The organism is Micromonospora aurantiaca ATCC 27029, assembly GCF_000145235.1.
Taxonomy (GTDB): Bacteria; Actinomycetota; Actinomycetes; order Mycobacteriales; family Micromonosporaceae; genus Micromonospora; species Micromonospora aurantiaca.
The window spans coordinates 2896029-2953699 of sequence record NC_014391.1; the positions used below are offsets into that span (position 1 = coordinate 2896029).

A 57671-nucleotide genomic window follows, 5' to 3' on the forward strand; every position below is an offset into this window, starting at 1 on the left:
CGCCCGCTGGACAGACAGGCAGGCCGTCGCTGCGTTGATCGCCGACGCCCTGCACCCCAGCCCGCTCGGTGCCTGGCTGGTACCGGACGCGGCGCAGCGCCGCCGGGTGATGACCGACGTCGTCGCGGTGTGGGTGGAGCACGCGATGTTCTTCGGCGACGTACACCTCACCGACGACCTCGCCGCCGCCATCGTCGGCTTTCACCGCTACCGACCGATCCCGCCACCGGCCAACTACCCGACCCGCCTCGTGGAGGCCGCCGGAGCACACGCTGAGCGCTTCAACACCCTTGATGGCCTGATCGCACAGCAGCAGCCCACCGAACCGCACTACCACCTGGCGCTCCTCGCCGTATCCCCAACGCGGCAGAAGGCCGGCTGCGGCAGCGCCCTGCTCAGCCATCACCGCGCCCGCCTCGACCGCATCGGCCTGCCCTCCTGGACCGCCGTTCCCGCAGAACCCGAGCACCTGCTCGCCCGCTATGGGTACACGCTCCGCCCGCCCCTCACCCTGCCGAACGGGCCGAGCCTGCGACCCATGCGCCGTAACCCCTACCGCGCCAGTAATCCAATGCCGATCAACTCCCCGCGTCCGGTCGGCAACCGCTGGCAAGACAACACCGCCCATACCGGCACCACCCTCCGGCCCTGACAGACCGAGCACCGGCCGCCGCCCTACCAAGGACCAAGGAGGCTCACCCATGCCCCTCCGTTCCGTCGGTCACCTACCACTCGCCCCCGACCCGCAGCGTTGTCCACCGCTGCCCAGCTCAGACCTGATCACCAGTACGTTCGGCGGCCGTCCGCAGGTTCTGCCAGAGGCTTGGGCAGTGCCCCTTCACGCGGCGTCCCGGCTCGCCTCGCACCACCGCGAACAATGGGCGGCGGAGACAATCTCCCGCGACCCATCCGCTGACGACCACGTGGTGGCTGCTGCCAAGAGATCGATCGACCGTCTCAACGCCACTCGCGTCGCTCTCATCGGGGAGATCGACTCTTGGGTTGAGCACGTGATCCGGCCTGCGGGCGGGGCACCGTTGCACACCGAGACGATCGGCTCCGTGATCGACCGCCTGGCCATCGCGTGGATTCGGTGGAGGCGATTCTCGGAGACCGCCCAGCTGGACCCGAGCGACGTCGATCCTTCGCTGGCGCTTCAGCAGTTCACCGAACTCACCGAAGCCTTCGACACCCTTGTGCTCGACATCCATGAAGGTCGCCGCCGCATTCCTCACTGGCGCACGCTCAAGAGCTATCGGGAGCCGCGATGAGGACCGCCGTCACCCTCAACGGCGCCGACAACGTCGGCAAGACCACGAACGCCCGCTGGCTGGCGTCGGCGATGCCGGATGTCGAGTTCACCGGGACAGTCGATCGGTGGGACCGGCGATGGGCCGAGGTGTCGCGACGAGACTTCAGTCAGTGGTGGTTCGTCGACAGCACCACCGACGAACACATCGACCTTGTCTTCAGCTCCCACGCCGCGCGGTGCGGCGGTGGCGGCCCCTTGGCTTTGGAGGACCGAGGTTGGCCGATGCTTGTGGCGACCTGCGCCGCGACAGCGGCGATCAAGGACGGCATCTCCACCACCGAGGCGCTCGCGCAAGTCGAGACCAAAGCACGTCGCTACGCCCCCGCGCCGCGCCGTGAGCTGCACCTGCTACTGCGCCACAGCGACCAGCCGGTAGTCGAGGCGCACCACGCCGTGGCACGTGAGCCTGTGCCGACCACCGAACGCTACATCGAGTACCAGCGGCGACTGGCCGAGGCGATCGGCCTACAAGTCGATGGCGGGGAGTACGAGGCCATCGTGGTGCGCGGGGACCGCCCACTCCTTGATGTGCAGCGTGAAATCCGTGAGGCGCTGACGCAGCTCGACGTGCCCGTCGTTCCGCTGCCGCCGGACCGGATCCAGCGCCTGTGGGTGCTCGCTGGTATGTCCGAGAGCGGCAAGAGCACGGTCGGCGAGTTGCTCCGCACGGAGCACACAGCCACCCGGCTGAAGATCGGCTACCTCATGCAGCTCGCCGCCGATCGGCTCGGGGTGGCCGATCCGTATCGCGAATGGGGCGAGCTGACCCAGGCGCAGATGCTCACGGAGGAGATCCTTCGATTCGCCGCGCTGAACCCGGGCTCGCACCGGATCAGCCTGGAGAGCGCGCACCGCTTCGACGCCACAGCACATCTCCGCAGGATCTGGGGGGAGCGCTGCGAGATTGTGTTCCTCCGCCTTCCGGACGGGCTTCGCGCGCAGCGCGCCACCGAGGCCATGGAGTCGCTCTCCGCCCGCGACGCGATCAAGCGAAGCCGGGGCGGAGACCGCATCGCGTCAATCGCCGACACGGTCATCGACAACGGCCGCAGCCTGGCCGCGCTGAAGAGGGCGGTTACAGAAGTTGCTCACCGCAGGTCCGGGGCCAGGGTTCCGCCGCGTGCGGACACGGCCATCCCGGAGGGGCTGCAAGCGGTACTCGCGGACTGCGTCGCCAGGCTGACCGATTCTGAGACCGCGCTCGTCGCCGCCACGGGGAGCCTCGCCCATCAGGGCTGGCAATCGGGATGGAGCGACATCGACCTACTTGTCGTACGCGACACGCTGCCGCTGCGCTGGCTTCAGACCAGGCGTGTACCCCAGAGCGGACCGGCGGGGGAGAAGATCGCGCTGTCGTCGTTCACCACCCGGGAGATGCTCGCCGGGTTGGTCCCACCCCGAGTACTGCACGCGGTGCGGCAGATAGCCCGCGATGGCTGCGGCCTGCTCTACCGCCGAAGCGACCTCGTCCTCAACGCCTTCGACGCACCAACCGACGACCGCGCCTCACGCAGCGAGCTGCCGCTCGTGGCGATGGTGTTGCGGCGACTCGCCGCGAACCCTGAGCCCGATGTCCGCGCTGTCTACAAGCACGTCGTGCTGATCATGAAAATCATCCTGCGCGCCGACGGGGTGGACCTCGACGCCAGCGAGGAGGTTCGTCTCGCCTTCACCACCAGCCATCCGGACGCCGACATCGACCTCCCGGCGGTGGCCGAGGTCAGTGGCGACCGGTGGCGACAGGACGAAATTCTCTCCCATCGGGTCCGCGGGGCCGCCGCCAAAATCCTCACCTACCACGACGTGCTCGGCTGCTCGGTCGCGTCCAACACGCTCCAGACGGAAGGATCAGATCTTCGATGACCACCGCCTTTGACGAGGTTCTGCACGCCGACCGGGTGACCCGGCTCGGGGTGGGAGACACCACTCGTCCGATCCGCGTCGTCCACGGCCTTGATGGCATCCGCACCGACGTGGGCGCGGAACAGGTCCTGGCGACGGGACGCAGCTTGTGGAAGCGGTGGTGCGAGCACCCGGCGTACCGGCCGCACGATGTTCTCCTGGGCCTGGATGCCGGCGGCATCGTGCCGACGATCGCGGTGGCCTGGGCCAGTGGTAGCCAGTATCGGCTCGCCTGGAAAGTCAACCTCGACCTACCCGGGAAGCTCGTGTTCCACGAACCGCATGCCCGGCGTCTTGAGGTCTTCGCCTACGGCGACTTCGAAGGACTGCGCGTCCTCATCGTGGACGACGAGATCACCACCGGACTCACTCTGGCCAATCTCGTCGAGGCGCTTCGCGCGGCCGGCGCCGACATCACCGGCGCGCTCTGCCTCGTCGAAGACACCGCTGGCGAGGGCCGGCAACTACTCGAACGCAACGGGGTCCCGCTGTGCGTACTGACAACGCTGTGACCCTCGTCGAGAAACCGGTGTGCCACCGCGGCGGGCGGTACCTCGTCCGACGTGAACAGGCGCCGCTCGGCCGGCTCCTGCCGTATCGACGAGCCAACGGAGAGATCCCGCCGCGACGGGCACGGCTCGACGCGGTACGTGAGACCGGGTGGCGCGTCGACTTCGGCTCTCGCGGACTCGGCGACCTGCTGCTCGGCCTCGCCATGGCTCGGGCACTTCACGACGCCACACACGATCAGTTCGAAACACTGGAGTACGCCGGCAGGCGGGCGGACCTAATCGCCCGGTGCACCCTTCCAGTCACGGTCACGTACGGGGACGGGCACCAACTGGGCACGCGGAGCAGCGATAACGCCTTGGAATTCGACGCGGTACCGGAATCGCCTCCGACGCTGCTCGACCTCGTCGACGTCGACGTTGTCGAGGTCCATGCGGCGCTGCCGATGCGCTACTACCTCGACATCGAGCAGACCCTCGGCGCCAGGCTCCCCGCATCCGGTGATCCGTGCCCCAGGTTCCGGTCGACCGTCGCAGCGCCAGACCCATTCCACGTGGTCTTCGTGGCCACGACGAGTCGCCCCGACCGCAAGGACTACGGCATCGACAACTTCGCCGCCCTCGCCAAACACCTGAGGGCCCGCCACTCGGGCGCCTGGCGCTTCAGCCTGGTGACACCACCGGGCCACCAACCTCCGGCATTCGTAGGTCAGATCGAAGTACTTCACGGACCAACGGCGGTCGACTGCATTGACCTCTTCGCCACCGCCGAGCTGGTCATCGGCAACGACACCGGCCTGACCCATCTCGCCGCGCTCACCATCCGACCGGACGGCACCCAGCCGCACGTGGTCGGCCTCTACGGACGGCACGGCTACGCCAAGTGGATCACCGGATCGCCACACCACCACGCGGTGGCCACCCCGTTCTCGCACCTGATGTCGGTCGCCGATGCGTGTCCCGTGCGGGACTGCTACGACGACACTCTCTGGTCAACCGCGAGCGACCTTCGCGCCATCCCCATCAAGGACATAGCCGATTTCGCGGGGCAGCGCGCCGGCTGGTGGCCTCGATGATCCGGGTCGCCCGCTACCGCCGCTTCACCATGAACCGCACGTTCCACCTCGACATCGGCCCGCACCGCCTCTTCGCCAAAGTGAACCCGAACCCCGTGGAGGCCGCCGCCGAAGCCGCCGGATACCAACGAATCCGCCACCATTACCAGGTACCAGGGCTGCATTCCCAACACCGCATCGGGCACTGGACCCTCACCCTCTATGACCGCCACCAACCCGATCTCCCGGACACGGGCCTCCTCCTCGACGCTCTCACATCGACCGACGGAGACAGCACGGCCAACCTCGATCGTGGGCTCGAAGCGATCCTCCAGCACTACCGCCGAACCATCGACGCGACCATCTGCCGCGTCCCCGCCTCGCGCACCAACAGCAAGCTCTACCGCGACCGGGTCCAGCCCCGCGGCAGGCTGGACCACTACTACGGTCACGACCCGATCGTGCTCAAACTGGCCGACGCCGACGGTCTCCGACCCTCCGAGCTGCGAGAGACCACCCTCATGGTCAACGGACAGCCCCGACGGCTCGACCTCCATGCCCTCGTCAGCGAGCTACGCGACGCCTTCCAGCCCGACGAGCAGGTCTGGGCCGCGATGACCCAGGGCGACCCCACCGACTTCAACATCGGCCTCGACACCGACAACCAGCCCGTCTGGTTCGACTACGACACCGCAGGCCTCAACGCCCTCCCCGGCGAGATCGCCTGCTTCCTGTGGTACCAGAGACTGCACGGCGCCTGGCTCGTCCCTCACTACAACCCCGGCGCCTACGCCGACCACAGGAGGTCACTCGCCGAAGCTGTCGAGCCCACCGTTCGGCTCAGAAGACTCTCCCACCGAGCCGTCGGCATCGACTATGAGCACCAACCATCGCCGGCCCGGCAGCAAGCCATCACCCGATATCTCACGACGCTTGCCCGGCCGCTCGCACTCTCCGCCGCCACCGACCTGCTCACCTGGATACGCCCGTACCTCGCCATGCGGATCCTCGCCGTCTACCCACTACAGCTACTGGAACCCCGCGACGCTGCTCTGTCGCTGGGCCTACTCGCCGACCTCTACGCACCCGACGCCGCCCTGGAGCAGATCCTCGGACTCACCACTCAGACGCCAGCGGAGCCGCCCTCATGAGCCGCCCCATCGCCGTCATCACCGGAGCAGGCACCGGCATCGGAGCGGCCATCGCCGCCCGGCTGTCAGCCACCTTCGACCTCGTCCTGACCCACCTGAACGACGACACCAACCTCGCTGCGGTCGTCGAGGCCGCCCGCCACCACGGCGCACAGACCCACACCGTCACCGGCGACCTGACCGCCGCTGACACCCAGACCGCACTCCGCACCAGTATCGAGCAACACGCCACCCAACTCGCAGTCCTGATCAGCAACGCCGGCGCGTACCCCCGCATCCCGTGGAGCCGGACGGACCTCAACGTCCTTCGCGACCAGCTCGAACTCAACCTCGTCACGCACGCCGCCGCGATCCGCGCCACCACACCAGCCTTCGTCAGCAACAAATACGGCCGCATCGTCGCCGTCTCGTCAGTCATGACCCAGATCGGACGCGTCGACCTCGCCGGCTACATCGCCGCGAAAAGCGGCCTGGAAGGACTCGTCCGCGCGCTCGCCCGCGAACTCGGTCCCCACAACATCACCGTCAACACTGTGCGGCCCGGCTCGATCGAGGTCCCCGCAGAACGTAGCGTCGTACCCGATCACGAGGCCATGGTCGGACGCCAGCTCGACCGACAATGCATCAAACGACGGGGTCAACCCTCGGATATCGCCGCCGCCATCGCCTTCCTGGCCACCCCGGAAGCGGGCTTCATCACCGGCCAAGCGATCAACGTCGACGGCGGCTGGCACCTGTCATGACGACCCTCTGGATCCGCCACGGAGCCAGCCTCGACGGGATCACCAGCCCCCACGCCCATGCCCGACCCGACACGCCCCTCACCGCGCGCGGCGCGGCACAGATTGCAGCCACCGCCCGCGCACTTCGTGACTGCGGTGTCCGGCCTGCAATCGTGTTGACCAGCCCGCATCCGCGCGCCGCCACAAGCGCGGAGATCCTGGCTGCGCTGCTCGGCGTGCCGCTCGCCGCTCCCAACCCGCTGTACGCCGAGTGGCGCGCCCCCGACTGCGTCCTCGGCAAAGGACCGGAAAACTACCCAGCCGAGTACCGGACCTGGCGCACGGACCGGCTCCGCGACTCGGACTCGGCCCTGGCCGGCGGCGAGAGCCTTACAGCGCTTTACGAACGGGCGACGGCCGCCTCGGCGATTCTCGGACACGTGCGTGAAGGAAACACAGCATTGATCGTCTCGCACCGAGTGTTCATCGGCGCGGTCGCAGCGATCACCGCCGGAGCGAGCCGCCCCCAGGACGTGTTCCAAGCCGCGCGCCGCTTCACGCTCGCACCGGCAGGGATCTGGCCCGCCTTAGCTGAACTCCGATAGCAAAGCATCGGCGTTCGCGAGGATGAACTCCTTCAGAGCCTCAGGCTTCAGATCCACCTCAGGAAGGCGGTCGACGGCCACCCGGTCCAGGGCATAGCCACCACGACCCGGATCAGTGAACTCTGCACCCGTACGAGCGCTCTCGTCGACCCGGGCGAGCCGGCAGGAGACGAAGTGCTGTACGGACACTCCCTCGCCTGACGGCGAGCTGAAGAGGAACACCTGGCTAAGCCGCTCTGCCTCCGCGCCCAACTCCTCGCGCAGCTCACGTCGCAGGGCTGCATCGAGGGATGCGTCAGTCGGTTCAAGGCCGCCACCGGGCGCAGTCCAGTAAGGCGCTTGGCCGGGCTTCGTCCTCTTGATCAATACGAGCTGATCACGTTCGTCCCACAGGATCGCCCGTACCGACCGACGCAGAATCTCACGCATGTTGACCCCTATCGACAGCTGGCAGGGCGCAGGCGAATCGAAGCTACACCGTGTGACCTACCAAGGACGAAACCCTAACCTGACGGCGTTCTTCGAACTCCGCACGACAACCTGATCGCCGCCAAGCACCGTCAGGGGACCAACCGACGCAGTCGCGGTCGCCGCCCAACTGCACCTGTCCCGCTTCGAGGCTCAGGAACGGTCCATGCCCCCCGTGGCCGCGGCTGGCCATGCTTCCGCAGGTGCCGCTAACCGTGCCTCATGCTCCGAGGCCGTTGCTGTCAGTGCTGCTGTCAATCCGCTCGGTCGTATCGCCAAGTAGGAGGGCCTTACCCGTCCTGCCGGCCAATAGCAACTGGCCGTCCCACGCGGAGACTGAGACTCTTTCTCCGTGACGAACCCCCACCGCCCACACGAGCTCGACACCTGGATCGAGCAAACCACTAGCGAGATGGCGAGCGAGTACGAACGCATCCGGCTACGCGCCACCGAGGATCCAGGGACTGCCGGCGACGAGGGAGAGGAGAACTGGGCTCGGTTACTGCGCGAATGGCTGCCGAGCAGCTACCAGGTACGCACGAAGGGCCGCATCCTCGCTCATGATGGAGCCGCGAGCAGGCAGGTGGACGTGGTCGTACTCCGTCCGGGCTATCCCAGCAAGCTGCTCGACAAGAAGCTGTACGTGACCTCCGGCGTAGCGGCAGCCTTCGAATGTAAGCTCACCTTGACGGCTGCACATATCAAGGAAGCGACCCAGACGGCAGCAGAGATCGCACGTATGGCGGCCCCGCGTCAAGGAACGCCCTACAAAGAGCTTGTCAGCCCGATCGTATACGGCGTACTGGCGCACGCTCACGGATGGTCCAGTGATCACGTCGCCGTCGAGAAGATCAATGAATATGTGGTGACGGGCACCGGGCAGCACGCCTTGCACGCGCGGGAGTTCCTCGACCTAGTTTGCGTCGCAAACACATGCGTAACATTGAAGTCGACGCGCCTTACACATATGGCAGCGGCCAGCTGGCATAAGCTGGGTGGCGATCCAAGTGAGGTGCCTGAACCATTGCATTGTTTCGTCGGCTCTTTCTTACCTGATACCAGCAGGCCGGCGGTTGGATCACTGCTCGCCTACCTCTTGATCAGGCTGGGATGGGAGGATCCTCAGGTTCGGCCGTTCGCTGATTACTTCCGTCTGGCGAAAATTTTCTCCCGCCAGTTCGGTGGTGAGGCCCCAGTGCGTCCAACCGGACTCACCCCAGAGACTGAGGCGGCAGTCCTCTCGGCGCCACTCAACGAAAATCCCGATGCGCCGTGGCCATGGTCGTGGGATGAATGGGGCTTCTCGCTGGAGTGATCGGAGCTTGCAGCGAATCTCCTTGTCGAGCATTCGCAGTCCGTCCAGCCTTCCCCGGCCGGGGACAAAGTGGAGCGGCCGACTGAACGAGTCGCAACGGCGGTGTCAGGCAGCGCCACATTCTGCTGTGCGGTGATCGAGCCAGTTACGGGGTGGCGAGCAGGTGCGGAACCGGGCCTGACTGGAGTTACCGCAGGCGCCGGCAGATGAGTCCAGAGGGCAGACGCTCCATCGTCCGCAGCGGACATTCCCCGATCCGCGCCCTCCCGTTCACGTGGGGAGTTGTGCGGCGGCGAGGCCTCGGCACCACTCGGCATCGTGCCGTTGTCCGTTCAGTGTTTGGCCCGGGCGTCGGTGGCGGCGGGCGCGGTGATCGCCTCGGCGGTGACCTGAGGATGCGTGTCCAGCTTGGTGATGAATTCGCGGCAGGTTTCGAGACAGTGGGCCAGGGAGGTCGCGGTGATGACGACCATGCCGTCGCGTACTGGCACGCCGATGACGCGCATCTTGCGGGGAGTCTCTCTCTCGAGCTGCTTTGCTGTGAAGCGTCCGAGACCATGAGCGACTGCATTGCGGACGAGAAAGCATGCCTCGAGGCTTTCCCACGCCGGGATGTCAGCCACGTCGATGTTGTGCCGCCGCCGCAGGAGACCGATGACGTCGCTCCAGCCGCCGGGCGCTCGGCCAGGAGCCTCACCGGCGAGATGTGTCAGGAGTGCCTCGGTGTAGATCTCGACGATGCTGACCAACCGGAGCCAGCAGGCAGCACGGTCGGCTGACGCAGCGTCACTGTCGAGGTTGACGCGGTGGCGGGGTCGGTCACGTAGACGGCCGGCTGCTGTGGCGGTGTGTCGTGCGTAGGTGGTGATCAGCTCTTCGAGAGCGTTTTCGGTGATCTCGAGTGTTACGGGCTCTGGTGTCACGTCCGGGCCAGGATCGTCGCGTGTAGGCCGCTTTCGTCGCGAACGGCATCGTTGGTTTCCTGCGATACAGCTCCGTGGTGGTGCAGGCGTCGTAGCGCAACCAGGTACCAGGTTGCCAATGAGGACGGCTCCTCGTCGAGGGCGCGGACGACCTCCTGCGGCTCGATCTTGTTCGCGTCTGCGAGGGCAAGTGCGGCCTCGGCGCGTACGACAGGCTCGTACCGTTGCGCACGGTTGGCCATGATCCAAGCGGTGAAAGGTTCCACATCCATCAGGCCGAGTTCGCGGATAGCCCTGTCTGCCAGGCTGAGATAAGACAGCCTTCCCGAGCGAGCTAGGCTCGACGGGAGACAGGAAGAGGATCATCGTGACACTACCCAACACGCCTGGTGAGCAGGGCGGACGGCCGAAGCGGCGGGCGTTCACCGCGGAGTACAAGCTGCAGATTGTGGCGGAGTACGACGCGGCGAAGGCTACGGGTGAGGGGGCGGCGATCCTGCGTCGGGAGGGCCTGTACCACTCCCACATCCTGGAGTGGCGTGCCGCGCGGGACGCCGGGGCGTTGACCGCGTTGGGCGCCCGTAAGAGCCCGGTGGGTGAAAACCGGCGCCGTAGCGCGGAAGCGGCCGAGTTGGAGCGGTTGCGGCGGCGTAACGAACGTCTGGAAGCGGATCTGGCGCGGACGAAGGCCGCCCTGGAGATCATGGGAAAAGCGCACGCGCTCTTGGAAACACTGTCCGAGAGCGCGGAGGACACCCCGACGCGGCCACGCCGGCGCTGAGTGAGGCGTTCGACAAGTTGGTGCCGCTGCTGGGTGTGGCCGGGGCGTGTCGGTTGACCGGCCGGTCCCGCGCCACGCACTACCGGCGTCAGCAGCCGCCCGTGGTGTCCCGACCACTGCGGCCGAAAACACCGCCGCCGTCGACGCTGACCCCAGCCGAACGCCAGCAGGTGCTGGATGTGTTGCACCGGGATGAGTACGCGGAGATGTCCGTGGCGCAGGTATGGGCCCGTGAACTCGACCAGGGTATGTACTGGTGCTCGCAGTCCACGATGTACCGGATCCTGCGCCAGGCGGGCGAGAGCCGGGAACGCCGCAGGCAGGCCACCCACCCGCCACGCACGATTCCGCAGCTGGCCGCGACCGGGCCGTCGCAGGTGTGGTCGTGGGACATCACCCGCCTGAAAACCACGGTGCGGGGCGTGTTCTACCACCTGTACGTGATCATCGACGTGTACTCCCGGTACGTCGTCGGCTGGCACGTCGCCACCGGCGAGGACTCGATGCTCGCCCGCGAGGTGATCGATGACGCCATCACCCGCAACCAGGCCCGACCCGAAATCTTGCACGCCGACCGCGGCTCGTCGATGACCTCCAAACCCGTCGCCGAACTCCTCGCCGACCTGGACGTCACCCGCTCGTACTCCCGGCCCCGGGTGTCAAACGACAATCCGTACTCCGAAGCACAGTTCAAGACGTTGAAGTACTGCCCCGCGTTCCCCGACCGGTTCGCCTCCCTGCACCATGCCCGCGAGTTCTGCACCGAGTTCTTCACCTACTACAACCACGAGCACCGCCACTCAGGTATCGGTCTGCACACCCCCGCCTCGGTGCACTACGGCACCGCCAGCGACGTGCACGACCAGCGGCAACGCATTCTCGACGCCGCTTGGCGGGCCCACCCCGACCGGTTCACCCGCCGCCCCCGACCCCCAGCCCTGCCCGACACCGTCTGGATCAACAAACCCACAGCTCAACCCACCGAACTACAGAACACCTGACCACGAAAACGTCTCACTTGACTTGACAGGTTCCGTAGCGCGGAGCAGGTAGAGCCGCTGCCAGTCGCTGAGGCTGACCTCCGTAGCGATCGCCGTAACGGTGCGGGTCACTGCAGGACGGTCGAGGTTGGCCATGGCTTTCAGATAGCGGAGTACATACGGTGTCGTGGACGCGGCGAAGGCGACGACATTCACCACTTTCGGCATCACGTCGACGGCCCGTCGTTCTGCGGGATCCGACAGCCTGATGAGGGCACTCCGGATGGCGCGGATCGCGGCACGGTCGGCCTCGTGCAGGTTGATCTGGTGGTCAGCAGCCGTGCTCGTTGGCAGGTCGCGGGGGGTCACGGTCGAGTTGAGCGTGTCGAGCGCCCACTGCGGGTCGCTGTCGTCGTCATCATCGGCGTACTCGGGTACCTCATTCTCCTCCCAGTAGGCGCGGAACGATGGTGTGCGGGTCTTGGATTCGTTGAGCGTCAGCCCGTTGTCGCGGGCGGCTGCTGCCAGATCGTCAAGCGCTCGTTTGGCGTCCTCGAACGTGTCGGTCGCGATTCGGAAGTCGTCGTTGAACCGCCACGCAGCCCACTGCTTGCGACGCAGCGCGCGCAGCACCCGGCTCGCGTACAGGTCGGAGAGCCGATCCGAGGGCTCGAGCAGCTGAGGAAGTCCGTAACGCCTGCGCTGGACTTCGAGCAGGAGTTCGAGCAGACACTCGATGGTGGCGTGGTCCCCGGTACGGAGGAGTAGTTCGCGGGCGAGGATGTCATGGTCGACGTAGTCGTAGAACGACGCGAGGTCGGCTTTCACGACGTATTGGACGACCGCGTTATCCGGCCAGGACAACTCGCTGTGGCTGTTGGCGTCTACCCGGTTGCCCCGAGTTTGGGCGTACGCCAGCGGCGCGTAGGCGAACGTCCGGTATCCCTCGTTGGAGCGGTCCACCTCGTGTTTGGCCTCGGCCATGAGGAGATCGGTTAACGCCCGGTAGGTCACTCGCTCGGCGAAACCCCAGAGCGCAACCGGCCTGCTGCCGGTCTCGGGTTTGGCGACCGCGACGACCAGACCGCGGCAAGGCGTCAGTCCGGCTTGGAGTTGGCCGGCGAGCCACGACGCGAACTCTGGAGCGCGTTCGTTCAGTTCGGTAGCGCCCGGCGACGACGGTATCAACGGTTCCTCGGCACTTGCCTCTCGGCGTGTGGCTCCTTCCAGATCGAGCCGGGAGAGGACGTCAGGTGGCACCGACTGCATGGCTTATGAAAGCACGCGGTGGGCCCAGATGGGGGCAGCGAACCTGGGCGCGATGGAGGAGGGCCCCACCTCCTGACCTCACACTCAGCTGTTGCGTGAGCTTCCGCAGGCTGGAGAGCAGGCCGCCGTCTGGGTTGCGGACTTCGTAGCCGAGTCGCTTGAGCGTCGCGACCGCGGTTGCCGGGTTGGATCGGACCACTGCGGCGATCTGACGGATGCGGTATTCACGCCGGGTGGCATCGAGGACGTCCTTCCATCCGGGCTTGGGGTCGGGGATCCGCTCGACAAAATATGAGGGGGTGGTCTGATCTGGCTCCAGGGCACTGGCCGTCGGTGCTTGGCCAGGCTGAGCACCTCCTACGGAGTGAGGAGGTGCCCAGCCCGTCCGCCTGCGTTCCGAGAGGGTCTTCAGAGCTCGAAGTCGAAGGTGAGCTGTACATCGCCTTCGGGTTCGGGTTGATCATCGATGTTGTCGCCGTCGTCTTCGAGCGTGTCGTCGGCGGGTAGGGCGTATTGGTTGGTGAGTCGTGCGACGTGCATGATCAGGGGCCTGCTGAGGGCTGCCCGGTAGTCGTCAAAGCAGTGGCGTTGCTGGTGTAGAAACCCGGCCCAGTTTGCAGGGTCTTCACCTTGGGGGTGAGCGGCGACGACGAACTCGAGTAGTTCCGCGTTCCAGGCGTTTTTAGAAGGGTCGAGATAGTTCCTCGCGACTTCTAGCTTTCCGTCGGGAGAACGGCCCTCTGAGGGATCGGGAGCATCGGCCTTTGCCGGGTTCTCCTTGTAATGAGGCGTAAGTTTGGCCAAGTCGATGACGATGGAGCTGTGGGTGGCCGGCTTGTCGACCGTGCTGTAATAGACGCGCGTCTGCTCGGTGTTTCCGGTTCCGTCGTCGTGTCGCCACAGCCCGTCGGAGATGCCGATGCTGTCGGCCTCGAAAGCCCATGACTCGGGGGTTTCGAGGCGATCGTTGCCGCAGATCCGTACCAGCCTCATTTTCTTGCCGAAGAGGCTGATTTTCTGAGGTCGCAATTCGCCGAGCTGGAGGTGGTCGGGCAGCATGTGAGCGTTCTGCACCGTGGTGAGTCGATACCGGATGTTATGGGCTTCAGTCACGATGAGGATCTGCGTGTTTCGGAACCGGGTTAGGGTACTTCGGATGAAGGCAGCGAGCCGCTCCTTCTGTTCCTCTTCCTTGGCAGGGCTGGCGTGGTAGTTCGTGCCGGCCAGGGTCTTGAGCAGGGTCGGGTAGGGCACCCAGTCGGCCATACCTTCGGCTTTGCCCATGATGTGCTTTTGGCCGGGCCGGATCAGGACGGCGATCGGGACGAAGATCTGGTGAGTGTTGGTGTCGTCGTTGCGCCTTTTGACGACCCAGAATGCCAGCTGCTCGAGGTCGTCGGGGATGGCGCTCTTGAGTTTGTGCTGCGGGACGAATCGGACGCCGAGCTGCCGTAGGCAGTCGTCCCAGGCGGCTTCGGCCCGGTGCTGGTTGCTGGCCTCTTCCTTGTCGAGATCTTTGCCGGGGAACTCGTCGGGGCGGATGAACTGGCTGACCATGCCGGCGTCGGCGCAGCCCATGCGGATAGCGAATTTCGGGTCGGTGGTGCGTGCGTTGAAGGCCTTCGCACCGTCGAGCTCGATGAGGGCGAGTTGCAGGGTGTCATCGACTTCTTCGGCCAGGTCCTTCATCGCGGAGGCGACGAGTTTCCGGTGCGTGTCGACGGCTTCGTCGTGCTTCCGGCCGCGCCTGGGAACGGAGCCCTCGCCGAGCGCTGCGCCGAGCCTGCCGAGGGGGCGGGCGTAGATCGTGAGGTTGAGGTCTCCGACCTTCCATGTCCAGGTGTCGTTGCTGGCGGGTTGCTGATGAGGCAGGTCGAGTAGTCGTTCGACGGCAGCGAGCAGGCGGTCGCGCATTCCCTTGCCGTCGCCCTGGTAGAGCAAAACGACAGAGAGCCGGCCGTCGACCGCGGCGGCCAGTTGCTGGCGCCGGACGAGCGCGTTCGCCTTCGAGATTTCAGCGTTTGCGGCGTTGGCGGCTTCCTGCCTCTCGACGAGCTGGGTGCGCTCAGCGTCGGTCTGGTCCTTCTTGTCTTTGGGGACGCTTTCGAGCTTGCTGAGGCTTCGGCTTGCCTTGCCGCCGATGAGGACGCGGGTCAGGGGCTGGTCGAGGTCGAAGTCGGGCTGCAGGCACTGGCCGATCCAGCGGATGAGGCGGCTGCGTTCGGCTGGCATGACGCCGGTGCCGACCTGGTGGTCAGGGCCGCGCATGGTGGTGTGGTAGGTGACGGCGGCAGTGACGCCATCTCGGCCGAGGATCCAGGCGTCTGACTTACCGGCGAGCTGCTCGGCAGCCGGGAGATTGTCCACGGCGCCGATCCGGTTGAGGATCTGTTCGGTGCCGCCGTTGCGCCAGCCCATTTCCCGGGTGTCTCGGTCCCAGATCAGGTGGGCGACCGCGAATTTCTGGGATGTCGGTGCGTCGACTACGAAGGGGCTGGTCGACTGTAGGAGGGTAGAAGCTCCCCAGCGGCCCTTGGTGTGTAGCTCGCCGCTGGTCCAGCGGCGGATGCCGGTGTCGACGTGTAGTCGCAGGGTGGGGTCGAACGCCTTTGTACGCAGCGCGATCTTGATCGTGGCGCTGTAGTACCAGGTCCGGATGTTGCTACCTCTGCCGGTGTGGTGTTCCAGCGGCGGCCAAGAAACGAGTTCGGCGTAGCCGTTGGCGGGATTCGCCGCGACCTGCCGGAACCTTATGGATCTGCTGCCATGCTGGTATGACTGGCCAGCGATTTTAGCTGCGGCGTAGTCAGGCAGCAGGCTGAACAGGTGAGGCTGAGGGACGGCGGTGTTGCCATCGGAGAGCTCGTGGGCGAGCAGGTCGACGGTCTTCTGCGTCCATCGCAGGGTGCCCGAGTCCAGTTTCCTGATTGTCGGCATCACGAGCGCTTTGCCGTCGTCGGTGGTGGGCAGGTCATACAGCCAGGCGTTGATGAAGGTCCGCATGATCGCCGGCGGGAACGGCTTTGCTGCGAACAGCCAGGGGTTGTCTTCATCAAGGGTTGCCCAGGTAGCGGTGGAGACCAGATCGGGGGCGACGGTGCGCATCAGTGCGTTGAGGCGCCCGATCGGCACCTGCTGGGCGCGTGCGCGTGATTCCTCGCGCCAACCGGCGGTGCGCAGGTCGAGGATAGGGCGGCGCCAAGAGATGGGGAAGGTAAGTGTGTGCAGCGGGATTTTGAGATCGCCTGCTGCCACGAAGGCTGCGGTCTGCGTGCGGTCGTAGCGCATCGGGGGCCTTTCTGAACCGGTCCGAGCGTGGGCGGTCAGTTCATGTCGCGCAGGGCGCGGTAGAGCGGGTCGTAGAGGGCTTGCACCAGCGATCGGTCGATCGTCGTCTGCGCCGACTCGGGGTCGAAATAGGGAGCGAGTTCGTGCAGCATGCTGGCGAGCAGGCTGGTCGCTGGGGTGTCGTCTCCGGTGAAGCCGGCCTCGCGGGGTGAGAAGGCTCCGTCGACGAAGTAGACGCGGGCGGCGACACCTCCGCGCACGAGTCGTCCAATGACCTGCCAGATGACCACGAGCTGATCCCAGGTAAAGGCCGACTTCTCATCGGGAGGCAGGCTGGTCCAGGACAGGCGACGGGTGAGGAAGCGGTGCCATTTGCGGGCGGCTTCGGCCCGAAAGCGCAGTCCGGCGTCGTCCGGGCTGCCGGCGGCCAGAGCGGTCTGGGTGAAGCGACGGCCTGGGCCGCGGACTTGGCGGACCGCCCAGTCGTTGATTGCCTGGGTGGCCAGGGAGATGTCGTCAGGGCGATGATGCGGGCGGGCGAGGAAGTAGACGCTGCCGATGGCGGCTTTACCGCCGGGAACCACGATGTTGTGCCCGCGCTCGACGGCCAGCAGCGGCGCGATCAGCAACTGCCCGCCGATGTCGGGGAACTTGGCCAGCTCGCCGCGGCGAAGGTGCAGCTGGCGGGTGTCGGCGGGCAGGTTGCTCCAGGAGTGGTCGAGGTCGGTGTCGTCGGATACCAGGACCGTGACGTTGCCGGTCCATTCCGGCAGGTTGTTGAGGTAGTGCCCGGCACGGTGTGCCTCGGCGTAGCTGCCGACCAGCAACAGGATCCTGCGGCGTTGTGGGTCGTCGATGTCGTCCAGTTCCTGCTGCAGCAGCGAGGTCGCGCCGGTCAGGCTGCGGTCAGGTACGGCCAGTTGGTGCAGCATCTGCTCGAGCTGAGCGGGACGCTGCCGAGGGTCGGTGCCGGACAGCCGCAGGGCGGTGGTGACGCCGGGTGGGTAGAGGAAGAGCTTGCGGAAATTGCTCTTCTTGATGGCGGCGACCTCGTGTTCGTGGGGCCGCAGCACGGCGTCAACCTGGGCGTGCAGGTGGTAGCGGCTGGAGGTGCCGGCCCAGCTGGTGGCCGACATCAACAGCACATGCGGGCCGGGCCGGTTGTCCACGGCAGGGATGTCGGCCAGCTCCAGCAGCAGCTCGCGGCCGACACCGTTGCAGCGAAAAAACCGCAGCTCACCGCTCTGATCGCCGTCCTCGTTGCGGTCGCCGGCCTGGAACTGAAAGCCCAGCACGTTACCCATGGGGGATTCGGGAACCACCGGCATGTAGTCCTTGGGCGGCCGGCGGGACAGCACGTTGGAGGTCGAGTCCAGGTTGAGGGCAGCTTCGACGCGAGGCCACAGAATGGTCATGCGGTCAAGACGATCGTGCAGGACCGCCAGCACGAGGGTGAATTCGAAGCGGTGCAGGTTGGCGTCAAGGTCACCGGCGACTGAGGCGTTGTTCGGGACCAGCTGGCGCAGCAACTTCTTCAGCCGCTCACGGCTGAACTCGCGAACGAATACCCCGCGGGGGGCGTGCAGCAACTCCGTCGCCATCGCCACGAGCGCGTTGACCAGGTCCGTGGTCGTATCCTCGGGACCACTCCCGCGCAACGGGGTCAGCGGCGAGTCGCGGAAACTGCCGAGAACGGTGTCGACACGCTGGAGCTCGGCCCGCTGGGAAGCAAGTTTGTCCTCGTCGGGGGCCACGACATTCTCGTCATCGTCGCGATTGCGCCTGCGCAGCTCGGGAAACCACTCATTGATCAGCCACTGGTGCAAGGTCATCGCGCTGAAGTAGTCCTGCGTGATCCATCGCCGCAGCGGCTCGTCGTTGATCAGCATCGAGTAGATCCGGTCGGTGGCCGTGATGACCGTGTTGAGCGCGTTGTTCCAATCGTCGATCTCGTCACTCGACAACTGCAGCCGGCCCTGCGCGGCCAGCTCGGTGAGCTTGTGCTTGCCGACCTCGTCGAGCCACGACTGCGCACCACGGGCCACCAGCGTCGCCGCCGGCGCGAACGCGGTGTCGAGCTGCATCTGTACCCGGTCGGCCTCGTCGACGATGATCAGGTCGCTGCGGCGGCAGGCCAGCTCCAGGTAGCGCATATTCTCGTCGTTGAGATGGTCGGGCACACGGCTGTGCACCAGCGATGCCGGCGTGGCGACCCAGATCTGCGCGTCGACCAGGTCGCGGGCGGCACTATGCCGCGGGCAAGCAGTCCACAACGGGCATCCGTGACGCTTCGGCCTGGCTGGCTTACGGCGACGCCGGAACCTCGTGCTGGCGGAGTCGGGATCGTCGTGCTCGATCTCGGCCTTCTCGACATCGTCAGCGTTGTACAAAGCGGTGCATGGCGCAGCGGTGATCGCCAGCGCCCGACGTGCCTCGAACCCCCGTAAGGCGTCGAGCGGGCAGGCGTTCGACAGGTGCGCGAAACCCGGGTTGTCATGATTCAGCATGCTTTGTCTGGCAGACTCGCTGCGCCGGTGCAACCGCTGAATGTTGCGTTCGAGGGTGGACTTTCCCAGGATCGGCGCGGCGTGCACGCCGAGGCGGCGAAATTGCTCGGTGATGGTCAGCACTTCGGCGACGTCACCCACGACGATCGTGGTCCGGCGTCGGTCGGCCGGGCGCTCGCGGGTGGCGAGCTGGAAGGCCAGAATGTCGCGAATCGTGGACTTGCCGGCGCCGACCATGCCCACCAGGTTCATCAGCCTGTCGATGCGCAGCCGGGGATGGGTCTGGAACGCCCCGGCGGCCTCGTCGCGCAGCAGCAACTCGACCCGCCGTAGACGCTTCTTCCAATCGTTGAGCTTGCGCGGCGTGCGGTTCTCTGCCAGATCCGCGGCGTTGGCGGCGACCTCCAGGGCGTCCATAGCATCAGCTGCGGCTTCCAGTTCGGTCATGGTGACGGTGATCGGCTCGCCTCTGCCTGCCGGCGCCGCCCCGATGTCATGCCCGATCCAGGGCTTGAGGCCGATCAGCTCGACGGGGATGTTCACGGAGTGGCGCTGGTCGCGGACGTAGAACAGCTGGTCTCCGGCGCCGGCGACGGGCAGCTCGCGCCGCTCCAGAGGAGGCGGCTGGGTCAGCAACCGTTCATAGATCTCCCTGCGGTCGTGCGCGCGCGTGGGCTCAAGCGCCTTGGGCAGATCGTCAATGGTCGCGAACGTGTAGCCGCGCAGCGTGATGTCGACATCGAGATACATGTGCAGCGAGTTGTGCCAGGTGTAGCGGCGGCTGCGGTCCCACAGGAAATGCCGGGCTCGCCGGATCATCAGCCGCGCTTCGCTGGTGCGTACGTCGCCGAACACTTCCTCATAGGGGTAGCCGCTGAGCAACGTCCAAATGTCGCGCACCGGCCGGGTCGGCATGACCCGCGTGCCGAGGTAGATTGCCAGCTCTACGTCGAGCAGGTCACCGATGCCGAACCCGGCAGGTGCCTTCCACGCGCCACGGAATTCGCCGGCGAGGTCGCCGTGCCAGCTACTGCGATCACGCATCGTCGCCTCCCGCAGAGCCGTTCTTACGCAGCCGGGTCAGGGTGGTTGTCAACATGCGGAGAAACGCCTTGTCGCTGAGCAGGGTCACCTGCTCCTTGACCTCCGGCGGGCAGAAATGCTCGAAGACGATCTTGTAGTCCTCGCGGTCGTCGAACCGGTACTGCGGCACCACCAGGAAGGCCCGGTTGTACGGCGGCTCCGGCCGGAACCGGGTGGCGCTGTGCCCGAGCAGGGCCGGGTTGGCGCGGTCTTTCACGTCGATGGCCCAAACCTGCCGGTTCGGTAGCGTGATCCTCAGGTCGTAGGCGTCGCAGCCCGGCCACATCTCCGGGACGAGGCCCTTGCCGATGAGCTTCTGTTCCAGCTCGACCTCGGCCAGCCCTGGGCCGGTGATGAACATACGCAGCGGCGCTCGCAGTAAATACAACCCGCCGGTCGAGCGATCGTCGATGAACTCTTTCGGGGTGGCGTGGGCTTCGCGGCGGCAGCGGTCCAGCTCGCACCGCCAGGACCGCCCATCGGGTTTGAGCAGGCAGTGGCAGCGTGCGCACGTAGCGAAGCGTCCGTCGGTGCCTCGGTAGGCGGCCGGGGCCGGCTCGTAGCACCGGTTCACCGTCTCCAAAACGGTGCCCAGCTCGGGATGCTCACCGATCAGCGTCGCCTTGTCGATACCGGTCAGGACCGGCTTGTCGATCAAAAGACGCCGGAACGCGGTGTAGGACTGTGGCGATCGTGCCGTCTCGCACTGTGCGAAGACCGTACGGATGATCTCGTTTTCGAAGAGCTCGGCCGCGGCATCGGGACCTGAGACCTCCCACTCGTAGCATCGCTGGGTGGGGACCCCGGTCTGCGCGTCGACCAGGTACTCGTCCAGGTTCTCGGCTTCCGCCGGCAGGTCAAACGGCCATTGCCCGATCGGCCTGGTCGCCGCCCAGCGCGCCATGCCTGCAACGCTGGCCGGCGGCTCCATCTCGCGCAGCAGGCATTGCAGGACCAGGTGGTTGTAGGCCTTCTGCACCTTGTCCGAGTAGATCGGGTCCGGGGACCTGTCGTGACGCGACAGGTCGACCAAAGCGGTCGCGACCATGCGCAGCAGCGTCACCCCGGTAAAGGTGGACAGATCAGGCGGGCTGTTCACGGTCAGAACCACGAGCGGTCTCCTGAGAGGACGGCGGCGGGTCCGTTCCCGCCGCGCTGGGACACCACCTACTTACCGGACAGGTACGACAGTTATCTCCTGGCACCGCGGCGAAGGTAATGTCTCCGCGCCACGGCTGCGCCATCTTCCGCAGGGCTGCGTACGCCTTATCGAGCTCCTGCGGATCTGACGGGTCGACCATGATGAGATCCGCTCCGGCCGGCCGGAGAATCTCCAGCTCCACTCGGGAACCGTCGACGGGTCCGCCGAGCAGGCCTCGCCCGAGGATGGCCGTCGCGAGTGCGACCTGCGGGAACTCTGTGAAGACATCCTCGCCACCACGCTGGCGGCGCCGGGTGGTCTTGGTCTCGCGCCACACCCAGGCGCCGTCGTCGCGGTAGACGAGGTCGGGCTTGGCGATCACCAGCGTCTGGGCAGCTGTGTCATGAAAGACGAAGGTCTCTTCGATCCTGAGGTCTGAGGTGCTCTCTTCAAGAGGGCACACGGACGGGTGATGCGTGAGCATCCGCATGCCGGCCTCGGCTGCATCAGCGTCGAGCTCCCAGCGCGGGTCGGGCCAGCTGATGTCACCTGGCATGTCCGCGTGCTGGCACGGTCCGCTTGCTTTCGCGTGCAGCGTCTCCAAATAGCTATGAACTGCCTGACCGATCCGGGCCGGAGTGGCGTACTCGTTGACCTTCGGCAGACGCAACGTCTGCAGGTAATGCTGGGCCGGGCAGTCGTTGTAATAGCGCAAGTCGGTGATCGACACCTGGCGCAGCTTCGCTCGCCGGTCCGACCGCAGTCCCAGCAGTCCCGGAGCTCGCATCACCTCGTCACAGGCCAGCACGAGACGGCATTTGAGACAATCGCCGCCTGGGCGGCGCGTCTGGCCATGAAGGACCTGAACCGCAGCGCGGCGTCCATGCTGCTCGTAAAGAGCGCCGGCATCCTCAATGGGTCCGTCGAACAGGACTCTTCTCAAACCTTCGGTGAGATCGATGTCGGCGACCACTACGCGAGACACCTCTTCGCGTGCCCGGACAAAGAACTTCTTCTCCCAATCATCCGGCCACGGCGCGGGACGGCCGTACGCGGCCGTGTAGGCCGCGACCGCCACCTCGGCCTCGCTGCGCTGTCGCTCTAGCATGTTCGCGAGGCGAATCAGCCGCAGTTCACGCACCGCACCGTCAGCCGAGCGGTAACGCCGGCCCCAAGCCCACAGCTCGCGAACACCCTGATCGACATGCTGGACCACCCACCAGCGGGCGACCGGCAGCATCGATGACTCTGCCTCACACATCGACAGGTAACTGCGTGCGGCATGCTTAATGAAGGTTGCTAGACCTTCGTGAAGCGGCTGCTTCGCAAATACCGAGTTCAGCGCCTCGTCAAGCGGTTGGCGGTTGAACTCCACAGCGTCCAATACGTCCATAACGAGCCGCACCGGGACCGGCGGCTTGTCCTGACGCGGCCAAGCGGAAGGCTTAAGTCCTGGTCTCGACTTAACCGCAAGGTGCATTGCGCACCTATGTTCTCCCCCAGTCAAGGCGCTCAAGGCCACACGCATGGGCGAGGTGCTACCGACGAGTTCAGGCGGCGCGGTCCAGGTCCTTGTAGACGGTGCGTCCTCGGGGGTTCGTTGACTGGGAACGAGGGGCGGGTTGCCGCGTTGTTCCAGGGGTAACGGCTTCCTGTCTGACATCGCGCTCCCATGACGAGGGTGTCCGCGCGGCTCGGCACCCGGAGGCGTGATCGCAAAGCATGAGCAATTGATAACGCGGGGCAGAAGCGCTAGCAGGCCAGATTATGCGAGTAGTCGACGTCGTGCGTCCGTATCGGCATGATCAGGCGCACCTCCAACTCGGCGGAAGCGGAGGCGGAGTGGTGCGTCATCCTGGACGGCACGCGTCATGCACATTCCCTGATCACCCCCGCGCCAGCAACGCGTACAGCCCTGTCTAAGAGCTCCTAACGAAATGATGTTGGGCGTGTCCTCGGGACGTGAGGATCGTTCTGTCTGAACGTGAGGAGGGGTGAGCAGCCGCCGTGGATCGTCTCGGACGAACTCTGGGCCGAGGTCGCACCGCTGCTGCCGCCCCGTCCGCCCCGACGGCGACGGTTCCCGGGCCGCAAGCCTCTCGATGATCGCAAGGTGCTGTGCGGGATCTTGTTCGTGCTCTACACCGCGATCCCGTGGGAGTACCTGCCCCAAGAGCTTGGGTTCGGGTCGGGCATGACCTGCTGGCGCAGGTTGCGGGACTGGAATGACGCCGGCGTGTGGCAACGCCTGCATGAGGTGCTGCTCGGCAGACTCCGGGCCGCCGGGCAGTTGGACATGTCCCGGGCGGTGATCGACGGCTCCCACGTCCGGGCGCTCAAGGGTGGCCCAAAACCGGTCCGAGCCCGGTCGACCGCCGCAAGCCAGGCTCGAAACACCACGTCATCACCGACGCGGGCGGCATCCCCCTCGCCACGGCACTGACCGGCGGCAACCGCCACGACGTCACCCAGCTCATGCCCCTGGTCGACAAGGTCCCCCGCATCAAGGGCGTCCGCGGCCGGCCCCGGCAGCGACCCGACCGCATCTACGCCGATCGCGGCTACGACTACGACTGCTACCGACGCGACCTCAGGGCCAAAGGCATCACCCCGGTCATCGCCCGACGCGGCACCGGCCACGGCTCCGGGCTCGGCACCCGACGGTGGGTCGTCGAGCAGACCATCGCCCTACTGCACTGGTTCCGCCGCCTGCGCATCCGCTGGGAGATCCGCGACGACATCCACGAAGCGTTCCTCACCCTCGCCTGCGCCATCATCTGCTGGCGCCGACTCCAACACTCAAAGAGTTAGGAGCTCTAACTCGTGAGCCCGATGTCAGCCATGCGATTGTCAAAAACCCGACCTGTTGGCTTCTATAGACGCTTGACTACGGCCAAGAGCCAGGTCTCCCGTGGGCTGGCGAAGCTGCGCGAGTCCCTCGGCGGCGAACACCTCAATCTCACCGGCAGGCCGATGGAGGAGTGGACAAATGCAGTTGCGTGAACTGGTGGACGCCGTGACCGGCGACGAGCCGCCGATGGGCCGTACCGTCGACGACATCGTCGCGGCCGGGCGGCGCGCCGAGCGGCGCCGCCGGAACCGGTTCGCGACAGCCGGCGCCGCGGGCCTCGTCGCGGTGGCGGTCGCCGCCGCGATCACGGTGCCGACCCTGGACGCGAGGCGCACCGCCTCGGCGCTGTCCGAGGCGCCGCGTCCGGGCGTCAGCCCCTGGCCGGACGCCTCGCCGTTCACCTTCACCTTCACCGGGTACGACGCCGGCACGCTGCACGTGCAGGACCCGATCGTCGTGTCGACCGCGTACCAGATCGCCCCCGTCTACTCCGACCGGCACACCTCGAACGACAAGCCCGTCAGCCAGGACGAGGCCGAGGCGTTCGAGCAGGAGAGGACGGCCGCCGGGGCGAAGCCGACTCTGTGGGCGTACCTGACCGTCTACCGGCCCGGCGCCTTCGATCCGGCCGCGGTCAAGGACGGTCGGAGCGTCACGGTGGCCGGGCGCAGGGCGGTGCAGGCGACGCTGCCGTTCGGCCTCGACCCGCGCAACCCGGTGGATCCGGGCAACAAGCTGTTCGCCTGGGAGTACGCCCACAACGCCTGGGCGGCCGTCACGTCGATCTCCGGCGACGCGGCGACGCCGAGCTTCGCGGACCTGAGCGGCCTGGTCGCGGGCCTGAAGCCGGCCGGGCCGACGCCGGCGCCGCTGCCGTTCACGGTGGGCTACCTGCCGCGGGGTTACGTGCCGCTCCAGGTGGGCACGCACGCCATGCCCGGCCTGAGCGGCATCGCCACCGCCCGCGCCGGTGACTACGGCGGCGCGACGTACACCAGGCCGCCCCTGCGCACCTCGGGCCTGACCGCGCCGTTCGACTCGGTCGAGGGCGGGATCAGGGACGGGTTCCACATCTTCGTCACGCCGAGCACCAGCTCCAACCAGTCACCGGAGCCCGGTGCGACGAAGTGCTACCCGGGGGCGGCCCGCGGAGGCGGGTTCTGCAACATCTGGAGCGCCGACGGCACTGTCGTCGTCCAGGTCAGCTCCGAGGGCGTCGGCGGCCGGCTGCCCCAGGCCGAGCTGCTGCGGATCGCCGAGGGGATCACCGTCGCCGACGACGTGCGGGACGAGTCGACCTGGACTCCCGCCCCGGACGCCCTGACGCCCTGACCGATCCCGGCGGCGGTGGGAGCGGCCCGACCGCTCCCACCGTCACCGCCTGATCTACAGGAACCGCCAGCGCTGGTGCGCGGCCCCGGTGTCGTCGGCGAGGACCGCCTGCGCACCCTGGGCGCCGGAGCCGCCGCTGAGCCCGAGCACCCGGCCCCCGTTCGCGCACTGGATGCGGAACCAGCCGCCTCCGCCGTGCCGCAGCCGCCACCTGTGGTCGGCGGTGCCGTTGTCGGCCCACTGGACGATCCGGGCGCCGGCCGCTGTCGAGCCGCCCTCGACGCCCAGCACCTTGCCGCTGTTGCCGTTGCGCAGCCGCAGGTAGCCGCCGGTGTCCACGAGCGCGGTCCAGAGGTGGTCGGCGGTGCCGGTGTCGCCCCACTGGACGACCAGCCCGCCGTCGGCGGTGGACATGTTCTGCACGCCGAGCACCAGCCCGCTGCCGAGGTTCTGGATCCGCCGCGCCCCGTTGGGCAGGAACCGCCACTGGTTGTCCAGGCTGCCGTTGTCCGGGTCCTGCACGGCGAACGCGCCCTGGGCGGTCGAACCGCCGGAGATGCCGAGCAGCTTGCCGGTGTGCACGTTGCGCAGCTTGTGGCTGCCGTCGCCCACGTCGACGACGGTCCAGAGGTGGTCGGCGGTCCCGTTGTCCGCCCACTGGAGGATCCGGGCGTTGTCAGCCGTGGACATGTTCTCCACGCCCAGCACCTTGCCGCTGTTGACGTTGCGCAGCCGCAGCGCCGACCCGTCGACCACCAGCTGCCAGTCGTGGTCGGCGGTGCCGGTGTCGCCCCACTGGAGCGCGAGCCCGCCGTCGGCTGTGGACATGTTCTGGATGCCGAGCACCAGGCCGCTCGCCGCGTTGGCGAGCCGGAAGCTCGCCTCCCCGCCGCCACCGCCCGCGCCGACCCGCCAGTAGACCGTGTAGTTGTGCCCGTGGGCGTCGTAGAACGGGCCGAGGTTGACGGTGGCGCCGTCGGCCCGGGCGGTGAACGCGAGGCTGCCGGCGCCGGTACGGGTGACCGAGGCGGGGTCCAGCGTCGGCAGGCCGCTCAACGTGGCGTTGCCGTAGTTGCCGGAGAGCACCACCGGCCCGTACGTGACGGCCTGCACAGCGGCGTCGTCGTTGGCCGCCACAGTGGTGACCCGCATCGGCAGCCGGACCGTGACCGTGTCGCCGGAGGTCCAGGCGCGGGTCAGGACGGCGTAGCTGCCCGGCGTGGCGGCGATGCCCGCCGCGACGCCGTTGACGCTGACGCTCGCCCCGCTGGTCCACGCCGGGATCCGGATCCGCATCGTCCACGACCCGGCCACCGAGCCGGTGACGGTGAGCGTCGTGGTGTCGCCGACCGGGTACGAGGTGGCCTGCGTGACGGTGATGCCGCGCTGGCTCCAGGTGAGCACCGAGGGGACGAACAGGTTGACGGTCAGCGTGGTGCCGTTGTGGAAGTAGATCGCGTCCGCCAGCGTCGTGTTGGTCTCCAGCCCGGTGCCCTGGCAGCACCAGAACGAGTTGTAGTCGGTGCTCCACGTGCCGCCGCCCCACGCCGGGCCGACACCGCGGCGCCCGCCCGGGTTGAGCGGGGTGAAGTACGTGACGTGGCCGTGCGCGTCGGCCGGGTTCTGCTGGCCGATCATGTGGTTGAGCAGCGCGCGCTCGTAGAAGTCGGCGTACGCGACCCGGTCCGGGTCGAGCTGCCAGAGTTCCCGGGTCAGCTTGAGCATGTTGTACGTGTTGCAGGCCTCGCACGTGTCGTTGCGCAGGTAGCCGGCGATCGCGTTGGGTGCCCGGAAGTGCTCGGCCTGGCTGTTGCCGCCGATGGCGTACGTGTGCGCGCCGACCGTGATGGCCCACGCGTTCGCGGCGATGTCCCGGTAGCGGGTGACGCCGGTGGCCTTGTACTCCCGGGCCGCGCCGATCCACTTGGGCACCTGCGTGTTGGCGTGCAGCCCGTTGAGCTGGTCGGAGTTGGCGGCGAGCGGGTTGAACACGGCGGCGTGGTCGAACCGCTGCGCGACAGTCAGCCACCGCCCGTCACCGGTCTGCTGGTAGAGGTCGGTCAGCACCGCGTTCATGCCGCCGAACTCGGTGCCGAGCATGGCCTGCATCTGGGCCGAGGTGAGCCGGCCGGTGCGCTGGTCGACCCACCCGGCCAGCGCCAGCAGCACGTCCCGGGCCTGGGTGCTGCCGATCAGCCGCCACACGTCCAGCAGCCCGGCGAGCGTCTTGTGGATGCAGTAGTAGGGCACGTTGCCGTTGCTGAGCGTCCGCGCCTCCAGCGCGGTGAAGTCGGACTCCGGGAAGCCGGACAGGTACCCGGCGCTGAACCCGGCCGCGCCGTTGTTGGCCTGGCAGCGGGCCAGTTCGGCGACCATGGTGAGTGCCTTGTCCCGGCAGGTGGTGTCGCCGAGCACCGCCCACGCCTGTGCCCAGGCGGTCAGGAAGTGCCCCTGCATGTGGGTGCGGAACGGGAAGTTGGGCGCGTCCCAGCCGCCGTTGGCGGCGGCGCCGCCGGTGGACAGGCGGTGGTTGGCCCGGAAGTTGTAGAGCAGCCGGTTCACGTCGACGAAGCGCAGGTAAGCGACCGTACGGTTCTGGTTGTCCTGCCAGCGGCCGGCGGTCAGCCGTACCTGGCCGGGATCGAACGCGTACGCGGACACGCCGATGTCGGGGCGGGCCGGTGGCAGCGCGGCGTGTGCCGTACCGCCTGCGGAGACGGACCCGGCGGCGGCGCCGGCGGTGGCCGCGACGGCTGTCGCGGCGGTCGTACGCAGGAGGAATCGGCGGTTCACCAGGGGAGCGGGCATGGCGGCCTCCGTGGCGGGGGACGGTGGTGGTGGGGGACGGTGGTGGTGGGGGCGGTTACGCGGTGACCCGGAACGTGGCGTCCTGCCTGTCGATCGCGGGGGAGCCGGCGCCGAGCGGGTCGATGCGCAGCCGGTAGTCGTAGTGCCGCAGGTAGCGGGTGGGGAAGTTGTGCGAGCGGAACGACGACCAGGTGCTGTCCGCCAGGCCGGCGGTGCGGTGGAAGGTGGCGTCGGCGCGGAACGTGGCGGTGCCGTCGTTCGGGTCCAGCCGGACCGCGTAGTCGTAGTGCCGCAGGTAGTTGCCGGGGTAGTTGACCGACTCGAACGAGACGGCGGCGGAGTCGGCCAGGCCGGGGACCATGCGCCACATCTGGTCCTGGTAGGGGTCGAACGGGTACGCGTCGACGCGGGCGATCCGGTCGGCGTGCCGGACGTAGCGGTCGGGCAGGTTCGACGACTTGAGCCGCACCCAGTTCGGCGTGCCCCAGCGGTTGACCATCCCGGCGTACTCGGCGTCGCTGATGCCGACCATCGAGCCGTGCTTGGAGTTCAGCGGTGGGGTGTAGTCGCGCTGGTTCAGCGGCGTCCACGAGTTGCCCGCGATGGTGGTCGTGGACCAGGCGTAGTAGTCGTTGTTGACGGGGCTGAACGAGTCGCCCCACAGCCGCCAGCCGCCCTCGTTCGTGCGCAGCAGCAGCGGCGCCTCGATCGCGTTGCCCTGCCGCAGCCCGCCGGTGTACGTGGTGAAGCTGTTCGGCGCGCCGGTGGCGGACCGGGCGCCGTACAGGTACCCGTCGTCGAGGTTCTTGTAGTAGAGGTACGTGGTGCCGCCGTCGACCACCACGTCGCCGTCGAGCACGCCGAAGCCCGGGCTGAAGTAGACCTGCGGTGCGCTGACGGTGCGGAAGTCGCTCGTGTAGTTGACGAACAGCACGTCCCGGCCGTTGTTGGCGGAGTAGACGATGGCGTACTGGCCGCGGGCGGCGTCCCAGAACGCGGTCGGCGCCCACGTGTGGGTGTCCAGCGTGTGCATCCGGATGCGCCGGTAACCGGTGAACGCGGTCAGGTCGGTGGAGTCCCACACGTGCAGGTACTGGCTGGTCAGCCCCCAGTTGGTGCCCTTGAGGTCGGTGGCGAGCACCACGAACGTGCCGTCGGTCCTGCGCAGCACGAACGGGTCGCGCAGGCCGAGTTGCCCGGCGGTCGGGGTGACGACCGGGTTGTTCTGGTTCAGCGGGGTCCAGTTGAGGCCGTCCCGGCTGACGGCCAGGTGCAGGCCGTAGTCGGCGCCGAGACCGTTCGGCGTCTCGGTGAAGTAGGCCATGGCGTAGGCCGTGTTCGGCGCGGCGAGCGCGCCGCGGGGCAGGCTGAGCGCGCCGGAGGCGGCTGCAGCGGTGGACAGGGCACCGAGGGTGAACGCGCGTCGGGTCAGGGGCACGAGGGGCCCTCCTCTGCGGTGGGGATGACGTCCGCGTTAGCGCTAACAATCTCCCCTAGCCTGGCGTTCACATAGTCGTCTGTCAATCGAGTGGTGACGTTAACGCGCTCAGCCGCGGACCTCCCGCGACGACACCAGTCGTACCAGCCGGGGGAGTGGTCGCCGGGCGAACGCCGCAGGGCGGGCCGATCGTCGTCCCGGCCCGCCCCGCCCGGCTTCCCGGCGCCGCCCGCACGGCGGCGGGTCAGCGGTTGCGGTAGTGGTTCACTGCCAGCGCCGCGCCGGACGCGAGCGCCAGCGCGCCGAAGGCCGAACCGGCCCACGGGTTGCCCAGGACGCTCGACAGCGTCACGTTCGCCGCCACGCTGACGACGAGCACCAGCCAGAGCAGCGGGCGCATCCGGGTGACGGGCGTCGTCGCGGCGGTGTTCTCGGCGGTACGGTCCAGGTCGTTCACGGCTGCCTCCTCGGGTGACGTCCTTGCACCTCGACGCTAGGCGCGCGGCCGTCCGGGAACGATCCCGCCAGCACGACGACCGGGGTACAGCAGGCTGTACTTTCCGCGCCCGGACCTGACGGACGGCGACAGCGGTGACCTATCGTGGCGGCCGGGGGTGGGCCGGGGATGGAGTACGTACGCAGGCGGTTCCGCGCCGCGGTGGACGCGCTGGAGCACCTCGTCGGCGGGCTCGGCACTGCCGTGCTGGCGCTCGGCGCGCTGTTCGGGGCCGTCGTCGTGGCGGCGGCCTGCGTCGGCGGGTTCGGACTGCTGCTCGTACCCGGGATGCTGCGGGCGGTGCGGTCGGTGGCCGACCGCGAGCGTGCCCGGCTGTCCCGGTGGGGGCCGCCGATCCCGTCGCCCGGCCCGGTGCCGGCCGGGGTGCGCCCGGCGCTGCGCGACCCGGTCGTCCGGCGGGAACTGCGCTGGGTGGCCACCCACGGAACGCTCGGCTTCGGCGCCGGGCTGATCGCGCTCGCGCTGCCGATCTACGCCGTGCAGGACATGACGTTCCCGCTGTGGTACCGGCTGGTGCCGCCGGACGCCGGTGCGCCGGGGATCGGCTGGTGGCGCGTCGACGGGCTCGGCGACGCGCTCACTGTCGGCGTGCTCGGCATCGGGTGGCTGGTGCTCGCGGTCGCGACCGGGCCGGCCCTGGCGCGGATCCAGGCCCGGCCGGGCCGCCGGCTGCTGCCCCCGCCGCCCGGGTTCGACCTGTCGCTGCGGGTCGCCGAACTGACCGCCACCCGGGCCGCCGCGCTCGACGCCCACGCGGTGGAGCTGCGCCGGATCGAACGCTCGCTGCACGACGGCACGCAGAACCGGCTGGTCGCGGTGAACGTGCTGCTCGGCGCCGCGCGGCGGGCGGTACGCCGTGACCCGGCCCGCGCCGACGAGATCCTGGAACGCGCGCAGAACGCGGCCGAGCAGGCGCTCGGTGAGCTGCGTACGGTGGTGCGCGGCATCCTGCCGCCGGTGCTCGGCGACCGGGGCCTGGCCGGGGCGCTCGACGGACTCGCCGCGGAGTGCGCGGTGCCGTGCCGCCTGTCGGTGGACGTCGACGTGCGCTGCGCGGCGTCGGTCGAGGCCACCGCGTACTTCGTGGTGGCCGAGGCGTTGACGAACGTGGTCCGGCACAGCGGCGCGAGCGCGGTGGAGGTCGCCGTGCGCCGGGAGGGGAACCGGCTGCTCGTCACAGTCACCGACGACGGGCGCGGGGACGCCGACGAGACGCGTGGCTCCGGGCTGACCGGCATCCGCCGCCGGGTCGAGGCGTACGACGGGCGGATGACGCTGACGAGTCCACCGGGAGGACCGACGAGGATGCACGTGGAGCTGCCATGCGGATCGTGATCGCCGAGGACGACGCGCTGCTGCGCGAAGGGCTGGCGCTGCTGCTGCGCGCCGAGGACCTGGACGTGGTGGCCACCGCCGGCACGCCGGGGGAGTTCCTGGCCGCCGTGGACGAGCACCGGCCGGACGTGGCGATCGTCGACGTGCGGATGCCGCCCACGCACACCGACGAGGGGATCGTCGCCGCGGTCGAGGCCCGCCGCCGCCTGCCGGGCCTCGCGGTGCTGGTCCTGTCCGCGTACGTCGAGCAGGCGTTCGCCACCGAGCTGTTCTCGGTCGGCGCCTCCGGGCTCGGCTACCTGCTCAAGGAGCGGGTGGGCCGGGTCAAGGAGTTCCTCGCCGCGCTGCACCGCGTCGCGGCCGGCGGCAGCGTGATCGACCCCGAGGTGGTCGGGCAGTTGCTCGCCCGCAACCGGCGGCCGGACACCGCGCTGGCCGAGCTGTCGCCGCGCGAGCACGAGGTGCTTGCGCTGATGGCCGAGGGGCTGGGCAACGGCGCGATCGCGGAACGGCTGTTCGTCACCGACGGCGCGGTGCACAAGCACATCCGCAGCATCTTCGCGAAGCTGAGCCTGCCGCCTGACGACCGCGCCGACCGCCGGGTCACCGCCGTGCTGCGCTATCTCGACGGCCGGCGGTAGACGCACGCACGTCCGCGCGCCGCCTCGCGGGAGGCGGCGCGCGTGCGGTGTCGAGGCGGATCAGCGGCGGGTGCCGCAAAGGGCCGCGTCGACGGTGCTGGTGACCGCCTCCAGCATCTCCATGCTCGTCGGCAGCCCGGTCACCGCGACCACCGCGCTGCGCCCGTCCGTGGTGGACAGGTTGCGGGTCTGGAAGCCCTGGATGTCACCGCCGTGCCCCCAGGCGTGACCGCCGCAGGGCAGCTCGTGCCGGGCGATGCCCAGGCCGTACTCCCAGACGCCGCTGGGCTCGAAGTCGGGCGCCGGCACGGTACGCGTCAGGGCGGCCTGCTGGGCCGGCTCGAGCAGCCGGCCCGCCAGCAGCGCCTCGAAGAACGTGCGCAGGTCCGACGGCGTCGAGACGAGCTGGCCGGCGGCCCAGCCCAGCGACGGGTCCATCCGGGTCACGTCGACCCACGGCGCGCCGGGCTCCACCGCCACGTATCCGCGCGGCAGCCGGCCGGGCAGGTCCTGCTCGCCGGTCTGCGGCCAGTACGTGTCGCGCAGCCGCAGCGGCTCGATGATCCGCCGGGTGATCTCCTCGCCGACCGGGCGCTGGGTGACCCGCTCGACGATCAGTCCGGCGAGGACGAAGTTGGTGTTGCTGTACTCCCACTTCTCGCCCGGCGGGAAGTGCCGCGACTGGGTGAGTGCCTCGTCCAGCAGCCGGCGCGGGTCGAAGTAGTCGCTGCGCCGGTCCACGAGGTCCTGCGCCTTGCCGAACACCACGTCGTCGTAGTCGGGCAGGCCGCTGGTCTGCTGGAGCAGCTGGCGTACGGTGATCCGCCGCCCGTCGTTGCCGTTGGCGCGCACCAAGCCGGGCAGGTAGCGCTCGACGCTGGCGTCCAGGTCGATCCGGCCCTCGCCGACGAGCTGGAGGACGACCACCGCGGTGAACGTCTTGGTGTTGCTGCCGACGCGCACCCGGGCGTCGCGGGGGATCCCGGCGCCGGTGCGCAGGTCACCGACACCGGCGGTGTAGTCGCGCACCCGGCCGTCGCGGCGTACGGAGGCCAGCGCCCCGGGGAAGCCGTGCTCGGCGACCAGGCCGTCCAGTCGCTGCTGGACGGCGTCTGCGGCCGGACGCCGGGCGTCGGTGGTGGTGGCGGACGCGGCGGGCACACCCAGCGCGGTGACGGTGAGCAGGGCCGCGGCGCCGACGGCCACCGGGAAGGTACGGCGGGTCATGGGAACTCCTCGACGGAGGTGAACGGGTACGACCTCAAGCCTCGGAGAACCGGGCCCCGCGCTCCATACCGCCAGCTGCCGAACCGGGGTAGCGCTGGCACTACTTGATGGCGCCGGTGCCGCCGGTTAGGCTCCGCCCAGCGTCGCGTGCCGGTGGCAGACCGTGTCAGGCATGGAGGCGCCGGATCGAAGGGAGCACGACGATGACACTCGTCGTCCCTTCGCCCTCGCCTCATGGCTGAGGGCGAACAGACCAGGCTGGTGGCCTGGAGCCGCGAGATGCGCGCCGTTCACGAGCGGCTGCGCGAGGCGCTGGCGGTGACCCGGCGGGCGCTCGCCGACGGCGAGCCGGCCCGCCCGGCGACACGTGAGCTGCTGTTGTTCTGCCACGGGTTCTGCGCGGCGCTGACCGCGCATCACGAGGGCGAGGACCACAGCCTCTTCCCGGCGATCGCAGCGCGGCATCCGGAGCTGCGCGGCACGCTGGACCGGCTGCGGCAGGACCACTCGATGATCGGGTACCTACTGACCGGGCTGAGCGCGGCGGTGGCCCGCGACGCCCCGCCCGGGGAACTGGCCCGGCACCTGGAGGGCGTGGCGGCGATCATGGAGTCGCACTTCCGGTACGAGGAACGGCAACTGCTCACCGTGCTGGAGACGCTCTCGCTGGACGCCGACCCGGGCGACGTGTTCGGGCCGTTGTGACCGCAGTCGCGGCCCGGCGGATGCGCACCGCCGGGCCGCGACCGGTCCCTGTCAGTTCAGGCCGCAGGTGGCGAACCCGTCCAGGTTCGGCCGCTGCGCGCCGACCCGGTTGAACGCGATCTCGATGCGGTCGAGCGCCGCGACGCGCTTGCTGCGCAGCGGGCCGAGGATGGCGTTGTCGATGAACGCCGGTCCGCCCTCGGGGCGTACCGCGAGCCGGGCGAGGCGGGCGTCGGCCTCGGCGATCTGCTTGTCCAGCGTGGCCAGTTCGGCCTGCACCTGGCCCGCGGCCGCCGCCGGGACGGCGGGGAGCACGACGCGGGGGCAGTTGACGGTCCGCGCCGCGCCGCCGGCGTTACCGTTCTGGCCGCCCGCGTTGCCGTTCTGACCCCCGGCGTTGCCGTTGCCGTTCTGAGCGTTGCCGTTCTGCCCGCCGGCGTTGCCGTTGCCGTTCTGGCCGGCACCGTTCTGGCCGGCACCGCCGTTGACGGCGCTCGGCACGCCCGGGGCGTTGAGCGAGCAGGCCGCCAGCGCGTCCAGGTTAGGTCGCTGCGCGCCGATCCGGTTGAAGGCGATCTCGATGCGGTCGAGCACGGCGACGCGCTTGCTGCGCAGCGGGCCGAGGATGGCGTTGTCGATGAACGCCGGTCCGCCCTCGGGGCGTACCGCCTGCCGGGCCAGCCGCTCGTTCTGCCGGGCGATCTCCTGGTCCAGGTTGGCCAGTTCCCGTTCCACCTGGGCCGACGCCGCAGCGGGGACGGCGGGCAGCTTGTCGCGTACGGTCGGGCAGTTCACGGTCTGCGCGGCGGCTGTGGTGGCCGGGCGGTTGTTCTCGCCCGCCGACGCCAGTTGCAGTCCGCCGGCGAACAACAGCGCCGCGAGGGCGCCCACCCCGCCGAGCTTCAGGACCGCGGTCTTGCGCGTACCCCTGGCCATGCACCTCTCCTCTGGTTGACCGGGAGGGCCGGTGCGGCGGGTGCCGCCCCGTCTCCACGGTGCGAAGTGACGACTGGAGGAATCGTGCTCGTGCCCGCTCCGGCATCGCGGTTCCGGCCGATGTTCCGGTCGGCAGTGGATACGGACGGCGCGTCGAGATCGTTCAGTGCGTACCGAGGTTTGACCACATCGACGTCCGTCGTTAGGCTGCGCTGAAAGCGCTTACTGCGCGGGAGACGTGAGCGTTCGTGGGACGTCCGGGTATCAAGGCCCGCCCCCGACACCGACAGGGCATCGGTGCCGGCGCGGGCACGGCACCACCACCCGCAGGAGACCAGCATGATCAACCGACACCGCCGTACGGTGTTGTGGACGTCCGCCGCGGCGACGGCCGCGCTCGCCGCGTCCGGCCTGGCCGTCGGCGCGACCGCCGCGCAGGCGGCCGCCGGCTGCCGCGTCGACTACGCCGTCACCGCGCAGTGGGGCAGCGGCTTCACCGCCAACGTCAACCTGACGAACCTCGGCGACCCGCTCAACGGATGGGCCGTCACCTGGACGTTCGCCGCCGGTCAGACCGTCGCCCAGGCCTGGGGCGCCGAGATCACCGCCAGCGGCGCCTCGGTGCGGGCCGCCAACGTCAGCTACAACGGCAGCCTGGGCACCAACGCGAGCACGTCGTTCGGCTTCAACGGCACCTGGAACAACAGCAGCAACCCGGTCCCGACCTCGTTCGCCGTCAACGGTGTCACCTGCACCGGCGGCGTCACCCCCACCACCGGCACGCCGCCGACCAGCGCCCCGCCGCCGAGTACGCCGCCGCCCAGCAGCCCGCCCCCGAGCACGCCACCCCCCAGCACGCCGCCGCCGACCGGCGGCGCGATCTACGCCGCGCCGAACGGCACCGCCGGGGCGGCCGGCACCCAGGCCAGCCCCACCACGATCGCCGCGGCGATCACCCGCGTCGGCGCGGGCGGCACGATCTACCTGCGCGGCGGCACCTACAACCTGTCCCAGACGGTCACCGTCGCCGCCGGCAACAACGGCACGTCGGGCGCCCGCAAGAACCTGTACGCCTACCCGGGCGAGACGCCGATCCTGAACTTCTCCGCGATGAGCGAGGACCCGGCCAACCGAGGGCTCGCGCTGAACGCCTCGTACTGGCACGTGCGCGGGATCGTAGTGGAGCGGGCCGGTGACAACGGCATCTTCGTCGGCGGCAGCAACAACATCATCGAGCGGACGGTGACCCGCTTCAACCGCGACACCGGGCTGCAACTGTCCCGGATCGCCTCCAGCACGCCCCGCGACCAGTGGCCCGCCAACAACCTCATGGTCAGCGTGGAGTCGCACGACAACGCCGACTCCGACGGCGAGGACGCCGACGGCTTCGCGGCCAAGCTCACCGTCGGCGGCGGCAACGTCTTCCGGTACGCGGTGTCGCACCACAACATCGACGACGGGTGGGACCTGTACACCAAGTCCGACACCGGCGCGATCGGCACGGTGACCATCGAGGACTCGCTCGCGTACAGCAATGGCACGCTGAGCAACGGCACGCAGAACGGCAACGGCGACCGCAACGGCTTCAAGCTCGGCGGCGAGGACATCGCGGTGAACCACACCGTCCGGCGCACCATCGCGTACCGCAACGGCAAGCACGGGTTCACGTACAACCGCAACCCGGGCACCATGACGATCTCGAACAACCTGAGCATCGACAACACCGAACGCAACTTCTCGTTCGACGCCGGCACCTCGGTGTTCCGGAGCAACACGTCCTGCCGCTTCGCCGGCAGCGGCTCCAACGACAAGACGGTCGGCAACGTGGACGGCTCGAACCAGTTCTGGTCCGGCAGCAACGGCTCCCGCTGCTCCACGTACTCCGGCGCCCTCGCCTGGTCCTTCACCGGCGACGGCCGCCTCACGGTGACCCTGGGCGGCCGCCCCGTCTCCCTCTGACCCTCTCCTCTCGGTTGATCATGAGGTTGGCGGCCGGATCGGAGATCGAGAACGCCGTCAACTTCATGATCGACCGGATGTGGGGGTGGGGTGGGACTAGGATCGCGGGGAGGGGCGGCTAGGTGGGGGAGCGTCGCGGGTGGGGTCGTCGCAGCTGCTCGTGGTGCTCGACCGGGACAGCCCGGTGCCGTTGCAGCAGCAGCTCTGCGACCAGATCAGCGGATCCGTCCGCGCCGGCCGGCTGCGCCCCGGCGACCCGGTGCCGCCCAGCCGGGAACTGGCCCACCAGCTAGGCGTCTCCCGCACCGTGGTCACCCGCGCGTACGAGCTGCTGCGCGCCAACGGCGTCCTCACCTCCCGGCGCGGCTCCGGCACCCGGGTCAGCGACGCCCTGCCCGACCTGCCGCACCGCGACCCGCCGGCCCGCGCCCCGCTGCGCCCCGAACCGCCGCTGCCCACCGACGCCGGCAGCCCGCTGTGGCGGCCGTGGGAGCCGGCACCCATGCACCGGCCGGACGGTGCGTACGACTTCCGGCACGGCACCCCGGCGCTGGCGAGCTTTCCGGTGGCGCGTTGGCGGCAGTCGCTCGCCACGGCGGTGAGCCGGGCCGACGCGGTGGCGCTGGGCTACGGCCCGGCGGAGGGCTCACCGGCGCTGCGCGCGCAGATCGCCGCGCTGCTGCGGCGCAGCCGGGCGCTCGACGTCGCCCGCGAGCACACCATCGTCACCAGCGGTGCCACCCAGGCCATGGACATCCTGGTCCGGCTGCTCGTCGGCCCCGACGACGTGGTGGTGATCGAGGACCCCAGCCACACCGTGCTGCGGCAGATCTTCGGCTACTCCCGGGCCGCCGTGGTGCCCGTGCCGGTCGACGAGGAAGGGCTGCGGGTCGGCGAGATCGAGGACCGGGTACGCGGCCACGGCCTGGACCCGGCCCGGGTCCGCCTGGTCTACGTCACGCCGTCGCACCAGTTCCCGACCGGGTTCGTCATGTCCGAGCGGCGACGGCGGGCGCTGCTGCGCTGGGCACGCGAGCACGCCGTCACGGTGCTGGAGGACGACTACCACAACGAGTTCACGTTCGCCGCCGAACGGCTGCCGTCGCTCGCCGCCGACCCGCAGGGCGCCGACGTGGCCTACGTCGGCAGCTTCAGCAAGACGCTGTTCCCGTCGCTGCGCATCGGCTACGCGGTGCTGCCCCCGCACCTGGTCCGGCCGTTCCTCGGCATCAAGTGGATCACCGACCGGCTGACCCCGACGCTGACCCAGGAGGCGCTCGCCGAGTTCATCGACTCCGGCGCGTACGCCCGGCACATCGCCCGGATGGACCGCCTCTACCGGCAGCGCCGGGCCCGGCTGCTGGAGGCGCTCTACGAGCACTTCGGCGCCGGGGTGCGCGTCTCCGGCGCCGCCGCCGGGCTGCACGTCCTCGTCACGCTCGGCGGCACGCCCGGCGCCGGCGAGGCGGCGATCGTGCGCGCCGCCGCCGCGCGCGGGGTGCGGGTCTATCCCGCCTCCGGCTACTTCGTCACCCACCCGCCGTCGGAGCCGACGTTCCTGATCGGGTACGCGGCGCTGCCCACCGCCCGGATCAGCGAGGGAGTGGCGCTGCTGGCCGGCGCGGCACGGGAAGCGACGGCTCGGTGAACCGGGGCCGGCGGAACCGGTCCCGCTGGGCGTACGGCACCGTGCAGTCGAACACCGCCTTCGCGGTGCGCCCGTCGGCGGACAGCGACCGGGAGTAGCCGGTGTGCTGGCTCGGGTCGAGCGGGAAGCCCTCCCGGTCGGCCAGTACACGCAGATCCTGGTCCGCCTGGAACCGCGTCACCATGGCCCACCACAGGTCCTGGTCGGACTCCATGTCGACGTCCTCGTCCACGCAGAGCACCAGCTTGGCCATCCGGAAGCCGTCCAGCACCGCCTCCGCCGCGTCCCGTACCGCGTCGTCGTCGGCCGGGCCGCGCTTGGCCGGCCACTGGAGCACCACCATGAGCTGGCCGCCGCCGGCTGTGTGGCAGTGCGCGGCCAGCGCCGGCGTGCCCCGACGGCGCAGCAGGTCCAGCACCGCGGCCTCCATCCCGAAGCCGAGCAGCACCGACTGCTCGTGTCCGGGCCCGGACACGGCCTGGAGGATCGGGCTCTCCCGAGCGGTGATCGCGGTGACCCGGATCAGCGGCAGCGACGGGTGCGCGCGGCCCTGGTAGCCGAGGAACTCCGGGGTGGCGACCGCGCCGTGCCGGCTCTCCGGCGCGTGCTCGGCCAGCAGTTCGCCCTCGATGACGTACTCGGCGTGCGCGACGAACTCGGCGTCCACAGTGGTGCAGGGCAGCAGCTCGACCGGCCGGCCGGCGAGCGCCCCGGCCACCGCCAGCTCGTCCAGGTCCGGCGGCACCAGCGAGGTGGGGCAGCAGGACGACAGCAGGACTGCCGGGCCGAGTCCGAGGTGGATCGCCACCGGCAGCGCCGCGCCCCGGCGCAACGCGGCCTGGTGGGCCAGTTCCAGGTCGCGGCCGGGGACCATCCAGATGGTCAGCGTGTCCGGACCCTGGACACACATCCGGTGCACGGACAGGTTGCGTACCCCGGTGTCCGGATCGGTGGCGAGCACCGCCCCGAGCGTCAGGTACGGGCCGGCGTCCTCGTCGGTGAGCACCGGCACCGGCAGCGCGGTGAGATCCAGCGGCAGCCGATGGCGGGGCCAGCGCGCCGGGTCGGTGGCGGGCACCGGCGGCCGGGGCGCGGCCACCGCGTCGAGCAGCCGGTGCGGCAGCTCGGCCGGGGTGACACCGAGCAGCCCCGCGGCGCGGCGCCGGGTGCCGTAGAGGCCCATCAGCACGGCCCGGGTGGGGCCGTGCGCGGGGCGTACCCGATCGAACAGCACCGCGGGGCCGGGGCCGGTGGGCGGCGCGGCGGGCGCGCCGGCCCACCGGGCGTAGTGCGCGGAGACGCCGTAGCGGGCGGGCAGCTCCTCGGCGACCCGGACCAGCTCGCCGGGCAGCGGGTCGAGCGTGGCGAGCGCGTGCCGCAGGTCGACGGGTGCCCGGCCGCCGGTCATCGCCGCTCCGGCGCCGCCGGGGCGGCCGGAGCCGTCCCGGCGGCACGGCGGTCCGCCAGCATGTCCAGCTGCATCCGGGTCAGCTCCTCGATCAGCGTGCGGTACGTGGCCACCGCGACCTCCGGCGGCATGCCGTGCCGGCCGGCCAGCTCGGCGACGCGGTCGAGCACCTGCCGGACCCGGTCCGGCGACCGCACGGCCGCCTCGTCGGACTTGTGCGCGGTCAGCTCCCGGACCACCCGGGTACGGACCGCCAGCAGCTCGACGATCCGCTGGTCGAGCCGGTCCACGGCGGCCCGCAGCTCGGTGATGCGGGCCGTGCCGTCCGTCCCGGCGGGGGCGTCGCTCACGGCTGGTCGACCCGGTCGACCACGAACACGACAGTGGGCTCGTCCTCGCTGCCCTGGGAGCGGTGCTCCTCGTCGTCCGGGATGACGAAGCCCATGCCGGGGCGGCAGGGCACCGAGCGGTCCCGGAAGTGGATGGTGAACTCGCCCCGCAGCACGTAGCCGGTGTGCCCGCGCAGGCACCAGTGGTGCTCGTCGAACCCGGCGGGCAGCTCCAGCAGGCGCAGCCGCTGCCCCCCGACGTACGCGATCTTGACCCGGCCCTCGGCGCCGGGCTTGTCCCACTTCTCCCACTCGGTGGCGGGGAAGTCGATGCCGACCGGGACGGTCGCCTGCTCAGTGGACATTCTCGCTGTCTCCTCTGGTCGGTACGGATTCGGCGCGGCGGGGCCGCGGCACGCGTTCGTTGCGGTCCCGCGAGGGCAGGACCGGGCCGCCGGTGACCCGCTGGTGGCGTTTGAGCAGCTGCACCATGTCGACCATGCGGTGCACCATGCGCTCCAGCGCGTCGACACCCTCGGGGTCGGTCAGGCCGGGCGTGCCGGTGGTGTTGCGCAGCAGGACCGGGAAGCCGCTGCCCACCAGGATCATGCGGTTGAGCAGCAGGTTGTTGACGATCTGGTTGTGCACCGACGAGTCGCTGTAGCGGCGTCCGGTGACGATGATGCCGCCGACCTTGTCGGCCAGCGGGCGGGTGAAGCGCAGATAGCCGACCCCGGCCCGCTCGATGAAGATCTGCATCAGGTGGGCCAGGCCGAACCCGTGCACCGGCGCGGCGTAGATCAGCCCGTCTGCGCGGACCATCTGCTCCACCAGGGCGGGGACGTCGTCGTCCACGGTGCACGGCAGCGTACGGCTGTTGCAGTCGCCGCACGGGCTGCACGGCGAGATCCGGTGCTCGCGCAGCCGGATGGTGCGCAGGACGGCCCCGCGCTCGGCGATCAGGCGTCCGGCGTGCGCGACCGCGAGGTCGGTGTTGCCGCCCGCCCGTTCGGAACCGTTGATGGCCAGGATGGTGGCTGCTTCGCTGGGCAATCGCACCCCCGAGGGCTCGTCGGCCGGGACGCGGCGCCGCACCGCGCCGCGTCCCGGCCGGTGTCAGTCCGTCAGCTTTCCGGCGAAATAGTCGATGTACGCCTGCATGTCGAAGTGGCCGTGCCCGGACAGGGAGAACAGGATCGCCTTCTCCTCGCCGGTCTCCCGGCAGCGCAGCGCCTCGTCCACGGCGACCCGCACCGCGTGGCTGGACTCCGGCGCCGGCACGATCCCCTCGCTGCGGGCGAACCGCACGCCCGCCTCGAAGCAGGCGGTCTGCGGCACCGCCCGCGCCTCGATCAGGTCCACCTCGCTCAGCGCGCTCACGATCGGCGCCATGCCGTGGTAGCGCAGCCCGCCGGCGTGGATCGCGGGCGGCCGGAAGTCGTGGCCGAGCGTGTGCATCTTTGCCAGCGGGGTGAGCCCGGCGGTGTCGCCGAAGTCGTAGTCGTAGCTGCCCCGGGTCAGCGACGGGCAGGACGCCGGCTCGGCGGCCAGGAACCGGACGGCCGGACCGCCGTCGAGCTGGCGGCGCAGGAACGGCAGGGCCAGGCCCGCGAAGTTGGAGCCGCCGCCGGCCGCGCCGACCACCACGTCGGGGTAGTCGCCGGCCAGCCCCATCTGCGCCAGCGCCTCCTGCCCGATGATCGTCTGGTGCATCAGCACCAGGTTGAGCACCGAGCCGAGCGCGTACCGGGCGGCGCCGCCGCTGTGCAGCGCGGCCTCCACCGCCTCGGAGATGGCCAGGCCGAGGCTGCCGGGGGAGTCCGGGTCGGTGGCGAGCACCGCCCGCCCGGCCTCGGTACGGTCGCTGGGGCTGGCGGTGACCGAGGCGCCGAACGTCTCCATCAGGCCGCGCCGGTACGGCTTCTGGTCGTAGCTGACCCGCACCATGAAGACCTCGCACTCGAGGTCGAAGTAGGCGCACGCCATCGACAGCGAGCTGCCCCACTGGCCGGCGCCGGTCTCGGTGGTCAGCCGCCGCACCCCGTCGAGCTTGCTGTAGTACGCCTGCGGGACGGCGGTGTTCGGCTTGTGGCTGCCGGCCGGGCTGACCCCCTCGTACTTGAAGTAGATCCGCGCCGGGGTGTCCAGGTCGCGTTCCAGCCGGCGGGCCCGGATCAGCGGGCTGGGCCGCCACTGCCGGTAGATGTCGAGCACCGGGCCGGGGATGTCCACGTCCCGTTCGGTGGAGAACTCCTGCGCGATCAGCTCGGAGGCGAACAGCGGCGCCAGGTCGGCCGGGGTGATCGGTTCCCGGGTGCCGGGGTGCAGCATCGGCGGCAGCCCCTTGGGCAGGTCGGGAACCACGTTGTACCAGGTCGTCGGGATGTCACTCTCGGGCAGGACGAACTTCGTGGCGGTCATGGGCCTCTTCCGGTGAGGGGTCGGGCGGGTCAGGGACGGGCGGGGGCCGGCGCGGCGGGCTCCGGCACCGGCCGGGCCTCGGGTCGGATCCGCAGCGCTGCGAACGCGACGACGCCGGCCAGCGGGGTCAGCAGCAGCAGGAGCAGCACGGGCTGGTGCCCGTGCGCCTGCCAGACGAAGCCCAGCCCCATCGGCACCACCAGCCGGGCGGAGCTGAGCACGAAACCGTTGAGCGCCATGAAGGCGCTGACCCGGCGCGGCTCGACGTGGTCGGCGATGTAGGTGGGCACCACCACCGAGGCGATGATCTCGCCGAGCGTCCAGACGACTGTGGACAGCAGCACCGCGGGCAGTGAGAACGCGAACACCAGCACCGCCATCCCGGCCGACCAGAGCAGGCCGGCGACGACGAGCAGTGTGCGGGTCGGGTACGCCTTGATCCGTTTCTCGATCAGCATGCCGGCGCCCACCACGACGATGCTGTTGATGGTGTAGACCGCGCCGACCACCGCCACCGACGAGTTCAGCACCCCGGTGACCGCCAGCGGCAGCGTGTACTCCAGCCCGATCAGCGGCGCCACGTAGCAGAACGAGAGCACCACCAGCACCGCGACGTCCAGGTCGCGCCGCAGCGCCGCCCGGCGCAGCCCGGTCTTCGCCGGTGTCCCGGCCGCGTCGCGGCCGGTGTCGGCGGGCACGCTGAGCCGGATGGTGAGCGCCGCGAGCAGCCCGAGCAGGATGTTCCCGGCGAACATCAGGCCGTACGAGTACGCCGCGGCCAGGCCGCCCAGCAGCGGCCCGACGCCCATGCCGAGGTTGTTGGCGATGTAGCTGACGGTGTACGCGAACGGCCGCTGCTCCGGCTCGGCGAGGTCGGCGATCAGCGTGTTGGCGGCGGGCGCGAACATGCCCATGCCGACGAGCGCGACGAACAGCAGCGCCGCGTACGTCCACGGCGGGCCGTCCAGCACCGCCAGCCCGAGGTAGCCGGCCGCGTTGAGCAGCAGGCTGGACACCAGCGCGGCCCGCCGGCCGGCGCGTGCGCAGACCGGGCCGCTGAGCAGGCTCCCGGCGAGCAGGCCGGTACTGCCGACCGAGATCAGCACACCCGCCTCGCCGGTGCTCAGCCCTCGGCTGCGCACCAGGTATACCGCGAGCAGCGGGAAGACGAACATGCCCGCGCGGTTGATGAAGGAGGCGAGCACCAGCATCCGCAGCGGACGGGGCAGCGCCCGGAACCGGCTCAGCCACATGACGCCTCCCCGGCCGGTTCGGTACGCACCTGGAAGGCGTCCCGGATGGTCTTGAACCGGGCCCGCACGTCGTCGAAGTCCCGGCCCTCGCAGACGTACCAGCCGAGCACGTCGTTCGAGGCGGTCGGCGGCGCGAGCACGTCGCCGACGCCCTTCCACACGTCGGCGTCGAGGACCGAGTCCAGCGCCCGCAGCTCGTCGGCGGTGGTGATCGCGGTGATGCGGCCGTACCGGTCGGAGCAGAGGTACTCGGTGCCGGTCTCCGCGCCCAGCGCGGCGGCGGGCCGGTGCCCGGGGTCCAGTTCCAGCCGGCACCACTCGCCCGCGAGGTTGATGCCGCGCCCGGCCTCGATGGCCGGGACGATCGATCCGCCGCCGGCCCGGGCCGCCGCCTCGCCGAAGACCACCTCGCCGTCGTCGCGCAGGAAGAACTCCACGTGCGCGACCCCGGTACGCATGCCGAAGCCGCGCAGGAGCTCCGCGCTGGCGGTCAGGATGCGCTGCTCGGCGGGGGTCAGGTCGTGCTTGCGGGAGATCGTGCCGCCCGGCTCGTCGCGGAACTCCAGCACCGAGTACGTGTAGCGGGAGAGCTGCTCGAAGACCACCTCGCCGTCGCGCAGCAGCGAGTCGACGTGGTACTCCGCGCCGCGGACGTACTCCTCGACCCGGTAGTCGTGGCGCGCGTCGGCCACGAGCGGCCACACCCGGGCCAGGTCGTCGGCCGAGTCCACCCGGTGGGTGTCGCCGCAGGCCCAGCCGGCGTACGGCTTGACCACGACCGGCCAGCCCACCTCGGCGGCGAACTCGGCGACCGCGCCGATGGTGTCCGGGCGGCAGGAGCGGGCCACCGGCACGCCCAGCTCGACGGCCCGGCGGTGCATCACGTTCTTGTCCCGGAAGGCGAGCGCCTGCTCGGGGTCCAGGCCGGGGATGCCGTGGTCGCGCCGGCACCGCGCGGCGGTCAGCACGTCGCCCTCGAACAGCGGGAAGATCCGCTCGATCGGACGGTCGGCGACGATCGCCGCGACCGCCGCCCGGACCGCCTCCGGGTCGTCCAGGTCGGCCCGGTGGCAGGGCAGCCCGGCGGTCTCCGGCGCCGGCCCGCCGGTGGGCAGCAGCACCACGCTGTCCACGCCGAGGCCGGTGGCGGCGGCGACGACGCTGCGGAACTGGGCGGCGTAGCGGCCGGCCGCGGGCCGGTAGACGATCAGGATCGCGCGGTTCACGAGCGGACCCCCGGGGTGCCGGCGGGGCTGAGCGGGGCCTCGACAGGGAACGCGGCGTCCCGGGCCTCCCGGTCCAGCACCGCCCGGTGGCGGGGCGCGGCGGTCAGCTCGCCGAGCACGGCGTCGAGGCGGTCCAGCGCCGCCTCCACCTCCGCCCGGCCGCCCGGATGGGCCGCCTCGACTGTGAGCAGCAGCCGCCGCCGGCCCAGGTCGGTGCGGACCAGGTGGCCCTGGCGCCAGTTCCAGCGCCGGGAGTGGGCCCGCCCGTGGTCGTCGGCGTAGACGACCTCGCCCGGTTCGGGCCGCTCCGGCGCATCAGGTGCGCCCAGCGGCAGGTACGCCTCCGTGCCGTCGGCCGGCCGGACGGCGAGCGCGCCGATGCCGTCCACCGCGCAGGAGGCCACCGGCAGCGCCGAGCCCAGCGAGACGGCGTTGCAGAGGTCCACGAGCGCGTTGATCCGGGGCAGCCGGTCGCCCCGGGCCACCCGGCGGGCGATCGACTCGGCGGCGCACGGGAACCGGTTCGGGTTCACCGCCACCGCCCGGTACGCCGCCCGCCACCCGGCGATGCCCGGCAGCTCGGACACCCCGGCCTTGTCCAGGCCGGCCCGGTGCAGCGCGTCCTCGGCGGCGGTCAGCCGCTCCGCCACGGCCGGGTGGGCCGGCCCGACCTCGATCGCCGGCACGGCGAGCAGGCCGAGGACGTAGTCCGGCACGCTCGCCGTCACCCGGTCGTCGATGCGGACGGACAGCCGGTCGGCGCCGTCGCTGAGCTGGGTCATCGTCATCCCCGTCGGTTCGGTTCACACGGTCGCCCCGACCGTACGAAGCGGCGCCGCCACCGGTTGTGGCCAATCCCCGCCGATCCGGTGAGGCCAATCCGGGCCCGCGCGGCCGGCCGCATCAGGCGACCCCGGCCGGCCGGCGGTCCCGGTAGGCGGCGGCGTCCCCGGCGACCACCCGCCCGCCCAGCAGCACCATCTCGATCGCCCCGGGCCGCCCCAGCACCGTGATGTCCCGCGCCGGGTCGCCGTCGGTGACCACCAGGTCGGCCAGCCGGCCCGGCTGCACCGTCCCGGCCTCGCCGCCGCGCCCGGCCAGTCGCGCGCCGTTGGCGGTGGCCCAGGTCAGCACCGTCGGTGCGGGGATGCCGGCCATGCTCACGTACGTCTCGAGCTCCTCGGCGTACCGGCCGTGCGGGGTCCAGGCGAACCCGAAGTCGTCCCCGGCCACGATCGGGATGCCCATCTCCACCATCAGCGGCAGGATCCGCAGCGTGTTCTCCACCTCGGCCTGGAACTCCAGCGTCTCCAGGTACTCCGGGGTCTTGCCGTGCGCGGTGCCGGTGGTGAGCAGCCGGTGCGGCTGGTGCAGGCTCGGCACCACGAAGATGCCGCGTTCGGCGATCGCCTCCAGCGCCGCGTCGTCGGCGTACGTGGCGTGGTCGATCACGTCCACCCCGGCGGCGATGGCGTTGCGGATGCCGCCCAGCCCACGTGAGTGCGCCCGGATCCGTACCCCCCGCTCGTGTGCGGCGCGGGCCGCGATCACCAGTTCCTCGGCGGTGAACAGCAGCTCGTGCGAGCGGCCGTTGGGGAACGTGTCGTCGCCGGTGGAGAACACCTTGATGATCTCCGCGCCCTGGGCGACCTCGGTGTCGACGTACTCGACCAGCTCCTCCGGTGTGTCGGCCAGCCGCATCAGGTCGGTGGGGATGCGCTGCTTGACCGCCGGGTTGCGCCGCTGCGGCGGCCCGGAGACCATCAGGTCCCGGCTGCACGGCGTGATCCGCGGGCCGGGCAGCCGCCCGGCGTCGATCGCCCGGCGCAGCGCCATGTCGATGCCGGCCACCGAGCCGGCGCCGACGAACGCGGTGTAGCCCAGCCGGAGCATGGCCGCCGCGTTCGCCGCCGCGCCCAGCGTCACCTCCGGGATCGAGTGCTTGAACAGCGTCTCCCGGCCGTCGAGCACGTTCAGGTAGGCGATGTGGGTGTGGCCGAGCGTCATGCCCGGCATCACGGTCCGCCCGTCCAGGTCCAGCACGTCGACGTCCGGGTCGTGCAGCGGGGCCTGTGCCTCGGGCAGCACCGCGACGATCCGCTCCCCGTCGAGCAGCACGCTGTGGTGCGGCCGGGACGCCACCCCTAGCCCTTCCTGGACGGTGGCGCGGTGCAGCAAGGTTCGTCGGGACACGGCTGTCACTCCGGTTCTCCTCGAAGGTGCGGTCGGCGGTGGCCGAAGAGCAGCCAGACGATCTCCGCGCCGGGGCGGCGGACAACCCAGCGCAGCGCGTGCCGGCGTACCCCCGGGGCGTTCGTCACCGCGAGGTCGGCGGCCCCGGCGGCGAGCAGCTCGGCGGCGTGCTGGGTGGACTCGGCGTCGAGCCACCGCATCGGACGGTCGCGCAGCGCGGGCGGGGCCAGGTCGGCGAAGATCCGCCGGACCTCCCAGAGCGCGGCCACAGTGACCTCGCCGTCGCCCGGGTGCGCGTCCCGTTCCCGCGCCGCGATGCCGTACTCCGGGGTGGCCTGCGCGAAGTAGGCGTCCAGGCGCAGGTCGCGGTGCCAGTGGAAGCGGGTGGCGCCCTGGTACGCGCTGGGCACCAGCGCCTGGTCGACGCGGCGTTCCACGAGCGCGCCGAGCACCTCGTCGAACGTGTCGCACAGCTCGATGCGCAGCGCGTGCCGTTCGGCCAGGAACGCGGCGGTCAGGTGGCTGGACGTGCCGGCCGGCCCGAGCGTGGCCACCGCCGTGCCGGGGTGGTCCGCCCACCGGTCCACCACCGTCCGCCACCGCCGTCCGTACGCCCCGGCGAGCAGGCCGGGCAGCGCGGGCACCGGCGCGGCGGCTGCGGTGTCAGGTGTCGTAGCCACGCCTGCCCGCCATCCGCCGGGCCACCCGGGTCTCGTGGTCGTCGGCGACCCGCCGGTCCACGATCCGTGCGGCCTTCCAGCTCACGAACGCGCCGGTGCTGACGATCGGGTCCAGCCCGTCGCTCAGCTCGACCTCCACCGGCACGCCGAGCGCGGCGGCGGCACGCCGGCGCACCCCGTCGGCCACCGCGGCCGGGTCGTCCACCAGGTCCTTGAGCAGCTCCAGCCGGACGGTGAGCCGGTCGCCGCCGGCCGGGTCGTGGTCGATCACCACCTGGTAGCCGGCCGAGCCGGTGACGCCGGTGAGCACCGCGCTCTCGATCTGCCCGGCGGTACGGCGCTGCCCGCCCAGGTCGATGCGGTCGAGCGTGCGCCCGACGATCTGCACCAGGTCGCCGGGCATCTCGCAGTCGCAGTCCGACGCGCCGACCACCACCGCGTCGCCGGTGCGGTAGCGGATCAGCGGCTTCACGCCGTCGACGAGCATGGTCACCGTGAGCTCGCCGGTGCCGCGCGGGCCGTGCGACGCGCCCGTCTCCGGGTCGACCACCTCGATCAGGTAGTTGGTCTGGGACAGGTGCATCCGCTTGTTGCGGCAGGCGGTGGCGATCACGAACGCCTCCTGCGAGCCGTACAGGATGTTGTAGACGTCAGCGCCCCAGACCGACTCCAGGTTGTGCGCCAGCGCCGGCGTGCACGTCTCGCCGGTGACGAACAGCAGCTCGACCGCGAAGTCCTCGCGCAGCCGGTAGCCGTGGTGCTCGGCGGCCTTGGCCAGCATCAGCGCCACGCCCGGCGTGCAGCAGATCACCTCAAGTTCCAGGTCCCGCATCAGCTGGAGGGCCTTGGCGAACCCGATCACCGGCGAGTACGGCCAGATCTTCGCGTTCATCGCGCCGGTGTTGCGGGCCACGTCGCCGAGCGTGTCGCCGAACGAGTGCACCTCGGTCGGGCCCATCAGCCCCACCCGGGGCGCGTGGTCGCCGAAGTGGTGGCGGAAGATCGACGCCCAGGACTCGGTGACGTGGGCGTTGCTGGCCACCACCTCGCGGCCGTCGCGGGGGCAGGGCGTGGCGGGCCCGGTGGTGCCGGTGGTCTCGTAGAAGAAGACGGCCTCGGCCAGCGGACGGCTGAGCACGTCGAGCATCTCCTCGCGCAGGTGCGCCTTCGTGGTGAAGGGCAGCCGGTCGAGCGTGGCCGGGGTGATCGTGGACAGGTCGATCCCGGCGAGGTGCCGGGCGTAGAACGGCGAGCCGGTGCCGACCTGGTCGAGCACCCGGCGCAGCTGCCGGTCCCGCCAGTCACCGAGCTGCTCGGCGGTGAGCGTGCGGTCGTAGAACGCGCGGTGCAGACGCAGGTAGTCGGCGGCGAAACCGGCCGCCGGGCCGGTGGTGGGAAGCCACATGGATCGGGGTCCTCTCGGTGTGCGTCAGTGCAGGCCGCCGTCGACGTCCAGCACGGAGGCGGTGACGTAGCTGCTGTCCGGGCCGGCCAGCCAGGCGACGGCGGCGGCGATCTCGTCCGGGGCGCCGAAGCGGCCGGCCGGGATACGGGCCCGGTAGTCGTCCCGGCGGGCCGCCGGGATCCGGGCGGCCATCGGCGTCTCGACCAGCCCGGGGGCGACCGCGTTGACCCGGATGCGGTGCGCGGCGAGCGCCCGGCCGAGGCTGCGGGTGAGCGCGACGACAGCGCCCTTCGAGGCGCCGTACGCGGCGTCCGGGCTGCCGATCCGGCCACTGATCGAGGCGACGTTGACCACGGTGCCCGGACGTCCGGCGGCCACCAGCGCCCGGGCGTACGCGAGCGTGCCGAAGAACGTCGCGCCGAGGTTCGTGTCCAGCACCTCGGCATACGTGCGCGGGTCGTAGTCGAGGAAGTCCCGGGCCGGGTAGACGCCGGCGTTGTTCACCAGCACGGCGGGCAGGCCGTGTCGCTCGTGCACGTCGTCCAGCAGCCGCTGCGCCTGATCCGGCACGGCCAGGTCGGCGACGAGCGCCGCGTACGCGGACGGGTCGGCGGCCGGCTCGCGGTCGACGCTGAGCACCCGGTGACCGGCGCGGGTGAGCGCCGCGGTGACTGCCCGGCCGATGCCGCCGGCCCCGCCGGTGACCACGGCGAGCGGGGGTACGGACCCGGACATGATCCGTCTCCGCCGCTCAGCCGGCGACCGGCAGCGCCGCCGGTACGCCGCGCAGGAAGTTGTCGAACAACCGCAGCCCGTCCTGTGTGGTCACGCTCTCCGGATGGAACTGCACCCCCTCGACGGCGAGCGTGCGGTGGCGCAGGCCCATCACGTAGCCGTCGTCGCCGGAGCGGGCGGTCACCTCCAGCGGGGGCGGCACCGGGTCGGCGACGATGAGCGAGTGGTAGCGGGTGACCGTCAGCGGCGCCGGCGCCCCGGCGTACACCCCGCGGCCGTCGTGCGTGACCTCGCTGGTCTTGCCGTGCATCAGGTGCCGGGCCACAGCGATCGTGCCGCCGTACGCCAGGCCGATCGCCTGGTGGCCGAGGCAGACGCCGAGCAGCGGCACCCGGCCGGCGAACGCGTGGACCAGCTCGACGTGGCCGGAGTCGCCGGGGTGGCCGGGCCCGGGGCCGAGCACCACCGCGTCGGGGCGCAGCGCGGCGAGGTGCCGGGGGCTGCGCGCGCGGGACCGGACCACCACCGTCCGCGCGCCGAGCGTGCGCAGGTACTGGTCGATGATGTGGGTGAAGCTGTCGTACGCGTCGACGAGCAGGACCTTCACGGCAGCAGCTCCTCGCCGGTCAGGGCCCAGTAGGCGGCGCTCATCTTGGCCAGCGTCTCCCGCCACTCGGCGGCCGGTGTGGAGTCGGCGACCACCCCGGCGGACGCCTGGGTGTGGTAGCGGTGCCCGTCGTGCACGACGGTGCGGATGCAGAGCGCGAGCACCGCGAACCCGCGGACGTCGACCAGGCCGATGGCGCCCGCGTAGATGCCCCGGGGCTCCGCCTCCAGCCCGTCGATGATCTCCATCGACCGCAGCTTCGGCGCGCCGGTCATGGTGCCGGCCGGGAACGCGGCGCGGACCGCCGCCCACACGTCCGCGCCGTCGTCGAGGCGGCCGGACACGGTGGAGACCAGGTGGTGCACGTACGCGAACGGCTCGACGTCGAGCATCGCGTCCACCGACAGCGTGCCCGGCTCGCAGACCCGGCCGATGTCGTTGCGGCACAGGTCGACGAGCATGACGTGCTCGGCGCGCTCCTTCTCGCTGGCCCGCAGCTCGGCCACCCGGCGACGGTCGGTCAGCGGGTCGGCCGAGCGGGCGGCGGTGCCGGCGATCGGGCGCATCGACAGCCGGTCGCCGTCCAGGCGCAGGAACAGCTCCGGGCTGGCGCCGATCACCGTGCGCCCGGCCCAGGGCGCCAGGTACATGTACGGCGACGGGCTGCGGTGCCGCAGGCGCCGGTAGACGTCCAGCGGGGTGAGGGTGGTCTCCACCTCGATGCGGTGGCCGATCTGCACCTGGTAGCTGTCGCCGACCCGGATGTGCCGCAGGCACCGCCGCACCCGCTCGGCGAACGTCTCCTCGTCGACTGTGTCGCGCACCCGTTCCGGCGTGGGCGCGGGTGGCGGCGGCTGGTCGGCGGGCACGCCGGTGAGCAGCCGCGTCACCGGCGGCGCCGGCTGCGGCGGCAGGTGCGGGCCGGTGGCGTGCAGCTGGTGCGCCGTCCCGGCGCGAAGGTCCCACCAGACGGTGTGCCGGAACAGTGTCAGCGCGCACCGGGGGAGGTCGTCGTCGGCCCGGTCCAGGGTCAGCTCGTCCATGTCGCGGGCGGCCTCGTAGGCCAGGGTGGTGAGGAAACCGAAGGCGAACCGGCCGGCCGGCACGGGCGTCTCGACGGTGAAGGCCCGCTGCACGGCGCGGACCACCGACCAGAGCTGCGCCGGGCCGGGCACGTGCCAGGCGGACGTGGTGTCGCGCTGCCGGGCCGGCGCGCCGAGGACGGCGGTGACCACCGCGCGCAGCGCGTCGCCCAGCGGCCCGGCGGCGGTCAGCTCGCACCTGTCGGCCAGGAACCGCAGCTCGGCGAGGCGGCCCCAGCCCACCGCCGCGGCCTGCCGGTCGGCGGCCGGCCCGTCCAGGCTTTCGAAGAGGTACGCGTCGTGCGCGGCATGGCTTTGTGTCAATGCGGTGTACAACGCGAGCGGATTGATGGACGGCAGTGTGATTGAGGTCACGGAAATCGGAATGCGGTCGGCCGGCGTCGTGCCTCCCGGCGTCTCCGAACGGTGGTCTGTGGTTTCCGCACCCACCGCAGTCGACAATGAGGACACTGTGGAACCCCCCTTTGAGCAGCCCGGATGCCCCCACGCGGACCGGCTGGGCCGCGTTCGGTGACAGATCGGACTTCCCCCGTTGAAAAGGACGCGCGGCACCCCCCGGGTTCGGCCGGGAATGGGTTGCGGTCCCGGGAAACACTTTCACCAAGTGCGGTTCCCGTTGTCCATACCACTTCGGTGACCGGGGAGAGGACCAATCGGTGTGGCATCTGAATCTGTCAATTGACGGCGACGCGCGCGAAACGTTGTCGGCGCAGCTCCGCAACGCTCTGCGCGGCCGGATCACCGACGGCACGCTGCGCCCCGGGACGCGCGTCCCGTCGACCCGGCAGCTCGCGACTGACCTCGGCGTGTCCCGGACCGTGGTCGTCGAGGCGTACGAACAGCTCTGCGCCGAGGGCTACCTGACGTCGCAGCGCGGTTCCGGCACCTCGGTGGCGGACTCCGCGCGCCGGTGTCGCCTCCGCGCTCACCGCCGACGAGGCGCCCGCGCCGGAGGTGTGGGACCTGCGCGCCGGCGGCACCGACGTGTCCACGTTCCCGCGCCAGGACTGGATCCGCTGTGTCGGCGCGGTGCTCCGCTCGGCCGGGCCGCGGGAACTGGGCTACGCCCCGCCGTCCGGTCTGCCGCCGGTCCGCCGCACGCTCGCCGGCTACCTCGGCCGGGTCCGGGGCGTCCGCGTCCGCCCCGAGCACCTGATGATCACGTCCGGCTTCGCCCAGGGGCTGGCGCTGCTCTGCCGGGTGCTGCGCGACCAGGGACACGAGGCGATCGGCGTCGAGGATCCCGGGCACCCGGGGGAGTGGGCGTTCATCGCCGACGCCGGGCTGCGGCCGGTGAGCGTGCCGGTGGACCGGGAGGGCATCCGCGTCGACGAGCTGGCCGCCACCGGCGTACGCGCCGTGCTCACCACCCCGGCCAGCCAGTTCCCCACCGGCGCTCCGCTGAGCCGGCGGCGCCGGGAGCAACTGCTCGACTGGGCGCGGGCGGTGGACGGGTACGTCGTCGAGGACGACTTCGACGCCGCGTTCGTGCCACCGGCGCAGCGGATGCCCGCGTTGCAGAGCGTCGCGCCGGACCGCGTGGTCTACGCGGGCAGCGCCAGCAAGGTCCTCGCCCCGGCGCTGCGGCTCGGCTGGCTGGCCGCGCCGACCGGGCTGGCCGCCTCGATCGAGCGGGTCCGGGCCGGCTGGGACATCGGCTGCTCCGGGCTGGACCAGCTCGCCTTCGCGCGGCTCGTGGACACCGGCGCGTTCGACCGGCACCTGCGCCGGCTGCGCGCCGAGTTCCAGCGCCGCGGCCAGGCGGTACGCCAGCACGTCGCGCGCCACCTGCCCGGCGTGGCGCCGCTCGACGCCAGTGGCGGCCTCCAGACGTACCTGGTGCTGCCCCGCTGGTGTGCTGAGGAGTCCATGGTGGCCGCCGCGCGGCGCCGGTCCGTGCTGGTTCGCGGCGGCCGGTTCTACGCCCTGCGCGCCGACGACCGGCCACCGGCGCTGGTCATCGGGTACGCCGGGGTGCGCGGCGCCGCGCTGGGCCGGGGGCTGGCCGGGGTCGCCGCTGCCTACCGCGACGTGACCGCCCGTCACGCGACCGGTGTCAATGCGCGGCGGGTCGCCGATTCCGACCGAAGGACCGGCTTGACAGCGTGATCGTTGATTAGGTTAGCCTAACCTCCGTGACGAGCAGAACGGTGCGAGCCGACGGCTTGAGCGGCAGCGACCTGCGGCTGGGCTACCACGGCACGACGGTGGTGCACGACGCCGCCATCACGCTGCGGCCCGCGGCGGTGACCGCGTTGGTCGGCCCGAACGGCAGCGGCAAGTCGACGCTGCTGCGCGGGCTGGCCCGCCTGCACCCGCTGGAACACGGCGAGATCGTGCTGGCCGACGGCACGCCGGCCCGGGCGCTGTCCGCCCGGGACTTCGCCCGCCGGGTCACGCTGCTCGCGCAGAGCCGCCCCACCCCCAGCGGGGTGACGGTGCGGGACGTGGTCGGGTACGGCCGGCACCCGTACCGGCAGCGGTGGCGCGCGAACGACCTCGACGGACCGGCCGCGATCGACCGGGCCATGCGGGTGACGGGCGTCGACGGCATGGCCGGCCGGCCGGTCGACGAGCTGTCCGGCGGCGAGCTGCAACGGGTCTGGCTGGCCACGTGCCTGGCCCAGGACACCGCGATCCTGCTGCTGGACGAGCCGACCACGTTCCTGGACCTGCGCTACCAGGTGGAGATCCTCGACCTGATGCGCGAACTCGCCGACACCGCCGGCGTCGCCGTCGGTGTGGTGCTGCACGACCTCAACCAGGCCGCCGCCGTCGCCGACCAGGTGGTGCTCCTGCACGAAGGCCGGGTCCGCGGCGCCGGCACGCCGCACGAGGTGTTCACCGAGGAGGCGCTCACCGAGGCGTACGGCATCCGCGTCGAGGTGAGCGTCGACCCGGTCACCAACCTGCTCTCCACTCGTCCCGTCGGCCGGCACACGACCCGCGTCTCCGCCTGACCGACTCCTGCACACAGAAGAGAAACCGATGCTGCGTACCCGTCTGACCCTGCTCGTCGCCGCCGCGGCGAGCGCGCTGCTGATCGCCGGCTGCGGCACCACCGAGGAGCCCGCCGCCGCACCGTCCCCCTCCGACGCCGCGTCCACCGGCCCGGTCACCGTCACCGACAGCCGGGGCAAGACCATCACCCTCAAGAGCCCCGCCACCAAGGTCGTCGGCCTGGAGTGGGGCGAGGTGGAGATGCTCGTCGGCCTCGGCGTGATGCCGGTCGGCGTGGCCGACCCGAAGGGGTACGCCACCTGGGTGACCGCCGCCCCGCTCGACGCGAGCGTCAAGGACGTCGGCACCCGGGGTGAGCCGAGCGTCGACTCCATCGTCGCCCTCCAGCCGGACCTCGTGGTGATGGAGGCCGAGCGCGGCTCCGCCGTCGTCACCCAGCTGGAGAAGTACGTCCCGGTGCTGGTCACCAAGGGCAGCGACGCCTCCGACAACATCGGCCGGATGCGCGCGGACCTGAAGATGATCGCCACCGCGACCGGCCGTACCGCGCAGGCGGACAAGCTGCTCGCCGACTTCGACGCCGCGCTCGCCGACGGCAAGAAGAAGATCGCCGACGCCGGGGCGGCCGGTAAGCAGTTCGCCATCGCCGACGGCTGGAAGGAGGGCAGCACCGTCTCGATCCGGATGTTCGGCCAGGGCGCGCTCGTCTCCCAGCTCGGCATCCAGCTCGGCCTCAAGAACGCCTGGACCGGCAAGACCGACGAGATGTGGGGCCTGGGCCAGACCGACGTCGAGGGCATGACCGTCCTCAAGGGCCAGGACGTGCACTTCTTCTACAACGCCTCGGACGGCACCGACGTGTTCGCCGACGGCCTCGCCGGCAACGCGATCTGGCGTTCCCTGCCGTTCGTCCAGCAGAACAAGCTGCACAAGATGCCCAACGGCATCTGGACCTTCGGCGGCACGCTGTCCGCCAAGCAGTACATCGACGAGCTGGTCAAGGTCTACACGGCTTGAGCGCGATGACCGCCCCCGCCCCGCCGGGGCCGGCCACCCGGCCGGCCCCGGTCGGGCCGCCGCCCGCCCGGCGCAGCCGGGTGGCCGGCGCGTTCGCCCTCGCCGCCGCGCTGCTCGTCGCGATCACCGCGGTGCACCTCACCCAGGGCACCTCCTCGGTGGGGGCGCTGGACCTGCTCCGGCTGCTCACCGGCGGCGACGACGAGACCGCCCGGGTGCTCGTCGCCTCCCGCCTGCCCCGGCTGCTCACCGGCCTGGCCGTCGGCGTCGCGCTCGGCTTCGCCGGCGCGGCGTTGCAGTCGACCACCCGCAACCCGCTCGCCTCGCCGGACACGCTCGCCGTCAACGCGGGCGCCCACCTGGCGATCGTCTCCACCGCCGCGTTCGGGATCGCGCTGCCCGCGCTGCCCGCGGGCGGGCTGGCGTTCTGCGGCGGCCTCGCCGCCGCCTCCCTGGTCATGCTGCTCTCGGCCGGCGGTCAGGCCGCCACCACCCGGCTCATCCTCGCCGGCTCGGCCACCGCGATGGCGCTCTCCTCGCTGACCATGCTGCTCATGCTGCTGTTCGAGCAGGCCACCATCGGCCTGTTCGCCTGGGGCAACGGCTCGCTCGTGCAGGGCGACCTGGTCGCGTTCACCCAGCTCGCCCCCGTGATCGGGGTCGCCGCGCTGGTGCTCGTGGCCCTCGGGCACCGGCTGGACCTGCTGGCCCTCGGCGACGACACCGCCACCGTGCTCGGGCTCAACGTGCGCCGTACCCGGCTGACTGTCGTGCTGCTGGCCGTGCTGCTCTCCGCCGCGGCGGTCACCCTGGCCGGCCCGATCGGCTTCGTCGGCCTCGGCGCGCCGGTGATCGTCCGGCTGCTCGGCCGGTGGGTGCCCGAGGTGCACCGGCACCGCATCCTGATGCCGCTGTCCGGCATCGTCGGCGTGGTCATCGTGCTCGGCTCCGACGTGCTGCTGCGCGCCGTGCTCGGCGGGCAGGCCGGAGTCGACGTGCCGACCGGCGTGGTGACCACGCTCTTCGGCGCGGTGCTGCTGGTCTGGCTGGCCCGCCGCCACCGCGACGCCGGACCGACCCGGCAGGCGCCGGGCGGCCACGCCGCAGTCCGCTCCCGCGGCTTCGTCGCCACCGTCGTCGCGGTCTGCGCGGTCGTCGTCACCGCCGCGCTGGTGCTCGGCATGCTCGCCGGTGACACGTGGGTGCTGCTCGGGGACATCGTCAACTGGGTGCAGGGCCGCACCGGACCGGCGTACACATTCGTGCTGGACGCCCGCTGGCCGCGGGTCGCCGCGGCGCTGCTGGCCGGCGCCGCGCTGGCCCTGGCCGGCACCACCGTGCAGGCGGTGTGCCGGAACCCGCTGGCCGAACCGGGCATCCTCGGCATCACCGGCGGTGCCGGCATCGGCGCGGTGTCGCTGCTGACGTTCGCGCCGATGGCCGGCGTGCTCGCCCTGTCCGGCGCCGCCGGTCTCGGCGCGGTCGTCGCGTTCGCGCTGGTCTACGGCCTGGCCCGGCGGCGGGGGCTCAACTCCGACCGGCTGGTGCTGATCGGGTTCGCGGTCTGGCAGGGCGGTACGGCGATCATCACGTTCATCGTGGTGTCGTCCGACCCGTGGAACACCGGCAAGGCGCTGACCTGGCTGTCCGGCTCCACCTACGGGCGTACCGCACCGCAGGTGCTGCCGGTGGCGATCGCGCTGCTGATCGCGCTGCCGGTGGTCGCCGCCGTGCGCCGCGAGCTGGACCTGCTCGCGCTCGACGACGACACGCCCCGGGTGCTCGGCGTCCGGCTGGAACGTGCCCGGCTGGTCGCGCTCGGCCTGGCGGCGCTGCTCACCGCGACCGCCGTGTCGGCGGTCGGCGTGATCGGCTTCGTCGGCCTGGTCGCGCCGCACGCGGCCCGGGCGCTCGTCGGCGGGCGG

Annotated in this window: 49 protein-coding genes and 1 pseudogene (2 of these 50 cut by a window edge); 23 read left to right on the forward strand and 27 right to left on the reverse strand. The window is 70.6% G+C overall.

Features of this window, described 5'->3' with window-relative positions; translation table 11 throughout:
• The 8 genes in view from MICAU_RS12700 to MICAU_RS12735 are tightly spaced (at most 49 nt apart) and all read left to right on the forward strand, a layout consistent with a single transcriptional unit that may run on beyond the window.
• Positions 1-652 carry the 3' portion of a GNAT family N-acetyltransferase gene (locus MICAU_RS12700; RefSeq protein WP_013285713.1) on the forward strand. The gene continues 26 nt to the left of window position 1, outside the view, so 652 of the gene's 678 nt are visible here — the last part of the coding sequence; its start codon lies off the left edge, out of view; the stop codon is at positions 650-652.
• A 49-nt stretch (positions 653-701) separates the two neighbouring features.
• Positions 702-1271 carry a DUF4254 domain-containing protein gene (locus MICAU_RS32680; RefSeq protein WP_013285714.1) on the forward strand — a complete coding sequence of 190 codons (570 nt, stop codon included), beginning with the start codon at positions 702-704 and terminating at the stop codon, positions 1269-1271.
• Positions 1268-3175: a hypothetical protein gene (locus MICAU_RS12710; RefSeq protein WP_013285715.1), complete on the forward strand. Its 1908-nt coding sequence runs from the start codon at positions 1268-1270 to the stop codon at positions 3173-3175. Before MICAU_RS32680 ends, MICAU_RS12710 begins: the two co-directional genes overlap by 4 nt.
• The gene (locus tag MICAU_RS12715; RefSeq protein ID WP_013285716.1) at positions 3172-3726 is read left to right on the forward strand and encodes a phosphoribosyltransferase; all 555 of its coding nucleotides are present in this window, start codon (positions 3172-3174) and stop codon (positions 3724-3726) included. Before MICAU_RS12710 ends, MICAU_RS12715 begins: the two co-directional genes overlap by 4 nt.
• Complete coding sequence (locus MICAU_RS12720; RefSeq protein WP_013285717.1) at positions 3723-4799, forward strand: glycosyltransferase family 9 protein; 1077 nt, start codon at positions 3723-3725, stop codon at positions 4797-4799. The genes MICAU_RS12715 and MICAU_RS12720 overlap by 4 nt, the downstream gene beginning before the upstream one ends.
• Positions 4796-5929, forward strand: coding sequence for an RHS repeat protein (locus tag MICAU_RS12725; RefSeq protein ID WP_013285718.1), 1134 nt, complete (start codon positions 4796-4798; stop codon positions 5927-5929). The genes MICAU_RS12720 and MICAU_RS12725 overlap by 4 nt, the downstream gene beginning before the upstream one ends.
• A complete protein-coding gene (locus MICAU_RS12730) occupies positions 5926-6672 on the forward strand; it encodes an SDR family NAD(P)-dependent oxidoreductase (protein ID WP_013285719.1) in 747 nt (248 codons plus the stop codon). The genes MICAU_RS12725 and MICAU_RS12730 overlap by 4 nt, the downstream gene beginning before the upstream one ends.
• Positions 6669-7256, forward strand: coding sequence for a histidine phosphatase family protein (locus tag MICAU_RS12735; protein WP_013285720.1), 588 nt, complete (start codon positions 6669-6671; stop codon positions 7254-7256). The genes MICAU_RS12730 and MICAU_RS12735 overlap by 4 nt, the downstream gene beginning before the upstream one ends.
• Here the strand turns inward: MICAU_RS12735 and MICAU_RS12740 are convergent.
• Positions 7239-7685 (reverse strand): NUDIX domain-containing protein, encoded by a 447-nt coding sequence (locus tag MICAU_RS12740; RefSeq protein ID WP_013285721.1) that lies wholly within the window; start codon positions 7683-7685, stop codon positions 7239-7241. The two genes, MICAU_RS12735 and MICAU_RS12740, sit on opposite strands and share 18 nt — an antisense overlap.
• A 391-nt stretch (positions 7686-8076) precedes the next feature.
• On the opposite strand from MICAU_RS12740, the gene MICAU_RS31925 reads away from it, so the two are divergent.
• Positions 8077-9039: a DUF6602 domain-containing protein gene (locus MICAU_RS31925; RefSeq protein WP_013285722.1), complete on the forward strand. Its 963-nt coding sequence runs from the start codon at positions 8077-8079 to the stop codon at positions 9037-9039.
• A 332-nt stretch (positions 9040-9371) separates the two neighbouring features.
• Here MICAU_RS31925 and MICAU_RS32465 read toward each other — a convergent pair whose 3' ends face one another.
• On the reverse strand, positions 9372-9962 hold the full coding sequence (locus MICAU_RS32465; protein ID WP_145752240.1) for a hypothetical protein: 591 nt from the start codon (positions 9960-9962) through the stop codon (positions 9372-9374).
• Positions 9959-10204 carry a hypothetical protein gene (locus MICAU_RS12745; RefSeq protein WP_157547410.1) on the reverse strand — a complete coding sequence of 82 codons (246 nt, stop codon included), beginning with the start codon at positions 10202-10204 and terminating at the stop codon, positions 9959-9961. The genes MICAU_RS32465 and MICAU_RS12745 overlap by 4 nt, the downstream gene beginning before the upstream one ends.
• 125 nt (positions 10205-10329) lie before the next feature.
• Between MICAU_RS12745 and MICAU_RS12750 the strand changes: the two genes are divergently transcribed.
• Together MICAU_RS12750 and MICAU_RS12755 are read left to right on the forward strand one after the other, a co-directional pair.
• Positions 10330-10743: a transposase gene (locus tag MICAU_RS12750; RefSeq protein ID WP_013285038.1), complete on the forward strand. Its 414-nt coding sequence runs from the start codon at positions 10330-10332 to the stop codon at positions 10741-10743.
• On the forward strand, positions 10740-11744 hold the full coding sequence (locus tag MICAU_RS12755; protein WP_145755722.1) for an IS3 family transposase: 1005 nt from the start codon (positions 10740-10742) through the stop codon (positions 11742-11744). The genes MICAU_RS12750 and MICAU_RS12755 overlap by 4 nt, the downstream gene beginning before the upstream one ends.
• Here MICAU_RS12755 and MICAU_RS12760 read toward each other — a convergent pair.
• From MICAU_RS12760 to MICAU_RS12780, 5 genes are all read right to left on the reverse strand, one after another.
• Entirely contained in the window at positions 11730-12983 is a 1254-nt protein-coding gene (locus tag MICAU_RS12760; protein WP_167545740.1) for a reverse transcriptase domain-containing protein, read from the reverse strand. The two genes, MICAU_RS12755 and MICAU_RS12760, sit on opposite strands and share 15 nt — an antisense overlap.
• A 417-nt stretch (positions 12984-13400) precedes the next feature.
• A complete protein-coding gene (locus MICAU_RS12765; protein ID WP_013285725.1) occupies positions 13401-16280 on the reverse strand; it encodes a pPIWI_RE module domain-containing protein in 2880 nt (959 codons plus the stop codon).
• Between the two features lie 35 nt (positions 16281-16315).
• A complete protein-coding gene (locus MICAU_RS12770) occupies positions 16316-19831 on the reverse strand; it encodes a pPIWI_RE_Z domain-containing protein (protein WP_013285726.1) in 3516 nt (1171 codons plus the stop codon).
• Entirely contained in the window at positions 19824-20981 is a 1158-nt protein-coding gene (locus MICAU_RS12775) for a pPIWI_RE_Y domain-containing protein (protein WP_013285727.1), read from the reverse strand. The genes MICAU_RS12770 and MICAU_RS12775 overlap by 8 nt, the downstream gene beginning before the upstream one ends.
• Positions 20953-22404: a PD-(D/E)XK nuclease family protein gene (locus MICAU_RS12780; protein ID WP_244879756.1), complete on the reverse strand. Its 1452-nt coding sequence runs from the start codon at positions 22402-22404 to the stop codon at positions 20953-20955. Before MICAU_RS12780 ends, MICAU_RS12775 begins: the two co-directional genes overlap by 29 nt.
• A gap of 618 nt (positions 22405-23022) precedes the next feature.
• Between MICAU_RS12780 and MICAU_RS31930 the strand changes: the two genes are divergently transcribed.
• Positions 23023-23822, forward strand: a protein-coding gene (locus MICAU_RS31930; RefSeq protein ID WP_167545755.1) for an IS5 family transposase whose coding sequence is annotated in 2 segments (ribosomal slippage) — positions 23023-23359 and positions 23359-23822 — 801 coding nt in all. Because the reading frame shifts where the segments join, the coding sequence is not laid out codon by codon here.
• A gap of 178 nt (positions 23823-24000) precedes the next feature.
• Positions 24001-25194, forward strand: coding sequence for a hypothetical protein (locus MICAU_RS12795; protein WP_013285730.1), 1194 nt, complete (start codon positions 24001-24003; stop codon positions 25192-25194).
• A 54-nt stretch (positions 25195-25248) separates the two neighbouring features.
• On the opposite strand, the gene MICAU_RS12800 is transcribed toward MICAU_RS12795, so the two are convergent.
• The 3 genes from MICAU_RS12800 to MICAU_RS12810 form a co-directional block, all read right to left on the reverse strand.
• On the reverse strand, positions 25249-28002 hold the full coding sequence (locus MICAU_RS12800; RefSeq protein WP_013285731.1) for a beta-L-arabinofuranosidase domain-containing protein: 2754 nt from the start codon (positions 28000-28002) through the stop codon (positions 25249-25251).
• A gap of 55 nt (positions 28003-28057) precedes the next feature.
• Positions 28058-29440, reverse strand: a complete 1383-nt coding sequence (locus tag MICAU_RS12805) for a glycoside hydrolase family 43 protein (protein ID WP_013285732.1) — start codon at positions 29438-29440, stop codon at positions 28058-28060.
• Between the two features lie 244 nt (positions 29441-29684).
• The gene (locus MICAU_RS12810) at positions 29685-29897 is read right to left on the reverse strand and encodes a hypothetical protein (RefSeq protein WP_013285733.1); all 213 of its coding nucleotides are present in this window, start codon (positions 29895-29897) and stop codon (positions 29685-29687) included.
• A 168-nt stretch (positions 29898-30065) separates the two neighbouring features.
• Here MICAU_RS12810 and MICAU_RS12815 point away from each other — a divergent pair, with 168 nt between their 5' ends.
• On the forward strand, positions 30066-31292 hold the full coding sequence (locus tag MICAU_RS12815) for a sensor histidine kinase (protein WP_013285734.1): 1227 nt from the start codon (positions 30066-30068) through the stop codon (positions 31290-31292).
• A complete protein-coding gene (locus MICAU_RS12820; RefSeq protein WP_013285735.1) occupies positions 31280-31933 on the forward strand; it encodes a response regulator transcription factor in 654 nt (217 codons plus the stop codon). The genes MICAU_RS12815 and MICAU_RS12820 overlap by 13 nt, the downstream gene beginning before the upstream one ends.
• Before the next feature lie 60 nt (positions 31934-31993).
• On the opposite strand, the gene MICAU_RS12825 is transcribed toward MICAU_RS12820, so the two are convergent.
• A complete protein-coding gene (locus MICAU_RS12825; RefSeq protein WP_013285736.1) occupies positions 31994-33160 on the reverse strand; it encodes a serine hydrolase domain-containing protein in 1167 nt (388 codons plus the stop codon).
• Between the two features lie 234 nt (positions 33161-33394).
• Here MICAU_RS12825 and MICAU_RS12830 point away from each other — a divergent pair, with 234 nt between their 5' ends.
• Complete coding sequence (locus tag MICAU_RS12830; protein WP_013285737.1) at positions 33395-33865, forward strand: hemerythrin domain-containing protein; 471 nt, start codon at positions 33395-33397, stop codon at positions 33863-33865.
• Between the two features lie 51 nt (positions 33866-33916).
• On the opposite strand, the gene MICAU_RS12835 is transcribed toward MICAU_RS12830, so the two are convergent.
• A complete protein-coding gene (locus MICAU_RS12835) occupies positions 33917-34801 on the reverse strand; it encodes a hypothetical protein (protein WP_013285738.1) in 885 nt (294 codons plus the stop codon).
• A gap of 339 nt (positions 34802-35140) precedes the next feature.
• Here MICAU_RS12835 and MICAU_RS12840 point away from each other — a divergent pair, with 339 nt between their 5' ends.
• Together MICAU_RS12840 and pdxR are read left to right on the forward strand one after the other, a co-directional pair.
• Positions 35141-36760 (forward strand): cellulose-binding domain-containing protein, encoded by a 1620-nt coding sequence (locus MICAU_RS12840; protein WP_013285739.1) that lies wholly within the window; start codon positions 35141-35143, stop codon positions 36758-36760.
• Between the two features lie 139 nt (positions 36761-36899).
• Complete coding sequence (gene pdxR / locus MICAU_RS12845) at positions 36900-38408, forward strand: MocR-like pyridoxine biosynthesis transcription factor PdxR (protein WP_013285740.1); 1509 nt, start codon at positions 36900-36902, stop codon at positions 38406-38408.
• On the opposite strand, the gene MICAU_RS12850 is transcribed toward pdxR, so the two are convergent.
• The 14 genes from MICAU_RS12850 to MICAU_RS12915 form a co-directional block, all read right to left on the reverse strand.
• Positions 38353-39816 (reverse strand): UbiD family decarboxylase, encoded by a 1464-nt coding sequence (locus MICAU_RS12850; RefSeq protein WP_013285741.1) that lies wholly within the window; start codon positions 39814-39816, stop codon positions 38353-38355. The two genes, pdxR and MICAU_RS12850, sit on opposite strands and share 56 nt — an antisense overlap.
• Positions 39813-40166, reverse strand: a complete 354-nt coding sequence (locus MICAU_RS12855) for a chorismate mutase (protein WP_013285742.1) — start codon at positions 40164-40166, stop codon at positions 39813-39815. The genes MICAU_RS12850 and MICAU_RS12855 overlap by 4 nt, the downstream gene beginning before the upstream one ends.
• Entirely contained in the window at positions 40163-40510 is a 348-nt protein-coding gene (locus MICAU_RS12860) for a cupin domain-containing protein (protein ID WP_013285743.1), read from the reverse strand. Before MICAU_RS12860 ends, MICAU_RS12855 begins: the two co-directional genes overlap by 4 nt.
• Complete coding sequence (locus tag MICAU_RS12865) at positions 40500-41204, reverse strand: flavodoxin family protein (RefSeq protein WP_036310210.1); 705 nt, start codon at positions 41202-41204, stop codon at positions 40500-40502. Before MICAU_RS12865 ends, MICAU_RS12860 begins: the two co-directional genes overlap by 11 nt.
• A 57-nt stretch (positions 41205-41261) precedes the next feature.
• Positions 41262-42566, reverse strand: a complete 1305-nt coding sequence (locus MICAU_RS12870) for a TrpB-like pyridoxal phosphate-dependent enzyme (RefSeq protein ID WP_013285745.1) — start codon at positions 42564-42566, stop codon at positions 41262-41264.
• 29 nt (positions 42567-42595) lie between these two features.
• Entirely contained in the window at positions 42596-43819 is a 1224-nt protein-coding gene (locus MICAU_RS12875; protein ID WP_013285746.1) for an MFS transporter, read from the reverse strand.
• Positions 43810-45045, reverse strand: coding sequence for an ATP-grasp domain-containing protein (locus tag MICAU_RS12880; RefSeq protein ID WP_013285747.1), 1236 nt, complete (start codon positions 45043-45045; stop codon positions 43810-43812). The genes MICAU_RS12875 and MICAU_RS12880 overlap by 10 nt, the downstream gene beginning before the upstream one ends.
• Positions 45042-45827: a B3/B4 domain-containing protein gene (locus MICAU_RS12885; RefSeq protein ID WP_013285748.1), complete on the reverse strand. Its 786-nt coding sequence runs from the start codon at positions 45825-45827 to the stop codon at positions 45042-45044. Before MICAU_RS12885 ends, MICAU_RS12880 begins: the two co-directional genes overlap by 4 nt.
• 121 nt (positions 45828-45948) lie before the next feature.
• Positions 45949-47238, reverse strand: coding sequence for an amidohydrolase family protein (locus tag MICAU_RS12890; RefSeq protein WP_232236607.1), 1290 nt, complete (start codon positions 47236-47238; stop codon positions 45949-45951).
• Between the two features lie 5 nt (positions 47239-47243).
• Positions 47244-47918, reverse strand: a complete 675-nt coding sequence (locus MICAU_RS12895) for a prephenate dehydratase (protein WP_225319513.1) — start codon at positions 47916-47918, stop codon at positions 47244-47246.
• The gene (locus MICAU_RS12900) at positions 47902-49323 is read right to left on the reverse strand and encodes a phenylacetate--CoA ligase family protein (RefSeq protein WP_013285751.1); all 1422 of its coding nucleotides are present in this window, start codon (positions 49321-49323) and stop codon (positions 47902-47904) included. Before MICAU_RS12900 ends, MICAU_RS12895 begins: the two co-directional genes overlap by 17 nt.
• Positions 49324-49347: 24 nt before the next feature.
• Entirely contained in the window at positions 49348-50058 is a 711-nt protein-coding gene (locus tag MICAU_RS12905) for an SDR family NAD(P)-dependent oxidoreductase (RefSeq protein WP_013285752.1), read from the reverse strand.
• A 16-nt stretch (positions 50059-50074) separates the two neighbouring features.
• Positions 50075-50665, reverse strand: a complete 591-nt coding sequence (locus MICAU_RS12910; protein ID WP_013285753.1) for an anthranilate synthase component II — start codon at positions 50663-50665, stop codon at positions 50075-50077.
• Entirely contained in the window at positions 50662-52122 is a 1461-nt protein-coding gene (locus tag MICAU_RS12915; RefSeq protein ID WP_225319514.1) for an anthranilate synthase component I family protein, read from the reverse strand. The genes MICAU_RS12910 and MICAU_RS12915 overlap by 4 nt, the downstream gene beginning before the upstream one ends.
• A gap of 302 nt (positions 52123-52424) precedes the next feature.
• Between MICAU_RS12915 and MICAU_RS33135 the strand changes: the two are divergent.
• The 5 genes and pseudogenes from MICAU_RS33135 to MICAU_RS12935 all read left to right on the forward strand — a co-directional run.
• Positions 52425-52601 (forward strand): annotated as a pseudogene (locus MICAU_RS33135) (GntR family transcriptional regulator); the annotation flags it as partial.
• A 121-nt stretch (positions 52602-52722) separates the two neighbouring features.
• On the forward strand, positions 52723-53877 hold the full coding sequence (locus tag MICAU_RS12920; RefSeq protein WP_049794832.1) for an aminotransferase-like domain-containing protein: 1155 nt from the start codon (positions 52723-52725) through the stop codon (positions 53875-53877).
• A gap of 41 nt (positions 53878-53918) precedes the next feature.
• Positions 53919-54728 carry an ABC transporter ATP-binding protein gene (locus MICAU_RS12925; protein WP_013285755.1) on the forward strand — a complete coding sequence of 270 codons (810 nt, stop codon included), beginning with the start codon at positions 53919-53921 and terminating at the stop codon, positions 54726-54728.
• A 28-nt stretch (positions 54729-54756) separates the two neighbouring features.
• Positions 54757-55746: an ABC transporter substrate-binding protein gene (locus MICAU_RS12930; protein WP_013285756.1), complete on the forward strand. Its 990-nt coding sequence runs from the start codon at positions 54757-54759 to the stop codon at positions 55744-55746.
• Between the two features lie 5 nt (positions 55747-55751).
• Positions 55752-57671 carry the 5' portion of an iron ABC transporter permease gene (locus MICAU_RS12935; protein ID WP_013285757.1) on the forward strand. 183 nt of this gene lie beyond the right edge of the window, so the window shows 1920 of its 2103 coding nt (coding positions 1-1920); its start codon is at positions 55752-55754; its stop codon lies off the right edge, out of view.

Excerpts from the sequence above, each read along its gene's own strand:
- MICAU_RS32680 (WP_013285714.1), top strand. The coding sequence starts at position 702 with ATGCCCCTCCGTTCCGTCGGTCACCTACCACTCGCCCCCGACCCGCAG.
- MICAU_RS12710 (WP_013285715.1), top strand. The coding sequence starts at position 1,268 with ATGAGGACCGCCGTCACCCTCAACGGCGCCGACAACGTCGGCAAGACC.
- MICAU_RS12715 (WP_013285716.1), top strand. The coding sequence starts at position 3,172 with ATGACCACCGCCTTTGACGAGGTTCTGCACGCCGACCGGGTGACCCGG.
- MICAU_RS12725 (WP_013285718.1), top strand. The coding sequence starts at position 4,796 with ATGATCCGGGTCGCCCGCTACCGCCGCTTCACCATGAACCGCACGTTC.
- MICAU_RS12730 (WP_013285719.1), top strand. The coding sequence starts at position 5,926 with ATGAGCCGCCCCATCGCCGTCATCACCGGAGCAGGCACCGGCATCGGA.
- MICAU_RS12735 (WP_013285720.1), top strand. The coding sequence starts at position 6,669 with ATGACGACCCTCTGGATCCGCCACGGAGCCAGCCTCGACGGGATCACC.
- MICAU_RS12740 (WP_013285721.1), bottom strand. The coding sequence starts at position 7,685 with ATGCGTGAGATTCTGCGTCGGTCGGTACGGGCGATCCTGTGGGACGAA.
- MICAU_RS12745 (WP_157547410.1), bottom strand. The coding sequence starts at position 10,204 with ATGGCCAACCGTGCGCAACGGTACGAGCCTGTCGTACGCGCCGAGGCC.
- MICAU_RS12765 (WP_013285725.1), bottom strand. The coding sequence starts at position 16,280 with ATGCGCTACGACCGCACGCAGACCGCAGCCTTCGTGGCAGCAGGCGAT.
- MICAU_RS12770 (WP_013285726.1), bottom strand. The coding sequence starts at position 19,831 with ATGCGTGATCGCAGTAGCTGGCACGGCGACCTCGCCGGCGAATTCCGT.
- MICAU_RS12780 (WP_244879756.1), bottom strand. The coding sequence starts at position 22,404 with ATGGACGTATTGGACGCTGTGGAGTTCAACCGCCAACCGCTTGACGAG.
- MICAU_RS12795 (WP_013285730.1), top strand. The coding sequence starts at position 24,001 with ATGCAGTTGCGTGAACTGGTGGACGCCGTGACCGGCGACGAGCCGCCG.
- MICAU_RS12800 (WP_013285731.1), bottom strand. The coding sequence starts at position 28,002 with ATGCCCGCTCCCCTGGTGAACCGCCGATTCCTCCTGCGTACGACCGCC.
- MICAU_RS12815 (WP_013285734.1), top strand. The coding sequence starts at position 30,066 with ATGGAGTACGTACGCAGGCGGTTCCGCGCCGCGGTGGACGCGCTGGAG.
- MICAU_RS12820 (WP_013285735.1), top strand. The coding sequence starts at position 31,280 with ATGCGGATCGTGATCGCCGAGGACGACGCGCTGCTGCGCGAAGGGCTG.
- MICAU_RS12825 (WP_013285736.1), bottom strand. The coding sequence starts at position 33,160 with ATGACCCGCCGTACCTTCCCGGTGGCCGTCGGCGCCGCGGCCCTGCTC.
- MICAU_RS12830 (WP_013285737.1), top strand. The coding sequence starts at position 33,395 with ATGGCTGAGGGCGAACAGACCAGGCTGGTGGCCTGGAGCCGCGAGATG.
- MICAU_RS12835 (WP_013285738.1), bottom strand. The coding sequence starts at position 34,801 with ATGGCCAGGGGTACGCGCAAGACCGCGGTCCTGAAGCTCGGCGGGGTG.
- MICAU_RS12840 (WP_013285739.1), top strand. The coding sequence starts at position 35,141 with ATGATCAACCGACACCGCCGTACGGTGTTGTGGACGTCCGCCGCGGCG.
- MICAU_RS12850 (WP_013285741.1), bottom strand. The coding sequence starts at position 39,816 with ATGACCGGCGGCCGGGCACCCGTCGACCTGCGGCACGCGCTCGCCACG.
- MICAU_RS12860 (WP_013285743.1), bottom strand. The coding sequence starts at position 40,510 with ATGTCCACTGAGCAGGCGACCGTCCCGGTCGGCATCGACTTCCCCGCC.
- MICAU_RS12870 (WP_013285745.1), bottom strand. The coding sequence starts at position 42,566 with ATGACCGCCACGAAGTTCGTCCTGCCCGAGAGTGACATCCCGACGACC.
- MICAU_RS12875 (WP_013285746.1), bottom strand. The coding sequence starts at position 43,819 with ATGTGGCTGAGCCGGTTCCGGGCGCTGCCCCGTCCGCTGCGGATGCTG.
- MICAU_RS12885 (WP_013285748.1), bottom strand. The coding sequence starts at position 45,827 with ATGACCCAGCTCAGCGACGGCGCCGACCGGCTGTCCGTCCGCATCGAC.
- MICAU_RS12900 (WP_013285751.1), bottom strand. The coding sequence starts at position 49,323 with ATGTGGCTTCCCACCACCGGCCCGGCGGCCGGTTTCGCCGCCGACTAC.
- MICAU_RS12905 (WP_013285752.1), bottom strand. The coding sequence starts at position 50,058 with ATGTCCGGGTCCGTACCCCCGCTCGCCGTGGTCACCGGCGGGGCCGGC.
- MICAU_RS12930 (WP_013285756.1), top strand. The coding sequence starts at position 54,757 with ATGCTGCGTACCCGTCTGACCCTGCTCGTCGCCGCCGCGGCGAGCGCG.